Origin of the sequence: Collimonas sp. NPDC087041, from assembly GCF_044745265.1 — a bacterium.
GTDB lineage: Bacteria > Pseudomonadota > Gammaproteobacteria > Burkholderiales > Burkholderiaceae_D > Collimonas.
The window spans coordinates 160,994-218,664 of sequence record NZ_JBIUZX010000009.1 but is presented as its reverse complement, the minus strand read 5'-3'; the positions used below and the strand labels follow the sequence as shown (position 1 = coordinate 218,664).

Below are 57,671 nucleotides of genomic sequence, written 5' to 3'. Positions count from 1 at the left end.
ACCAGACCGACGGTGCCGCTGCCAATCTGACCTGCCAATGTATTGATATCGGTCGTATTTTGGACAACGCGATTATCGATGCTAGTGAATGCACCTGCAACGCCGCCAGCAACATCTACGCCATTTAACGTATAAGTTGGTGCTGTGATGGTGCCATCGGCGTTGACCGCAGAACCGCCGCCCAAGGCAGATGCGATGCTAGTGCTGGTGGCGGTCATTTGACCAAAGTTGGCAGCATCTGAGGCGGTAGTGCCATTGGCAACATTGCTCAACTTAACCGCCCTTGTCGCGCCAGTTCCACCCAATGTCACTTGATTTTTGGTCGTGACGTCGTCGTATTGCACACCTCCGGCGGACACGTCACCAATTTGCGTTTGCAATGTAGATATGCTGGTTTCAGCCGAACTTAAACGCGTATTGGTCGCAAACAATTGCGCACCATTGACCGCTTCCGTACTGCTTGCGCCTAAAGTACCAGCGGCCACACTCTTTAGCGTGCGCGTCGTAGCGCCCGTGCCTGCGAAATCAATAGCCGTGCCATTTGTGCCAGCAGCAACAGTAATATCGGCACCAGCAGCGGTTTGCTGCACCAGACCGACTTTGCCACTATTCAAATTGGTCGTCAGGTTAGTAATACCCGTTGTATTGTTAGTCACCGCGGTATCAAGCCCCGCCAAAGCAGCACCGACGGTAGTTGTTGTACCACCGTTATTGAGGGCATAAGTTGGCCCAGTCACTGCGCCAGTTGTCGGATTAATCGTTGCCCCCAATGCTGTCAAAGCCGGGGTAAGTTGGGCGATGTTAGCCACGTCTGTGCCATGAGTGCCAGCGGCGACATTAACGATCTTGCGTTCGGAAGCGGTCGCACCGACGGATATCGTGTTGGCGGTATTGGCCACTGAATTCGCACCTAGTGCAACCGAATTTGCAGCACTGGCATTGGCAGAATCACCGATGGCAACGCCATTAGTCGCACCAGTGACATGGGACTTATTTCCTAGGGCAATTCCACTGATCGAATTTGTCACTGTACTTGCACTTCCGATGGCAACACCGTCACTTGAGGTCGCGTCGACCTTGATGACTTGACCCGCTTCGCCACCGATGCCGATGGCGCCGCTAGCATTGACTGTGACCTGATTACCCAAGGCGGTAGAGTTGACACCGGCGGCAATGTTTTGAGCACCTATTGAGGTGGAGTCCACTCCGCTTGCTACGGAGCTTGGGCCAAGTGCAACAGACCCGTTTCCTGGCGCCGAACCACCATCACTGCCGCCCCTTAACAAGGGGTTTTCGAGCACGCATATACCTACTTCATTCACAATCCCGCTACTGCCATTGGTCAATACACAGCTTTCGCTGGCTAAGGCCGCAGAAGCACCCAAGGCCAACATGCCAGCCACTGCCGCACTAAGCAAAGTACGGCTAGATTTAGTCTTGCCATTAGATTTTGTTAATTCAGAAACCGCTGTGTATGTACCAGTTGCTGCTTGAAAAATGACACGAAAAGAATGATTCATATGGACTCCAAATGGGTTGAATTTCGACCAGAGGGAGTCTAGATAAAAGATAACTTAAGAAATATGAGAAAACTCTGAAAGAATTTTCTATGTTGTTAAAATTTGTGCATTCGTTAAAGTGACGGCGGGATTTTTATCTGACAACGCGGGGAAAAATCGCCGGTATCAACGTCGAATCGGCCCACCGGAATTTGTTTGCCTAGCAGGGAAATAATCAGGCACAGCGGCGCCAACTATTTCCGCCATTTCGTGACTGCAGCGGTGTGTGGCTATATGAATTTTCGGGTATAGCTACGAAGATGCTGCATACCGACGGGAAACACACAGAATGTTTTCCTGGCACTCTTCATGCTTATTCGATGGCATGACTGTTTGTCGCCGAACTCCGTGCAGCGGAGCTCGATAAGGCACGCCGCATGTCTTCAAGCTGGCAATGCCACTGTGAGAAAATTTCTAAGGCGTCATGCAATTCGCATTCCAATCTCTTTGCCAGGTTGGCAAACGCAATCGCGTCATTCATCAACGCAACGCCATGCAAGCGATGGGCGTAGTACGCGGCCTGGGCAATATCTTTTTTCTCTAATGCGATATTTAACGCAGACAAATCTTCAGCGCATGCGGTTTGAAATGTCTGCTGGCTCTCCAGCACAATTTTCTGCTGAGCCGAAGCAAGAAATTCCTCGGAATAATCGACAACCGTGCTGTTCTCGGATAGCGCTTGGGGCTGCTGAGGCGGCAGCCATAATCCCAGCAAATTCTTCAATGCGCGCAGGCTCAGCGGTTTTGATAAAGTACCGTCTATGCCGCAATCAACACACTTGATCATGTGCTCCTCGCCAGTGGCCGCAGAGATGGCAATTAAAGGTATGGCGCGTATATTACTTTCTTGTTCGTACGAGCGAATAGCGCGTGCCAGTTCATAGCCGTCCATGCCTGGCATATAACAATCGAGCAGCACAATACTGAACTGCTGGCCTCTTCGAAGGAGATCAAGCGCAGTCTGTCCGTCGCCGACGATGGTTGCGCGATAACCCAATTCTTGCAATTGGCGTTCAATGACGAATTGATTTGCCGGCTGGTCTTCCACTACAAGTATCGGCGACGTGGATGGCGAAGCAAATGCAGGGGTGCTCGTGGCTTCATGGCGCTCTTCCGGCAGCAGCGCTGGATCCAGGACAGCTACGGGCAAACTCACCGTAATGCGCGTGCCTACACCAAGCTTGCTATCAAGGGCGATTTCACCTCCCATCAATTCCACCAACTGCTTGGAAATCATGAGCCCCAAACCGCTTCCACCGTAATGGCGAGTGGTCGATTTATCGGCTTGCGCAAAAGGCTGGAACAAAAGCGCCTGCTGCTCAACCGAAATACCAATTCCGCTGTCTTGCACACTCAGCGTCAACACGTGGCCTTCATTTCCTGTCTGCACGGCACGTAGTTGTACCTCAAGCGTGATATCTCCTTGCTCGGTAAATTTGACGGCGTTCGAAAGCAAGTTGTAGAGTATTTGCCGCACGCGGACTGGATCAAGATTGAGCACCGCGCCGTCCAGATGTGACAAGGATAACTGCAGCCGCAATCCCTTGTTTTGCGCACGCAATCGATTGCTGTCCACGACGCCATTCACCAAACGCGTCAAATCGGTCGGGCGCAGTTCGAGCTCCAGCCGTTTGGCATCGAGTTTTGAGGTTTGCAATATATCGTCAAGCAACTCCACCAGGTTGGTTGCCGACGAATTAGCGAGGTCTGCTAATTCTTTTTGTTGAAAATTGAGATTGCTCCGGTTGAGCAATTCAATCGAAGCGAGTACGGCATTCATCGGCGTGCGGATTTCATGACTCATCACAGCAAGAAACATGGACTTTTCAGCTTCACTGCGTTGAGCCCTACGCTGCGCCAGGCGAGCGTAGCGCGCAAATAGTGCGAGTAAAGCAATAGCGATGATCAAGGTCGTCAATTCGGTCGCATAGTAACGAACGATCGAAATCACAGAAGGTGCGCCATAGTCGATTGTGGACATCCAGTGGCTATCCAGCTCGTCAGTATCTTCCGCAGTCAACACATTCAAGGCCTTGTTGACGATCGATAGCAAGAGCGGATCGTCATTGCTGACACCCATTGCCAAGACGATCGGCAAATCGATCATGCTGCCGGCAATATGCAAGGTATGCCTATACTTTCGCTGCAACAGCGATTTGATAGCGATATCACTGCCGAGCGCAGCATAGGCCTTACCGCTAGATACGGCATCTAAAGCTTGTTCTATTCCTTCGTTGTCGATAAACCGAATGTCTGGAAAAACGCGTTGTATGTTGACATAACTGCCGCCACCTTTGATAGCGACCGATTTTCCCTTTAATTTGGCTGGAGAGAATATGATCGGCGTGTCGGCTCGCGTAACAATGAGCGTAGTCCCGACATAATACGGCTGGCTGTACGATATAAATTCCTTGGTACTTTCCAGCTGCAGCCGTTCAATTGCAACCGGCACCAGCTGGATTTGACCGTCATGCATCAGATCTTTTACGGATTGTGCGCCAGTAATCGGTACCGGACATAGTCGAAACTTCAAACCGGTAATTCGTGCTATCGCATCAATATATTCCTTAGTCAATCCTTTATGCTGCCCCTCTTCCACGTACTGCACGGGGTAAAAGGTCGGATCAATACCGTAGTTCACCACGGGATGCGCCGCCATCCACTTCTTTTCTTCCGGAGTGAAGACGGGAACAGGTTCTGCCGCATGTACCGAACAGCTGAAGAAAATAGAGACAAAGAAAAGGATGACAGTGCAACGCATTATGGATTTTCTAATTGTTCGCGTATTTTGAATAACTCATGGTCGTTGCTGATGCCGAGTTTTTTATAGGCGCCCTGTTTTTGTGCGCTGATGGTTTTCACGCTGCGTGAGAATTTGGTGGCGATCTGCGTCACTGACAAGCCGTCTAGACAGCAACGCAGCACTTCCCGCTCGCGCTTGGAGAGCTCTGGGGACAGTACCAGCATGTTGGTACTGTCCAGCTCTTGCGAGGCGTCCGGGACCGGGGAATCGATGGATATCTGATCGAATCTCAGTTTATCAATCATATCTGGCCCCAGATAGGAGCGTCCGCCCATCACGGTACGGATTGCTGTGAATATCGCCTCTGGCGGCAGTTCCTTGCCTATGAAACCATCAGCGCCACAACGCATCGCTAGCGAAACAATAGCAGGCCTGTGATGCGCAGACATCACTATCAGGCGAACTTCGGGAAATTGCGCTTTCACTGACCGGATCAGGTTGAGGCCGTCAGCATCGTCCGGTCGCAAAGCATAATCCATAATGACCAAATCCGGCTCCGCACTACGTAATGCTGTGAGCAATTCGCCGCTGCTTGTAAAACTACCAACGATATCGATGTCATCCCTCGCCGAGAGCGTCTGATTGATTCCGCTCAAGATGAGCTGATGATCATCAAGAATCATCAATCGCGTCCGTTTCGCCGACGATGTAGGTAACGCCTTGGACGGAAATGTCATGGTAATGTTTCCAAATTCCTAGAGAACGACAGGATGAAACGATGTCATTAAATATAGCAGACATGTGATTTAGATGCCGAAAAAAGAATTCTTCCTGGCAATCTTTTAAATGTTTGCCGTTTCGGCAATCGGTTCTCGCAAAAATTGGGCCAAATAACTATGTCTATTTATAATGCACCCGACTTGTAGTGCAACCTGAGCAATTCGTGTTCGTTTTTTATGCCCAATTTTTTATAAGCCGAAGTCTTTTGCGAACTGATGGTTTTGATACTGCGGCCGAATCGCGCCGCGATTTCCGTCACCGACAAGCCATCTAGACAGCAACGCAGCACCTCTTGTTCGCGTCCGCTTAATTTTGAAAAACCGCTTTGCAGATCGACGCACTCATGGCGCCGAGAATAAAACGGCGAGATTTCACTCCCGCCGCCGAGCGTTACTTTAGCCTGCATACCCTCATCCAAGTAAACCTGTCCTTTCATGAGAGCGCGAATCGCCGACAAGACATCTTCAAACGGTTGTTCTTTCCCAACAAAGCCGTCTGCACCATAGCGCATTGCCGGCGCAACAATGTTCGGCCTATGAAAAGCGGAGATGATCAGCAAGCGTATTGCTGGGAATTGGGCTTTCAAAGCTCGGATGAGATTGAAACAATCTACGTCGTCGCGGCGCAGCTCATAATCAAGAAGGATGATGTCGACAGTGGTTACGTGCAATGCATCAACCAGCGCGCTGCTGGAAGTAAAACTACCGGCAATGATCATATTTTTCTGTTTCGCCAGCATTGCGCCGAGGCCCGTCAAGATGACAGGGTGATCGTCCAGCAACATCAAACGTATGGGACGAACGGAAGATGGCGTAGACATCATGTCTCCTTTGTTTTTTTGGACTAGTGAAGGTCCACATACCGGCGTATGTTCAGGTGGCAGGAACGCGGATCTGCGTCAGCTAAGGACACGTTCTAGATTGGTTTCGCGGCAACGCAGGAAAGATGAGAGCCATTTCCCCATCGCCCTTGCGCAGATAAGGACAATGATATGGGCGCAAGAATTAGATCGGAAAACTGACCCAATTTGATGGCGTCGCCGGCATTGACGCCGTTACCGAATCGCCCAATAAGCAACAAGAATAGCGTGCCCCTAAGAACACCAACCGGAATCGGGACCGATCGCGATGATGAAGATCACGCTACGGCTGTATGACAGCTGTATGCTCTTCAACGCTGCCATAATCATTCACGGTAGTGAAACGAATATTGGCCCCAGCCGCCAGTGTCTTCCGTAAACCTTTGAAGGCAATTTCCTGTACGCCGCCCGGACCGAGCATGGGCGTATCATCACTGTGGATTTCCTGCCCCTCCGCCGTCAGCGCGATGCTGCCGAACGAGACATGGTAAGCACTGGGGTTGCGGACTTCCAGCGTTGGCTTGGCAGCGTCGGCACGCCACCGCCACTGCAATGCAGACACCGCGTCTTCAGGTTTTCCCGCTAGGTTTTCAGGACGAAAGAACAGCTTGATGCGTGTGCGGAAAGCAAACTGCAAGGTGTTTTCAGTGCTGGTTACAGTAGGAGGCACCGCCAATACGTTAAGCCAAAACACCGATTCCTTATCATTGGCTAATGGCCTTCCTTTATAATTTTCTCTGGTATAGACGATGCGCAATGCTTGACTCTTCCCTGCTTCCATCCTAAATACTGGTGGCGTCACCGTAAACGGCACTTCGATTTTATCAGGTGTTCCTTGCCAGTCGTCATCGTCAACCCAAGCTTGTATCACGCGTGGCTGGCTTTGGTCATCATTGGTCAGCTTGACGGTAATTTCGCGCTCCTTTACCGGATAGATTGCACGTGTACTGCTAAGTACCACCGCCGCCTGAGTTGGCGCAGAAAACAAGCCCGCCAGACAAGCCGCTGCGACGAATAAGTAAGCGAATTTCATGAAGTTAATCCCCTAATTGTCATCAGTTATAAGTCAATATGATCGTTGCGGTGCTATTAGCCGGACCAACAGTGATCTTAGGCAAAGTTTGAATGTAACGGGCACGCATGGGATAGCTGCTGCCAATAGCCACCGGCGTCCAGCTTAACAATGCAGTACCTGTACCGTTAGGGGTAACAACACGACCATCTTGAGCTTGAAGTTCAACCCCAACGCCGCTAGCGCCACCAGGGGAAAGTGCAAACAACTTAGCATTGTTTGCATCCGCTGTGCCGTCAAATTCCATATGCAGGGTCACAACATCAAGATCACAACCTTCCGAATCGATATTGAAATTGACCCAGCTTAGTGGCCCGCCAACGCCGCTAAATTCGCTGGGCATATGCTTGCCCAAAGGAACTGGCTGCACAGATATCTTGCAGGCGCCGCCAACTATGGCACCGCCAAAGGTGAACGTCGCGTGATCAGGATTGGCAGCCGAAACTGTACCAGCACAGGCCATTGCGCCGACCAAGATTCCTGTAACAAGACAGGAGGGAAAATGAGTTCGGCATGACAGACGCGCAGTTTTATAAAATGCATTCAGTTTCTTCATTTGTAGTTCACCAATACAGTGGCAATAGCATTAGCAGGACCAGTTGTGACGGCAGCATCGGATTGCATATAACGAGCCTTGAAATCATAGCTGGCACCATTTCCGCGCGGGCCCCAAGTAATTGCCGTGGCACTATTGGGGATAGCCTGATAACCATCATAACTCTGCAGATCGACTCCAATACCAGTAGCACCACCGGTGACAGCAAACAGATTTTTATTGTTGACGTTGGCCGTACCTTGAAATGTCATGGATACCGTGGTGGCATTGCAGCCACCGGAAACCAGTTTTTCCGTTACCCATGGCGATACTGAACCAATTCCCGTGAATGTGGATTTGTTGATCGAGCCCAAAGGGAAGTTGAGATTGGGGGTCGTGATCGAACAGGTTGGAGCAGGAGGCGGCTTAATAGTAACGGTCGTTGCGCCTAACCCCCACCCAATAATTCCTCTAAATAGAGAAGACGAGGAGTTAATAAAACGCCATTCAATCGCAGAGTATGGTGGTGTATCTGCCTGTATAGTTCCAGCTTGAACAGGAAGAGAGGCTATATAGTATTGAACCGTTACAGCGGGTGCCGTATAGGTAGGTTTTGTTCCTGCCGTCGTATACGTTAATCCAGTGTTGTAATCGTTACCAGTGTAACCATTCACTACAATTCTACGGGCTAGACCAGTAGGCATGGCTCCGGTAACTATAATATGCAATGTTTCTGAACCAAATGAATTTGTAGAACAAGTAACTGGGACTGATTGTGATGGCACATTTATGCTGGCAACAACGTATCCAACAGGCCATGCGGGATCTATGGCAATAGTAGCCGGCGCTGATACAAGACCGTGAAACTCCCCAGGAGGGGTTATACAACTAAGTGCCTGAGCTGATTGTGAAAAAATGCCGAGACATGCCAATAGCATTAAAGATTTGATTTTAGACATCATTCATTCTCCGAATCATTAACTGATGTTACGCAGTCCACAGTACCTGACGTTCTATATAAACTTGCGACAAAAAATGCCGCGAAAATATGCGAGTGCATTTGATTCATTGCATATCTCCTTTTTTTGTGTCCTGATCGCTGGAAGCAGGTGCTGTACTGCTCTCAGTTTTGCTGTCTGAATTGATTTTCTCGTCTGGCTCGTTGTGCTCGGCTTGTTCACTATTCACGCAAGTTCCCGTGATCAATTCAGCGCTCCGCTGTCCTTTCGCTTTCACCGGTAGTTGATAACGGATACGGCACTGACTATCAGCCGTTTCGCCCCACTTCACGGTCAACACGCCACTATCGGCAATGCCGCGCACAAAGGCTTTGCTCGCTTGTCCGACTACACCAACAGCATTCTCTTTTTCATCAAATACCTGTGCCGCAAACGGCAATGGCGTTCCATCTTCACGGGCGGCTTTGATAACCACGGCGCGACCGTTGATGGAGGCGTACTTAAGCAGCACCACGGCTCCCAGTGTCGGCGCCACGGTCTGTGTGGTTTCTTTTAATTCCACGTCATCGGATGTTCCTTTGGGATCGATGCTGATGGTGTTGTTCTGGTAGGGCGTTAAATAAGGCGCGACCGCATATCCTCGACGGTCGATCCGCACACCGACGGCACTTTCGATAGCTGCGCCCTCTGCCTCAGGCACGTGGACCAGAGCGACAGCATCACCCAAGCTCTGCGCAAAAGAGACGCCGTCGGCATGGGCGATCACGCCGCCATCGGCACTAAATGAGAGCTGGCCGATGTTGCCGTACTGGCTATAACCAGCGCGCAGATTGGTGGCACTGGCCTGATAGCCAGCGTTAGCGTTGAAATAGTTAGTGTCACCGTTCTCGCTGCGGTGCAAACTACTGGAAATGCCGTAATTGATATTGCGCGCTTCTCCCATCGTACCGTTGACGCCGACCTGCAAATCGTTGCTCTTCTGGCTGCCGCTGTTGTGCGCCAACGAACTGGTCAGGGTCGGACTACGCGAACCGCTGCCCAAGGGGATCGACATGCTCAGCATAATGCGGTTTTCTACCCTGCCAGTATCGCGGCCAGAACCGAAGAAAATATTGTCATACTGCTGTTGCTGTTGTTCCTGTGGCGTCAATGGCGCAGCCTGCGTGCGGCTGCGTTGTGCCGACAGACTCCAGCTGATCTTGTTCCAGGTTGAGCTGTAACCGGCAGAAAACGAAGTTTGACGACCACTGCCTTGCCAGTAGTCGATCGAACTACCGGACAGGTACATCGAACCCGCGCCGATAGTCTGACTGAGATTCAGGTCAAGGCGGCTCTTCTGCCGGGCATATTGACTGGTATCCTGGCCGCGACGTGCCAGATCGCGCACGTTGACAGCATCGGCCAGCCCCAGATAACCGCTAGTGGAAAAGCGATATGCGCCCAGTGAAAAATTAGTGCCGGATTCCGGAATATTCTTGTTGTAAGCAATCCCGAAGCTTTGTCCTTGCGATGTCGGGTTACCTGATATGGCCGTCCGCGATGTCGTCGCATCTGCCGAAAAGGCACCAATCGGCGTGCTGATCGCACTACCCATCTTCACCTGAGTATAGCCGTCGGAAGCAATAAAGCCTGCATAGCCAGTGAAGGCGTTACTGAATCCATGTTGTGCGGAAGCTTGCATGACGAACGGCGTGCTGCCGTCGACGCCGTATTGCTTCAGTTGCCCGGCGATGACGCTATATTTGCTGCTGCCTTGGCGCAGCAACTGCGGCAAAGCAGAAAAAGGAACGACAAAGGTATTGCTGCGGCCGTCGGCTTCGGTCACGGTCACTTTCAGGTCACCGCCGTAGCCGGTAGCGTAAAGATCGTCAATGACAAATGGTCCGGGCGGGACCGTGGTCTCATAAATTTTATAGCCATTCTGACTGATCGAAACCTTGGCGTTGCCCTCAGCAATGCCGCGCACCACCGGCGCATATCCTTGCTGCGACTGTGGTGTCATGCGGTCGTCCGAAGCTAAGCTAACGCCGCGCACGCGTATGCTTTCCATGATTTGGCCGCTGCTAAAGCTGTCGCCAACGATCAATTGAGATTTCAATTCGGGGATGCCACGTTGCAAATACGTGGCTGTGTTCTGATATGGGTTTTCGCCGCTGGTGGAACTCCAGCCTAAGGCGCCCTGATGACGCAAGCGCCATCCACCCATATTGATACCGCCGTTCAGGCCGAGAAATGATTGCGTTCCACCGCCGCCGCTGGTAGCGGTGGAGGTACTGAAGTTGTAGCCTAGTAGTGCGGCATTGATGCCATTGTCCCACTGGGATGGATCCACATAACCGCGTGCCGACTGATTCATGTACAACTGCGGGACGGTAAGCGTCAATGACTGTTCGCCGGCGTCAAAGGACGCAGTGGCTCCAGGAACCCAGGAACCGAGGTCGCCGCATAATGGTCCATCGGGCAATTGATGGGCAGCTATTTCTTCTGGCGTACGTGTGCCGTCGCCGCGCGCCAGTTTTGCCGGATCGACGCCGAACTGAATCAGCATGGCGCGATCATAGCAAGGCATCGCACTTACCTGATTGGGCACGCTGCTGAAGCTAATGTCACGCCGTCCCAACCTGGCTTCGTTGATGATGACATCCACCCGGTAACTGCCAGGGAGCACCACGTTTTCTTTGTCAAAGCGCGACATGTCAACCTTCTGACCCGGGCCAGAAGAAAAGAAACTGGGGTCGAATTTCACTGTTGCGGGTGTGATAGCAGGCGTCTCACCGTCAACTGCGGCAATGGCTGCGCCGAACGGTGCCATGCCGGCGAAAATGCCGAAGATGGCGGCGCTGATTACGCGCCGCTGAAATATCCGCCGAGCCTGGTTCTGAGCATGGCTGTTGGCGGCCGCCATCGAAACGAGGCGCGCATGCTGGCAATTTATCAAACTGTTCGAATAATGCATGGCAATCACATGAAAAAACATCATTTGAGTTGCTTGCCTTATTTCTGTTTGCCTACAGGAGAAGTAGGCAAGTCAAATTCACGGCAATACAACCCCCTCCCGGCGAAAATGCAGGCAGAGCCAAGTGGAGAAAAGAGAGAGAGTGACTGGATTGTCACCCGGAAGATTAAGGTTTCAGCGGTGCGCTAATCAGCGGTGAAAAGCCGCCGTAATCGTTGACCACAGAAAAACGTACTTCGGCGCCGACCGGTAGCGCAGTAATTGTTTTCTTTAGTGCAAACTGCTGCGTGCCGCTAGGGGCGACCATATCGTAGTCGTCGCTCTTGTTCACTTCAGCATCGGGCTTGTTGCTCATCGCGACCGCCACGCTCTGAAAGGAAACGTAGTATGGCGATGGGTTATGCACTTCCAGAAAGCTTTGACCATTGTGCTTCACCAAGGACCAGGTCAATTTTTGGGGCGCTTCGAATGAGGTTAACGACAATCCTTCGGGCCGGAAAAAAACTTTTTGACGAATCCGAAAAGCAAAGCGTAATTTACTGTCACCGTCACCTGTGTCGATCATGGGAGGCACCTCCAGCACGTTCAACCAAAACACTGTTTCTTTGTCTGTAGGCAGCGGGTCGTTCGTGTAAACCATGCGCAATGCTTGACTTTTCCCGGGTTCCAAGCGAAACACAGGCGGCGTGATCAAGAATGGTGCGTCGCTTTTCTCGGCAGACAATTTTTCGTTGCCGCTATCCATCCACACTTGCACCAAGCGCGGCAATTTCTTATCTTCATTAGTCAGTTTGACGGTCTGTTCGCGGTTCTTTGCGCTGTAAATCTGCCGCGTATTCGTAATAACGATTCCCGCCTGAGCCGGCGCAATTGTTGCCAACCCCGCGAGGCATAGGGCCGCTAAGGTCAGATAGCGTGTTACATAGTTCATGTCATTTTCCCCGAGTTGCTGCATCCATAGGTAATAAGCGGCATACATGGCATGCGCGAATCCATCCAGGGGAATGGATTCGTCGCAATTTCATACACCTAGTAGTAGCAAAACTGCGTTTTCTTCCTCAGTAGAGCTCTATTTTTTTCCAGTTAGTTCAACACGACCGAGTACTGAACGGCGGTATCCACCGTGCCGACCTTGGCGGCGCCAGTCGAGATGTACTGAGCGGTGAATGGCAGCTCTGCAGTATTGCCACTGACAACAACCGGTGTCGAGTTCGTGTTGGTGAACAGATTGATCGGTGCAGTAGGAGTGGCGCTTGCATCAGAGATTTGCACTTGAACCAAGTCAGCACCACCAGTTGCAACAGGAGTGTTGTTTTTCAGATTGCCTGTCACCGAATCGATTGCTGGGCTGCTTGCTTCGTAGTGTACCGATGCGTGCGTGCCGTCGGCACAACCGGTTTCACCAGTCGCACCGACATAAATCTTGTAGCCTGTGCTGCCGGCGGTCTTGCCTGCGACGTCCAGCTTCGCAGCTGGGATAGGTGGCAGAGTAACGTCAACGTCGCCGGTGGTTGCACCTGGAGTGCCGCCGTGAACGCTACAGGTAACAGCTGTGAGTTCGCCGGTAATGTTGACAGTACCGTCTGCTGCAAATGCCGATGTGCCCATGAAACCTGCGGCTGCCAGAAGTGCGATGATGAGTGATTGCTTTTTCATGAAAAATTCCTAAAGAATGAATAACCCTGTATTGGGAATATCGTGCCGTCTTCAGCACTGAACGCATTCTATTGATTGCGGCGGCGCACAAATATGAGAAAACTCTCAAAAAAAATGTATTTTTGTTACGACTTGTTAAATCCATGAAAAAATCGGAGAGGGGAATTGATCGCGAAAAACGAGCAAGCCCTTGTGCTTTTGCTTGCGAAATTGACCCTATCCTGTTGATCCAGTCGCCACTGTCGAGCAAAGGCCGCGACCCGGTCGTACGACCCCTCAAAACCCAACGCGCATAGATCAGCATGAATCTGTTTGAGGCTACGGCGCTGCTTCCGCGATTTAGTGGTTTCGGTTTTAAGCCAGGATGAGAGCTTAAAGGCGTACTGATCAAGAGCACTCGGAGTGCGTCGATCTGGATACGCCGGCTCTATGGCATCAGAGCGTAGGTAACGTCTGACAGTGTTTCTGGAGATGCCCAAGCGTCTGGCGATCTCCCTCAATGAGACTTGGTCACGAAGGTGCCAGCGTCGAATAATGCCTAATAATGCCGCGTCGATCACTCCAATCCCCCACTCACTATATTGAGTAGGATTGTGTTCTATACGTGGGTCAATTTTCGATGCAAATTATCCAGCTAAGTGGGTCAGTTTTAAACGCAAATCAACATAGAAGCTAAAGGTCCTTCACTTCTGACTATTCGAGGGAAAAGCCTGGATTTCGTCGTCTGTAACAAAGCACTCGAAATCGTCGCTGCGATAGAAATCGATGACAAATCTCACTCAAGAGCCGATCGAAAAAAAGCGGATGCAACAAAAAATAATGCTATGCAAATGGCCGGCATAGATCTGATTCGTTGGTCAGCTAATGCGCTACCGTCAATTGAACAGATTCGAGAAATATTTCCCGCAGTTTCCCAAGCTGTTGCGGAAAAACCTGCGCTCGAAAGCACTCAGGACAAGAAAATAAAAATCCTTGAGCAGCAGCTTTTCAACATGGCAAGAAAATTGGAAAAAACGACTTAATGTCACCTGTCACATTTACTTCCAACCCGCAAAGGTCGATGACAACTCAGTGCCGTGATTACTCCGTACGCGGTAGCTTGCCGCTTTGCGTGATTGGCATTTCCACAGAATCCGTCTCCTTCATCCATTTCCAGTTACGTATCTCCGGCATATCCTCGCCATACTGCTCAATGTAATTTCTGTGCGCAAACAACCTGTCGCGCACGAACTGTTTGGCATAGGTGGCTTGGGCGGCTAATTGCGGCAGGCGGTCAACGACGTCGGCAAACAGGTGGAAGCGGTCCAGTTGATTGAGCACCACCATGTCGAACGGCGTGGTGGTGGTGCCCTCTTCCTTGTAACCATGTACGTGCAGGTTATTGTGGTTTGTACGCCGGTACGTAAGGCGGTGGATCAGGGCCGGATAGCCGTGGTAGGCAAAGATCACCGGCTTGTCGACAGTGAAAAGCTCATCAAAATCGTGGTCGCTCAAGCCGTGCGGATGCTCGCTTTCCGATTGCAACCGCATCAGGTCGACGACATTGATCAGGCGCACTTTGAGTTGCGGGAAATGCTTGCGCAGCAATGCGACCGCAGCCAGGGTTTCGAGTGTTGGTACGTCGCCGGCGCAAGCCATGACCACGTCCGGCTCGCCGCCTTTGTCGTTGCTGGCCCATTCCCAGATGCCGATGCCGGCGGCGCAATGCTGGAGTGCGGCCGTCATGTCCAGCCATTGCATTTCCGGCTGCTTGCCTGCAACGATGACGTTGATGTAGTTGCGGCTGCGCAGGCAATGATCGGTCACCGACAGCAGCGTGTTGGCGTCAGGTGGCAGGTAAACCCGGATGACTTCAGCTTTCTTGTTGATCACATGATCGATGAAACCAGGATCCTGATGGCTGGAGCCATTGTGATCCTGGCGCCAGACGTGCGACGACAGCAGGTAGTTCAACGATGCGACGGGACGCCGCCATGGAATATGGTTCGCAGACTTGAGCCATTTGGCATGCTGATTGAACATCGAATCGACGATATGGATGAACGCTTCGTAGCATGAAAAAAAGCCGTGGCGGCCAGTCAGCAGATAGCCTTCCAGCCAGCCTTCGCATTGATGCTCGCTCAACATCTCCATTACCCGGCCATCGGGCGCCACATGATCGTCAATCTCGATGATTTCCGCCGTTGAACAGCGATTGCTGACCTCAAATACATCGCCCCAACGGTTCGAGGCGGTTTCGTCGGGACTGAAGACGCGGAAAGTGTGTGGATTCAGTCTGACGATGTCGCGGATGAATTCGCCCTGCACCCTGGTCGCTTCCGCTATCCTTGCGCCGGGTTCGGGCACATCAACAGCATAGTCGCGGAAATCTGGCAGCCGCAAATCATGTAAAAGAGCGCCGCCATTGGCATGCGGATTTGCTCCCATGCGACGACTGCCCACGGGCGCCAGCTCGGCCAGTTCGGCGATCAAGCGGCCGTTCTGATCGAACAACTCTTCCGCGTGATAGCTCTTCATCCATTGTTCAAGCAAGGCGACGTGGCCGGGGCGTTGCATATCGGCGATTGGTACTTGATGCGCCCGGAACGTGCCTTCGACCGGCTTGCCGTCGACTATCTTGGGACCAGTCCAACCCTTGGGCGATCGCAGGATGATCATCGGCCAGCTAGGCCGCTGCTTGAAACCATTGGTGCGGGCATCGCGCTGGATATCGTGGATCCGAGTAATCACCTTATCCAGCGTCGCTGCCATCAGTTGATGCATCTCGGCCGGATCATCGCCCTCGACAAAATAAGGTGTATAGCCGTAGCCGCGAAACAGTGACTCAAGCTCGTCATGCGGGATGCGGGCAAGTACGGTCGGACCGGCGATCTTGTAGCCGTTCAAATGCAGGATCGGCAGCACCGCGCCGTCGCACGCTGGATTGAGAAATTTGTTCGAATGCCAGCTGGTTGCCAGCGGCCCGGTTTCCGCTTCGCCGTCGCCCACCACGCAGGCGACCAGCAAATCAGGATTATCAAACGCCGCGCCGAAGGCATGCGAAAGCGAATAACCCAGTTCGCCACCCTCATGGATTGAGCCCGGGGTTTCCGGCGCCACATGGCTGGGTATGCCACCAGGGAAGGAAAACTGTTTGAACAGTTTTTTCATGCCCTCCTCGTCTTGCGAAATATCGGGATAGACCTCGCTGTAGCAGCCTTCCAGATAGGTATTCGCGACCAGGCCGGGACCGCCGTGGCCCGGCCCGGCGATGTAGATGACGTTCAGGTCTTGCCGCTTGATGATGCGATTCAGGTGCACATAGACGAAATTCAAGCCCGGCGTGGTGCCCCAATGCCCCAACAGGCGCGGCTTGATGTGCGCGAGTTGCAACGGCTGTTTCAGCAGCGGATTGTCGTACAGGTAAATCTGCCCGACAGACAAGTAGTTGGCTGCATGCCAGTAAGCGTTCATCTTGCGCAGCAGATCCGGTGTCAACGGCTGATCCGTGGGTTGGGGTTGATCCATTATCACAGGAACATCCTTTCAGTTCTGCTGGTTTAAGTACGAATTACTGCGGTGCGCAACCACATCGGCCACATCAATTAAGATTCACGGCTGAATGGCGCCGGTTGCCGTGTGTATTGTGGATCCAAACCATCGCTCTGTTAGTTCGCTAGCGAACAGAGGGCGCACCTAGAGTGATCCTCCGCTCGTCTACGGCGTACTCCAGCCAGCGAACTGAATCAGCTTGTCTCAAGCAAGCGCTGCTTCAGCGCCAGCAATCCATCACGGTATATTCCGTGAAAAAGGCCGCTGATCTCTTCGTCGCTGACGCCGACCGGAATGAAACTGCCCGACCACACCACCAGCGAAGCCTGTCCGCCCGCCAATTCGCGTACCTGAAGTGTGGACAGGTATTGCGTGGCAGGAAAAGGCGCCTGGATAATTGAGTAACTATAAGAGCGATCGCGCTTGCTGAAACTTTCCAGCCGTTCGATGATGACCTCGCCATCGGGCGTTTTCAGGCTGCGTAGCCGCCCTCCTTCGCTCAATTCGCTGCCCGGAATATAAGGCAGCCAGTCCGGCAGCGAATTGAAGCCGCCGATCAATTGCCATACCCGTTCCGCCGTTGCGGCGATCTCTATACTTGCGCTGGTGCTCGCCATGGCTTACTCCTTGTCGCCGGTGATTGGCAATGGCGCATTGGCCGCTACCAATTGTTCATGACGAATCTCTTGCCAGAAAGCGGCCGGGATCACGGCGTTGAGCGCTTGCGCATCTTCGGCAATGCGTTCCGGGCGGCTGGCGCCGGGAATCACTGCGGCCACCGCCGGATTGGCCAGCGAGAACTGCAACGCTGCGGCCTTGATGCTGACTTGGTGACGATTGGCGATCGCCTTGAGACGCTCGACCCGGGCAATGATCTCGGCTGGCGCTTTCTGGTATTCAAAGTGGCTACCACCGGCCAGGATGCCGGAACTGTACGGACCGCCAACCACAATATCGACACCAGCTTTGGCCGCCGCCGGCATTAGCCGTTGCAGTGCCCGTTCATGGTCGAGCAGCGTGTAGCGGCCGGCCAGCAGGAAGGCGTCGGGCTGTGCTTCGCTCAGATCGAGCGTCAGTTCGCACGGCTCAACCCGGTTCACGCCCAGGCCCCAGGCCTTGATCACGCCTTCGTCGCGCAAGCGGCTCAGCACGCGGAAAGCGCCGGTGCGGGCGATCTCGAACTGTGCCAGCCATTCGTCGCCATAGAAGTCCTGGGCGATATCGTGTACCCAGACGATGTCCAGGCGGTCGGTGTTCAAGCGCTTCAAGCTGTCCTCGATCGAGCGCAAGGTAGCGTCGGCGCTGTAGTCGTTGATCATTTTATTGGGGCAGCCAAATTCGAACAGCCCGCCCTTTTCACCCAGATCGCGCGTCGCCGGATCTTCCAGCTCATCGAGGATGACGCGGCCGACCTTGGTGCTCAAGACATAGTCGTCACGACGGCGTTTGCCCAAGGCATTGCCCAGGCGTATTTCAGACATGCCGGCGCCATAGAACGGCGCGGTGTCGAAATAGCGTACGCCATGGTCCCAGGCGGCATCGACGGTGGCCAATGCTTCTTCCTCTGGAATGTTGCGGAACATATTGCCCAACGGAGCGGTGCCGAAACCAATTTTGCCGGGCAGTTTATCTTTGATACTCATCTTTTATCCTTGCTGGTGAACGTATGGAAAGGTGCTTTCTCAAGCATTGGAGACGAGTATAGGTTGCGTAGTTAATGCAGTCCAAGACATAATATGACTGTCTTGAGTCCCTAAAGGTCTAATATGTTGGATATCCGCCAATTACATTATTTCGTTGCTGTCGCCGAAGAAGAGAATGTCGGGCGTGCCGCCGAACGGCTGCATATCTCTCAATCGCCGCTGAGCCGGCAGATCGCCCAGTTGGAGGAGCGGCTCGGCCTGACCTTGTTCGAGCGCAGCCAGCAACGCATTCGTTTGACACGCGATGGCCGTACTTTCCTGGCTGAAGTCCGTGCTTTCCTGACCCATGGCAACCGCCTGGAATCGTTGGCAAAACGCCTTGGGCGCGGCGAGGAAGGTGGGCTTTGCCTGGGTTACATCGAGAACGCCATGCATTCCGGCGTGTTGCCGGACGCCCTGCGCAGGCTGCGCGACGGCCGTTCAGCAGTGCATATCGCGCTCTACAACATGCACTCGGCCGAACAATTGGAGGGATTGCGCCAGCGTAGCCTGGATGTCGCCCTGGTGTGCGAGCCGCCACTCAAGGACGATCCCGATCTCGATTGCGCGCAGGTGTTGAGTGATGCGATGCTGTTGGCGCTACCCAGCGAGCATCCGCTGGCTACATGCGCGGAACTGACGCCGGCCGACCTGGAAGGCCAGGAATGGATTGCGGTACTACACAAGGAAAGCCTGCTGAAGCACGATAATTTCGTCGCCGCCTGTGCCCGCGCCGGTTTTACGCCGGACATCAAGATGGAAGCGACCGAACCGTTGACCGCGCTTGGTCTGGTCGCCGCCGGCCTGGGCATGGCGATGATCCAGCACAGCCTGCGCCATCACGCCCCCACTGGCGTAGTGCTGCGCGAACTGCCGTGGTTCAGCTACCGCACGCCGTTATGGGCGGCCTGGCATCGCATCAACTTGCGGCCGCTGGTGGCGACTTTTCGGGAGACCTTGCTCGATGGCGTGACGGAATTGTGAAGTGACTTATCGAACAGTACCCCATCGCCTACTTGCCATACTCCCACTGCCAAGGAACGCCGGCATCGCCCAAAACGAATCCAACAAGTTTCGGGAATGCCTTTTCTGCGCGTACGTCGTTGGATAGCAATACGACACAGCGCTGTTGCCGTGTCACACAAACCCAGACGTTGCCAACTGTGTCCTCGTGGCCGCCTTTGTAGAAACCCGGACCTTGCGGTCCTTCAAAAACAACTACGCCAAGCCCGGCTGCCAGGTTGGCGATACGCTGCGGCGTCGGCAGTTCGGACTGCAGGGTTGGAAACTGCGTCTTGGTTGTGATGGGCCACTGTGGGCTAATCATTTCCTGATGGTTGGAGGGAGAAAGACCTTCGCCGCGAACAAAGCCGGCGGCAAAGCGGGCGTAGTCTTCAATCGTGGTATCCATCGAACTGGCTGCGGCAACGTGACTTCGACGGATATGCGGGCGGGCCCGCTTGCTGCCCCAGCTAGAATCGGCGTAACCATCGGCCTGATTGATTGCCCCGCTCTCTTGCCACATCATGCTGGTATGGGACATGCCAAATCGTTCAAACACGCGCTGCTGCAGCTCCGTGTTGGTGTTAAGCCCGAGGCCGCGTTCCAGTACAAACTGGAGCAAGTTGATACCGTCGCCAGAATAGGCAAAGCGAGAACCTGGATCGAAATGGATATGCAATCTGCCGTCCGCTTCCAGCGACTGAAAATTGGCCAATCCGGACCGATGGCTGAGCAGGATGCGTGGCGTGATTTGCCGCCAACGCTCGTCGCCATCGAGATCCTTCCAGGTCGCATAAGGCCGTTGGGTCGAGTAAGCTGGCAACGGCTTTTCCAGATAATCGGCGATCGATGCGTCAAGGCTGATTCGGCCTTCACCCACGAGTTGCATGACGGCGTATGCAAATACCGGCTTGGTCAGCGAGGCCGCAGACATCACCGTATCTTCTCGCAAGGCTTGACCTTCCTCGTTGCGGCGGCCAAAGGCACGCACATAGACAACCTTGCCGCCATCGATAACTGCAATTGCCAGGCCATTTGCACCGACGGCAGCCATCTCCTTCGGCACTTCGATGTCCAGTGCGCTTGATGCAGGAATCGATTGGCCCGCGCCCGGTTCGGCGCTAAACGCAACTGAAAGCAGCGCTGGTACGCCGATCATCATGACGCAGAGAACAAGACGAAGCGACATCGGATGTCTCAATGTTTGGATTATCTGCCCTATTTTTTAGCGGCAGCTATTGTCTATTTTGCGTTGAAGCTGAGGGCAGCATCAGCCAGTTTACGCACCAGACGGGTCAATTCGGCACGGTCTTTGGCATCCCAGTCCGCCAGCACTTCGTCGAACAGTCGGTTACGCGCGGCGCCGATCTGGTCCACCATGCGGCGGCCGGCTTCAGTCACAACCGCTTCCTTGACCCGTTGATCCAGCTCGCTGGGACTGCGGGTGACCAAACCCAGCTCTTCCAGTTTCGCGACCTGTCGGCTCACTGTGGAATGGTCGCGCCCCGCCAGGTCGGCCAATTCGACCACGCCGATTGGCCCACGCATGCCGATTCTGACCAGCAAAGGAAATAACGCCCGGTCAAGCGAGACGTTGGCGCGCTGCAACAGCATGTGATCGGGTTGCGGGCGGTTAAAGACGCCGACCAGGTCCAGCAGCGCATCATGTAGAGGATTTTTCATTCCGTGGATTATGCACTTTTTTGTGCGTACTTTTCTTTGCCATTTTGATTTTTATGTGTATTATGCACGCATATATATGTGTATTTTGCACATAATTAACCTGGAGAATACGATGAGCAATCATGAAAATCACGATACTGTCGATGTCTTGATCGCCGGCGCAGGCGCCGCTGGCCTTGTGCTGGCGCTCGATTTGGCGCGGCGCGGAGTGCGTTTCCGCTTGATAGACAAACTTGAAACGCCTTTCGCTGGTTCGCGCGGCAAAGGCATACAACCGCGCACAATGGAAATCTTCCAAGACCTCGGCGTCCTTGATGAGATGTTCGCCAAAGGCGGCGTTTATCCTCCGGTCCGGTCCTACGATGGCGACAGCGTCAAGGCCAGCGCGATCCATGAACAACGCCAGCCGACTCCAGCCGAACCCTACGTCACCGCCTTGATGCTGCCGCAATGGCGCACCGAAGAAATCCTGCGGGCCCATTTGCTGGCAGCCGGACACGCGCCGGAATTCGGTACTGAACTTGTCGGCTTCAAGCAAGACGCCGATGGCGTGACGGCGGAACTGAACACACCATCCGGCGCCCAGCAAGTGCGCGCCCGTTTCCTGATCGGTACCGACGGCGGCCGCAGCTTTGTAAGGCGTGCATTGGAGATCGATTTTGCGGGCATCAGTACGCCGCTACGCGCCATCGTCGCCGACCTGCGCATCGACAAGCTGAGCCGCGATGCCTGGCACCAATGGCCGAAAGCAGAAGGCGGCCATTTGGCGCTTTGCCCTCTCGCCGGCACCGATACCTTCCAGATGACGGCGCAATTGGCCGAGGGCGAAGAGCCGGACCTGTCTGACGACAATATCTTGCGGATCATCCGGCAACGCAGTGGCAATGCCGATATCGTCTTGCACAAGCCGATATGGCGTTCAGTCTTTGGCGTGAGCGCCAGGCTGGCTGAGCGCTATCGTGTCGGTCGCGTGTTTATTGCCGGCGACGCTGCACATATCCATCCGCCGACTGGCGGACAAGGCTTGAACACCAGTATTCAGGATGCCTACAACCTCGGCTGGAAGTTGGCTGCAGTCGTACACGGCGCGCCGGATGCCCTACTCGATACCTACGAGGAAGAGCGTCGCCCGATAGCCGCTGGCATGCTGGAAATGAGCATGGCGTACTTGAAAGCGATGCAGGAAAAGCAGGGCATGAAACGCGGGCGCGATACGCTGCAGTTGGATCTGACGTACCGCAACTCCAGCCTGACCGAAAAATCGCCTGGCGCGACAGATGTTCTGCAAGCAGGCGATCGAGCGCCGGACGCGGTATTGCATGATGCACAGGGCGGTACGGTGCGTTTGTTCGATGTATTGAAGGGGCCGCATTTCACCTTGCTGGCATACGAAACGGAAATGCCGGCGTTCCATGGCCTGTGCGAAGGCGCCAAGTTAACAAGCAAAACCGTCGCTGCAGCGGATACGGGTACAGGCGCCGATCTGGTCGACTCGGAAAATCACTTGCGCGATGCTTACGGACTCAGCGCCGGACAGTTGCTGCTAGTGCGTCCTGATGGTTATGTCGCCATGGTCGCCGACGCAAAAGAGAGCGAAGCAGTTTCTGCTTACCTGGCACGTTGGCTGGAAGGAATCAGTCGCGCCGACCACTCGCCGGCAGAGTGACCTGCGCGCCGGCAAGATGCTGCGCGGCGACCTGACTTGCCGCATCGATGCTGTAACGGAACCGTCCGGCATCGATGTATACGCGCAGGCCGCGATGGCGGACCAGGTAACGGATGCCGATCAGCGCGGCGACAATACCTGAAGCTGCGCCGATAGCCAGCGCCCAGCGCGGACCGAAGGTGTCGGCGACCCAGCCGACGACCGGCGCACCAAGTGGCGTTCCGCCCAACGCGACGGCCAGCAGGATCGCCATCACGCGCCCACGCATTTCAGGTTCGGTGGTGAGTTGAATCATGCTGTTTGAGGTGGTGTTGAACGTTTGTGCGGATACGCCGAGCAGAACCAGGGTGAGGCCAAACAGCCAGTAATTCGGCATGGCCGCGGCCAACAAAAACCCGAATCCGAAGATGGCCGCGCCGGCCAACAGCACGGAAATCTGCGGTTTCGCCCGTCTGGCGGACAGCAGCGCACCGGTCACCGACCCAACCGCCATGATCGACGACAGCATTCCGTACTGGTCGGCGCCGCCGTGAAAGATGCTGACTGACATGGTCGAAATGAAGATCGGGAAATTGAGTCCGAAGGTGCCGATCAGGAACACCATGAACAGGATCGCCTTCAGGTCCGGACGCCTCCATACATAGCGAAAACCTTCGGCCAGGCTGCCTTTGGCGTGGGCAGCACGTGTCCTCGGTCGCAGCTCTTCGACGCGCAACAGGCACAGCGAACCGATAACGGCGGCAAATGAGGCGGCGTTGATCAGGAATACCCCGCCCGAACCGATTGCGGCGATCAGGATGCCGGCAATCGCCGGGCCGATCATCCGCGCGGCGTTGAACGAGGTGGAATTCAGCGCCACGGCATTCGACATGTTGGCTTCAGCCACAAGCTCGGAGACAAATGTCTGGCGGGCCGGTGAATCGAACGCGCTGACGCAGCCGAGCAGGAATGCAAACACATATACATGCCACAGCTGCACCAGTCCCGTGACAGTCAGGATACCCATCCCCAACGCCAGCACTCCCATGGCGATCTGGGTAGCGAACAGCAGTTTGCGGCGGTCGAAATGGTCGGCTGCGAAACCAGTCAGCGGCAGCAATAGCAGTTGCGGTCCGAACTGCAGCGCCATCACGATGCCAACTGCTGTCGCGTTATGGTTGGTCAACTTGGTCAGCACCAGCCAGTCCTGCGCAGTACGCTGCATCCACGTGCCCACATTGGAGACGATCGCGCCGCCAGCCCAGACCCGATAGTTGTAGCTGATCAGTGACCGAAAAGTGCCGTTATTGTTCACAGTTATTCACTTCTGTTCAGTGCGCGCCCGGAGAATCGCCGCCGTGAAAGCGCCCGAACAAGCGCGCCGAGATCATGCCCATGAGCAGAATGCCCAAGCCCAGCGCAACGACATGCTCCGTCGAATGCAAATCAAAGTTTCCAACGCGGCAGACGAGTACATAGCCGACAACCAGGTTGAAAAATCCCCACAGTACATTGACGGATGAAGAGGAAAGTCCCTCACCGGGAGGATTGGCGAAAGGACTCTGGAAGGCACGCCCCATCACGCCGCTCACAAAATGCGGAATGGCGTTGACCAGAAAAGCGCCGCCGAACAGATAGGAAACGCAATGGGCCCATGCCATGGTCAGGCGCTCCGCTTATTAAGGAGGTCAATAATCTCCTGAGTGCTGCCGGTTTCGCCCAACCTCGGGAAGATTCGCGTGACGCTGTTGATATGCGCATCCGGATTCATGTCGGTCATGGCGTCGATCGCCAGCGTGACGTTGAATCCGCGTTCATGCGCCTGGCGCGCGGTCGACTCGACGCCGATGCTGGTGGCGATGCCGGCAATCACGATTTGCGTGACGCCAAGGTTCTTCAGATGCGCATCGAGATCGGTGTTGGTGAAAGCGCCCCAGGTCCGCTTCGTTACGGTATGGTCTTGCGGCTGCTGGTTCAGTTCTGGCACCAGGTCGGCCCAGTCGGCAGGCAGGCCGGCAAGACTGCGCGCCTGTTCTGCCCTGCCCGGCGCGCCGCCGGCAACGTTGACCAGCACCACCGGCAGTCCGTGGCTGCGGAACGCGGCAGCCAACGTGCTTGCGCGTTTCACGATTTCCGCGGCTGGATGTGCAGTGGGGTAAGCGACAATGCCGTTCTGCAAATCGATGACGATGAGAGCGGTCTTTGGGTCAAGTAAGGTTACGGCCATGGCGTGCTCCTGTGAGAAAGTGGAGGTTGCTGCGTGCCGGGAATCGACACGGCAACCGGACGGCAATGTTTATTCGGAATCGGCGAGGCGTTTGAGCAGTTCGATAGCGTGCGCGAGCTGTTCTTGCTCAGCCGGCGCAAACTCGGTTTGAATGGCGCGTGACAACCAATCTTCTTTGGCCGCCCTGCCGACCTTGAGCATTTCCTGGCAGGCGGCGGTAAGGGACCAGATGGTTTGGCGGCCATCGCCAGGATCCGGCGCGCCGCTCACCAACCCAACTGCTTCCAGGGTAGCAATCGTGGCGCCCATCGATTGCGGACGCACGCCCTCGGCGCGTGCCAATGCAGTTACGGTGGCGGCCCCTTCGCGCTCCAGGTGAAGCACTACGGATGTCTGGGACCAGGTGAAATCCCCTGGATTGGCCTGCTCACGCAGGCGCCGTCGCAACTTCCCGAACAGGACGCGAAGCTCTACTGCCATGGCTAAAGCGCGGGCAGCCTCAGGGGTACTCTGCTGTTTATTCATATCCATCTACTTACTTTAACAGATACGAAGGCAAACTACAAAGTTTGGCTTCTAAATTATTTTACCCTGATTTCGATGAGTATTTTGACAACAACCAATCAAGTGGGAGTGCTTCCGCCCTAATTAATTGGGCGAGTCACCCCGATAATCACACCAAGCGGAGGGGCGAACAGGGTATTGGCGGTTGGATAAAGGCGTGACACTTTGCTGTCGAGGTGCAAGGCATCGCTGCAGCCCAACTTGTCGCGCAGGAAATTGGAAAATTCGTAGAAGCTGACCGGTGTACTGCTCATGACCAGCATCACATCATGCGCAGAAGAGGTGCACACTGCATTGCGAATCAGCTGATTGTCGGACTGCGGGGGAAATTGCGGATTGATGCTGCCATGTTGCAACAGCATCGGCCCTGACTGGGTGGCAAAGCGGATGCTGGGCGACAGCATCGAGGCATCGTTTTCAAAAGTGTCGACGTCAACAATTCGTGCCTGCTGGCCTTGGATCAGGAAAATTCCTCTAGGCTCAACATAGAAATTGCCAAAGGCATTCTTGCGCTGATTCAGGCGGCGCAAAATACGGCCCTCTTCCACATATAAGCCGAGCGGCGTCAAATCTACCTGATAGATACCGCCGTTCGTGGCGCAGGCCAAAGTTTCCTTGCGCAAGCTCAGCCAGGCATTGAGTTGATAAAAATTACCGAATACCTTTCCCTGATCATCCTTCCAGAACATGCGTATGGAATCTTCCAGCAGATTGATGCGGCAGACGTGTATTACGCCGTCGCGGTACGGAAATTCTTGCAACTTGACCGCATGGCTCGTCGTGGAAAACGCCAGAAGAAGTAACGCAAGAATCGGGCGAAGACATTTGAACAGCGAAGAAAGGAAGGATATTTGCACGGCACTATTAACTTGAAGATTGATTCAATGAACGGTAACGATTTTGTCGCATGGCGACGCCCAACGCCAATGCCAATGCCGTATTTTGCGCATAGGCGACTGCTTCCCGGCTATACTCTGAGCCTCGCTCCGATCAGGAGTTCCGCCGATTTCCAGTGGCAGCGCCGAGCCTCATTTGCCAACAGCTCTGCCAACACCATGGAGTAGCACGATGCCGACACGCAAGAAAGAACGCCAAGTCGCCAGGCAACACATCGCGTCGGCCTTACAACATGGCTGATCGCTTGATGCAGCCGCAACGCGTAATTGCCTGCTTCGATTTCGACGGCACCATCACCACCGCGGACAGCTTGCGTGATTTCGTCATTTTCACAATCGGTCGCGGCCGCTTTGTGTCTAGCGTTGTACGGGCCTCGCCCTGGCTTATCGGTCTACTGCTCGGCGTCTGTGACCGCGGCACGACCAAAATGCGCTTCCTTAGGACGACCATTGCGGGAATGACGGCATCGGAACTCGAAGCAAAGGCCGTGCAATATGCGCTGCACAGACTGCCGGATCTGATTCGCCCCGAAATGCTGGTCAGAATCGAAGAACATCGCCGGCGTGGACATCGCCTGGTGCTGGTCAGCGCCTCGCCTTCCCTCTACCTGAAACACTGGGCCGCGAACAATGGCTTCGATAGGGTTCTGGCGACCGAGCTTGAGTTCCGCGATGGCCTCGTCACCGGATCCCTGGCTACGCCGAACTGCTGGGGGCCGCAGAAAGTGCTGCGGCTACAGCAATGGTTCGCTGGCAGCCAACCGCAAACCATGTATGCGTATGGAGACAGCCGTGGCGACCGCGAAATGCTCGCGCTTGCCAATTACGGATGGCTGCGCGGGGCCGGCTCGATGCCTTCGATCGATGACTGGCCGCGCAAAACGCCAGCGGCCTAGGGTTTGCTCACAATCTGCCCGCTCCAACCCGGCAAATGCGCCGCGGCCTGGCTGTGCGAAAGCTGCAGGGCTTCCGCCAAGGCTTGGCTTGGCTGATTCCTTATCATCTTGAGCGGAATCCGGCGCCGGAAAAAATCGGCCCAGATAAATTCGGAAAACGGTTGCTGATCTTTCGGAAAACCTCCAGCCTGGCGCACCTCGCCGGCGAGACTACGATACGGGTCGTCGACCAATTTAGTGATTTTTTTGGGAATCGCGTCGAAGTCGCAGCGCTGACCCTTGGCGTCGTACGGGTGCACCCATTGGTTGTGATCCATCACCAGCCAGAACTCATCGATATTCAGCGCGCTCAAATCCTTGAGCATGATCAGCTTTACGGTCTCTATCTGTTCTTCAATCAAAGACAGGCCCAAATGATGATGATCAACGATGTAATAGTGACCTTTCGGGCCAAGTACACCTGGAAAGCAATGATTTTCCAGGTAGCTCTGGCGATTGTCGGAACTCAGGTTTTGCCAGGATAATCTCTTTTGTTCTACTTCTGCCAAACCAACGGTGATCTGTGTCGGACGCAGCGATTTCAACGAGACTTCAAGTAAATGCGGGTGACTTGTATGCATGATTTTTCCCGTTCAAACATCTTCAAAATGACAGTGCAATATCAGATTGCAACCTGCCGCCCAATCAGAATCACACTATCCTTCGGCAAGCGGAAGAAATCGCTGACGTGCATGGAGTTCCGTTCCATCACGGCGAAAACGCTTTGCTGCCATTCTGCCAGTCCTTGACCGTCTTCGCGCGCGACAACTTCTATGTGGCCGACGTAATACACGGCATCATCAAAATCCAGGCTGTGATTCTGCAAACTGGCTGCTTTCAACACGGCCGGAATATCCGGCTTCTCCATAAAGCCAAACCGCGCTTTTGCACGCCAATAATTAGGTTGAACCTCGGTGATCGTCAAACGTTCCGATTCATCAATCCACGGTATCGATTCTGTGACGGCATTCACCACAAACAGGTTTTCGTGCAACGCGCGATTGTGTTTTACGTCCCAGATCATGACCGGCGGCGTGGCGCTATCGGTCCGCGACAGGAACACCGCGGTGCCCGGCACGCGAGGAATATTGCGCGACTTCAGCGATGCCATGAACTCATCCACCGGAATCGACAACTGATCGACATTTTGGGCGACGGCGGTAGAGCCGCGATGCCATATCAGCATCGTCCCGAACACCAGCGAGGCCAGCAACAGCGGTACATAACCGCCGTCGGCCACCTTGGTCAGGTTAGCCAGGAAAAAGGCGCTATCGATACAGATGAATACGCCAGCCACAGCGCCGCTCTTGAGCAAGCCCCAGCCCCAGACTTCGCGCATGGCGATGAACAGCAACCCCGAAGTGAGCAGCATGGTTGCTGCGACTGCAATGCCATATGCGGAAGCCAGATTGTCGGATTTGCGGAAAGCCAGGACCAGCCCGACCGTAACGATCATCAACAGCCAGTTAACCACACCTACATAAATCTGTCCGTAGCCTTCTTCCGAGGTTTGCCTGATACGTAGACGCGGCAGCCAGCCGAGCTGGATCGCTTGCCGGGTCATCGAAAACGCGCCGGTAATGATCGACTGGCTGGCGATGACGGTGGCCACCGTAGCCAGGACGACAAATGGAATCAGCAGGAAATCCGGGCAAAGCCGGAAGAAAATGTTGTCGCTTATCGGCGTGCCATCCAGCACCAGGGCGGTCTGACCGGCATAGTTCAGCAACAGGCTGGGAAGCACCACTACCGACCAGGCGAAGCGGATCGGACGCGAACCGAAATGCCCCATGTCGGCATAAAGCGCTTCGGCTCCGGTCACGCACAGGAAGACGCCACCCAGGATAAGGAAGCTTGTATAGCCGTTCGAGAACAGGTAATGCAAGCCATAGATTGGATTCAAAGCCGCCAGCACCGCCGGATGGCGAGCGATGCCGATAACGCCCAGCACTGCGATGGCGACGAACCATAGCAACATGATGGGGCCAAAAGTTTTGCCGATTCGCGCAGTGCCAAGTGGCTGAATCGCGAATAATGCGATCAATATCGTTACGGCTGCGGGCACGATGTAAGGTTCGACCGCCGGCGTGGCGATCTTTAGCCCTTCCAGCGCGGACAGCACCGAGATGGCCGGCGTAATCGCGCCGTCGCCATAGATTAACGCGGCGCCGAATAAACCAAGGGCCACGATAAGTGGCCGCTGGTGCTTCTTGATGCCAAGCAGCGACATCAACGCCAGGATACCGCCCTCGCCGTCATTATCGATACTCATCGCTAATATCACGTACTTGACCGTGGTGATCATGATCAACGTCCAGACGATCAGCGACAACACGCCAAGCACCACATCCGGGCTTGGAACGCCGCCCGTCATGCCCAGAACAGTCTTGAGTGTATATAAGGGGCTGGTGCCGATATCGCCAAAAACAATGCCCAATGCGGACAGCCCTAATGCGGATACGCCGGCGCGACCAATTCCTTTGCCGGGAGACGGTTCGGGTGGTTTATTCATAGAGTTGAATTTTCCTCAAAAATGAAAGCGGCAAACGCCCAACGGGATGACTTATCTACAACAACAGAAAACTCTACGCTAAGGCCACCAGGCTTGATCAGACGGCATTAGCGCTGCCCGGAAACACCATCCGCACCAGCAGTCCCGGCGCGGCGTCTTCCAGATGGAGCGTTCCGCCATGCAAGCTGACGATGGCGGCAACGGTCGACAGGCCGATGCCATTGCCTTGTTGCTCGTGATTGAGACGATAAAAGCGTTGCAGCACATTAGTGCGTTCCTGTACCGGAATGCCCAGGCCGTCGTCATGCACCAGCAAGATGACCTCGTCACCCCGTTGGGCTGCGTACACGCCAATCGCGGTCGGATGACCGGCATACTTCAATGCATTGTCGAGCAAATCGGTCAATACGCTTTCCAGCAACTGCCGATCACCGCGAATACTCGGATTTCCTTCGATCTCCATGACCAGCGCCACCGCCATCTCATGGGCAGCGGCCTGGTAACGTTCGACCACGTTCGCTACCATGTCGCGCATGGCAACCGGCTCAAAGCTCTGGCGGCGCGCTCCGGATTCCGTTTCGGCCATTTGCAACAGCTTATCCAGCAACGCAATCAACCCGTCGACCTCCTGGACGGCCAGATCTCCGGCGGCGGCCAGCGCTACGGCGTCGGATCTGGCGTGTAATGTTTCATCGAGATGGGTGCGAATCCGCCCCAGAGGAGTGCGCAAGCTGTGTGCGATGGTGTTGGAGACATGGCGAGCGCCATCCATCCTTTGCTCGACTTTATCCAGCATGCGGTTGAGGTCCTGATTCAATCGGGCGAACTGGCCACTACCGCCCGATACCGGCAACCGGCGCCCCAGATTGCCGCGCTCGATATCGCGTGCAGCATCGCGGATTGCCTCTATCCTGCGCGCAATCCATACGCGCAGGCAGAAGGCGCCGGCCGCCGAAAGCGTCAGGGCCAGCAATCCGCCGACGCCAATCATGCGCCAGATTAGTAAGCTATTCCCGTCCAGGCATCCTCCCTGCACATAGCCAAGCAAACTTCATTTCTGCACGCCATTGCTGGCCTGCGCCGGCTCGCCAGAATCATTGCGATTCCACCAACCGCCGCCGAGCGCCTGGAACAACGCCGCCGTATCGGCATAGCGCGCCGCCTGTGCCTGCGCCAGGCTGATTACCGCCTGCTGATAAGTCTGCTGCGCGGTCAACAAGGTCTGCGGCGTGCTGGCGCCGAGTTCCACCGATTTACGCACTATTTCCAGACTGCGCGCGGCGGCACGTTCGGCCAGCAACTGCGCTTTCAGGGTTTCAGCGTCATATTGCAACGCCCGCAAACTATCGGCCACGTTCTGGAATGCCACAATCACCGTACTGCGATACTGCGCCTGAGCCTGTTCAAAGAGCGCTTCGGCAGCACGCTTTTTGTGCAGCAAAGCGCCGCCAGCAAACAATGGCTGGGTCAGCCCACCAGCAAGCGCCCAAAATCCGGTCCCGGCTGTAAAGAGATTACCGATCTGCGTGGCTGAGCTGCCGATATTCGCGCTCAGGGTAATTTGCGGCAGCATATTGGCCGTGGCGACGCCGACTTCCGCCGACGCCGCATGCAGCTGCTCTTCTGCCGCACGCACGTCAGGCCGTTGCCGCACCAAATTTGACGGCAGGCTGACCGGCAGTTGCAGCGGCAGGCTGATCTGGGACAAGAGAAATTTCTGGTCCAGTTCTTCACTTGGGAAGCGGCCAGCCAACGCTGTCAGCTTATTGCGTTGTTGAGACAAGGAATTCTGCAGCGGCGGCAAGGTGGCCTGGGTCTGCGCCAACGCCGCCTCCTGTGCTGCAACATCGGCTTGCGCCACATCGCCCAATGCATACTGGCGCTTCAGCAGCTCCAGCAACTTCGTCTGCGTTTTGATGACTTCCTGAGTCGCGCTGATCTGCGCGCGCAGCGATGCTTCCTGCACTGCCGCAGCGACCACGTTCGAGGTCAGCGTCAGATAGGCAGCTTCAAGCAAAAAGCGCTGTTGCCCGGCCTGCGCCTGCAGATTCTCCACGGCACGCCGGTTTGCGCCAAATGCATCCAGCGTATATGACACGCTGACCTGGGCGGTATGCAGGTTATACAAGGCGCCGTCCTGGCCCGGCGTGGTCGCCACTTTCTGGCGAGTCGGCGTCAGGCTGGCATTGACTGTCGGGAAAAAAGCCCCCTGCTGCACCGAGACCTGTTCTTCTGCCGCCCGCAAGGCCGCTTGCGCCGATTGCAGATCCGGGTTGGCCTTCAGCGCTTGCTCGATCACGGCATTCAAAGGCGTTGATTGAAACAGCGTCCACCATTGCGCCGGGATATCCATGTTGCTGACGAACTGCTGCTCATCACCACCTTGCGTGTTGGCAGACGCCGTTTTCGACGGCATTGGCTGCTTGCTGTAACCCTGCACCGCCGGCGCCTCAGGCTGCTTGAAATCGGGGCCGACCGCACAACCCGCCAACACCAGCGAATAAGCCAGCATCGGCGCATATGCCAGAGATTGCAATTTTAATTTCATCATGTTCTACCTATTTAAACATCCACCGCAGCTTGCCAATCCTGCCGGGAGAGTGCCTGTGGCATCTCCCTGGCTACGAACCAACTAGCGCCCGTCGCTTGTCTCGACTTGCTTCTTGCGGCGCTCTATTCGGCGCTCCAGCGCGAAATAAAACGTCGGCAGAATGAACAAGGTCAGCAAGGTGGCGACCACCAGCCCACCCACCACGACGGTCGCCAAGCCACGCTGGACGTCGGTGCCAACACCGGTCGCCAGTGCCGCTGGCAACATGCCGATCGACGCCACGGTCGCCGTCATCAAGACTGGACGGAAACGTTCAAATGCTCCCGCCAGCACCGCTTCGGCCAGCGCCAGGCCTTGTTGCCTGACGCGATTGATGTTGGAGACCATGATGATGCCGTTCTGTACCGCGACGCCGAACAAGGCGATGAAGCCCACTCCGGTGGCGACGTTGATGGTGTTGCCGGTGAGATGCAACGCGATCAAGCCACCCAGCGCAGCCAGCGGCACCACGCCCAGTATCAACAGGGCCTGGCGTAATTTGCCGAAGCCGGCATATAGAATGATTGCCATCAAGCCGACTACCAGGCCGAACACCAGCATCATGCGCGCCTGCGCCCGCTCCTGGTTTTCAAACTGGCCGGCCCATTCGAGACGGTACTTGCTCTTGTCGAAATGGACTTTCTGTGCAACCTGCGCTTGCGCATCCTGGTAATACGACAACAGATCGCGGTCGGCATAATCGAGGCGCACGGTCAGTTGCCGATGCGTGCTTTCATGGGTAATCGTGCTTTCGCCGGTTGCCGTGCGAATATGCGCCACTTGCGACAATGGAATACGCGCACCACTGGATGACGTGATCAGCAAATTGCCCAGTGCCTCCGGCCCGTTTCGATTTCCTTTCGGGAAGCGCACCGTCACGTTGTAAATGCGATCTGCCACGTACAACTGGGTGACCGGCGCACCGCCAATGCCGGTTTGAATCAGATTGGAAATATCCCCGATGTTGATGCCGAGGCGCGCAATTTCGGCCCGATCGATATCGATCACCATTTGCGGAACCGGCGGCTCCTGGAAAATCGACACATCGGCGCTGCCCTGCACGCCATGCAACACATCGACAATTTCATTGCCGATACGACGCAGTTCCTTGAAGTCGTCGCCATACACGCGAATCACCAACGGGCTATGGGCGCCGCCAACGGCGTCGTTGACGCCGTCGCTGATCGGCTGGCTAATGCCAATCGAAAAGCCGGGCAATTGCGACAGGCGCGCATTCAGGCGTTTCACGAATTGCGCCTTGTTCTCTCCGCTGGGCCAGGTGTTGTAGGGCTTCAAGCCGACCGGCACCTCCATGTGGGACGGCGTCCATGGGTCAGTGCCGTCGTCGCTGCGTCCCAGCTGGGTCACAACGTAAGACACTTCGGGACACTCCAGGATGGTTCGACGCAACTCGGCCGCCATCTCCATGCCCTTTTCCAGCGACAGCCCGGACGGCATCTGCACTTGCAGCCAAAGCGTACCCTCATCCAGCTGCGGCATGAATTCGCGGCCAGTAGCAGCGCCCAGCACGATGACGCCGGCCAGCGCTACTGCACCGATGACATAGGCAATCGATGGTTTGTCGAGCAATGCGCCCAGTGTCTTTCGATAGCCGGCGGTCAGCCATTCCAGCGGCTTGTTATGAAAAATCCGGCGTGGCTTGCGCAGCGCCATGTATGCCAGTCCCGGCACCAGCACGATGCTGCACAACAAAGCACCCATCAGTGCATAGCTGACAGTCAGCGCCATCGGCGACAGCAACTTGCCTTCCGCCCGTTCAAAGGCGAACAAGGGCAAATAAGCGCTGATGATAATCAGGGTCGCGAAGAAAATCGGCTTGACCACTTCGGTCGTGGCGGCCCGCACCTCGCCCTCGGTCAATTCCTCGGTCGGTTTGGCTTCCCGTCGTCGCAAGATGGCTTCGGTCACCACGATGGCGCCATCGACAATGATGCCGAAGTCGATCGCTCCCAGCGAAAACAAATTGGCCGGCATCTTGGTCAGGTACATCATGATGAACACGGTAACCAGCGCCAGTGGAATGGTCACCGCTGCTACCAGGGCGCTGCGCGGGCTGCCGAGAAACAGGATCAGTACGATACACACTAGGCCGATGCCCTCGATCACCGTATGGCTCACTTTATGTACGGTCAGTTCAATCAGGTCGTCGCGGTCGATGTAAGGAACGATCCGCACACCTTGCGGCGCCAATTGCTTTTGCAATTGCTCGACCTTGGCATGCACGCTCTTGATCACTTCGGAGGCGTTCTGGTATTTCAATAGCAAAACGATGCCTTCAATCGTGTCAGGATTGTTGTCCTTGCCCAAGATGCCCTGGCGCTCCTGATGGCTGTACTGCATCTTGCCGAGATCCCGCACCAATATCGGCACGCCATTGACTTGCTTGACCACGACATTGCCGAGGTCGGTCAGATTGCGCATCAGGCCGATGCCGCGCACCACATAGCCTTGCTCGCCGCGAGAAATACGGCTGCCGCCGGCGTTCGCATTGTTGTTGTTGATCGCGGTCGTGATGTCCGACAGCGCGATGCCGTAACGCTGCAACTGGTTCTGGTCGACCTCAAGCTGATATTCCTTGGTCAGGCCGCCGAAGTTATTTACATCGGCAACGCCGGCCACCTGGCGCAATTCAGGCATGACGATCCAGCGCTGAATTTCAGACAATTCCATCAGGTTCTTGCTGTCGGATTCCAGCGTGTAGCGATAAATTTCACCGGATGGACCGCTCACCGGATCCAGGCTCGGTGTAATTCCGCTGGGCAGGGTCGCCTGCGCCATGCGTTCGGTTACACGTTGACGTTCCCAGTAATCTTCGGCGCCATCCTTGAAGGTCAGCGTAATCAGCGATAAGCCAAAGGTGCTGGAAGAACGCATATGGACCAGGCCTGGCGTACCGCTGAGCTGACGCTCCAGCGGAATCGTGATTTGCTGTTCGATCTCTTCTGCAGCAAGGCCCGGCGCCTGGGTTGTTACCTGCGCCTGGACATCGCTCAGTTCAGGATAGGCTTCCACGGCCATTTGGGTCCACGAGTAGTAGCCAAACAATGCCACCAGTATCGTCACCAGAATCACCGCATAGCGTTTGCGCAGGCAGTAGCGGACGACGTTGTTAATCATTTAGCAGCACTCCGCCCGAAATGACAACGCGATCGCCGGCGTTCAATCCGGATTGAATGCGGATACTGCCATTTTCTTCAAAGCCGGTGATCACTTTACGGCGTACGAAATTCCAGGGCGAAACCTCGACAAACACTGTGGTGTCGTCATTGTTCATGAGCAGCGCCGAGGTTGGCACAACCGGCGATGAGGTTTGTGCGACGGCGAACAGGGCGTTGGCAAACATGTTCGGCTTGAATTTTCCGTCCGCGTTCGGCATGCTGATGCGCACCAGTGCGCGTCGCGTGTCAGGCTGCAGGACATCGCTGACAAAGGCGACATTGCCATGGAATTTGCTGTCGGGATAAGCCGGCAGGCGAATCGATGCGGGCTGGCCTTTTTTTACCGACGACAGCATGTTCTCGGGTACGTTGGCCGTGATCCAGACCTTGTCCAGGTTCGCTATCGTCATCAACGTCGCAGTCAGATCGTTTGCATTCTGGCCAACTCCGATCGACAGCGCAGTGATGCTGCCGGAAGTCGGCGCGACAACGTTGAGGCGCCGGCCACTGCTATCTGCGTTGACGTTGCCCAGCGTCTTGAGGCGGGTATCGGCACGGGAAAACTCGGATTGCGCCTGCGCATACGTGCTTTCAGCCTGCTCCAGATCCTTGATCGCACCGGCGCCGGCATCCTGCACGCCGCGTTGGCGATCCAGGACTTTTTTCGCCAGTTGCAAGGCGTCGCTGGCTTTCTGCCGATCGGATGCCGCCTGTGCAAAATCGCCCGAGCTCATCACCAGCAGCAACTGACCTTTCTTGACCTGATCGCCAAGGCCGACTTTCAGTTCGATTACCTTGCCGGCGACTGGCGCCAGGACATTAATCGTCTGCGCCGGATCGGCCTCGACCTGCGCCGGCAGTTCCAGCGTATGCGGTGCATCCATGGTCGTCACTGGGGCGACGATCAAACGCTTGCGCAACGGTGAGCCCGAAGGAACCTGCAACTGCTCTCCCTTGCGTACAAAATTCGCCGTCGGCGCGGCATCGGCCGCATGAGCGGCGCCTTTACTGCCGTCTGATACGAACCAGGCGATACCGACAACGGCAAGAATGCCTATCGTCAGGACAAGTACACGTTTCTTTGCTTGCTGGGTGTTGTTTTGCATGATGGGGCTCATAGTGAAAATCGTTGTATCGCGCGACTCTTCATGATTTGCTACGTTATTTGGTATGTCATCTGGTGACATGTCGTTCTTGCCTTGCCGCCGCACACCGGCAGCCCGAATGATTTCTTCGGTACGTTCCTCAAAGTTTTTTGACTGGGATAGCGCTGCCTGATTGATCGACGATCTTGCATGCGATTTTTGCGAGTTTCATGAGATCGAAACGCAGCGCCAGTAACGGATATCGTGAGAATATCGAGCAATCCTGTCAGGAACCTGAAGGAATCCTGACAAAATGCTGACAAGCTCTCAAAACAACACTTTTCCCTCACCAAACATGAGCACATGCCCCCTCCTTGATAGGCATCGATAGCATCCGCACGTTGACGGTTACGCCGTGAGGTTACGCTTTGATTCTGGCAAAAAAATGTGGCAAGTTCATGACCTTGCTGGCAAGCCTGGGCCCGCAATTCCTCAAAGCGCCAACCGCCCGTCAACTATCCTGCCGTAGCGCCCGGCGTCCAAAATGGCAGCTGTTCAGCCGCCAACGCCTATAATTCGGGGATTGTGTTCGCGCCCCCTCCGCGATTAAAAGTAAAAAAACTCTTACAATCCATGTGTCAGGTAGCGCTATCTTTGAGTTTGGGAAAATAGTTTCCCAGAAGAATGATGACAAGCCTATAATAATGTCATCATTGACAATTGAGTGTTACATTTCTGGAATGTTATCGGTTGAAGCAGGACATATCGCCGATTTGTGAAGCACCATGTTGGGTCATGTTGTGTATCTCTCCCACAGTCAATAACTCGCATCAACACCACCACTTGATTGCTATTGCTAATGTACTCAATATTGCCCGCACTGGTGTCGTCCGTGTTCCTCGGTTATGGCTTGTACGTCCTTTGCGCGCAAGGCTTTACCCGCATTGGCATCAGCTTTTCCGTGTTGTGCGTCACTTCGGCATTTTGGCAAGGGACGTGGGCGGTGCTATTCCAGGTCCACAACCCGGTGGTGGCGATATTCCTGATCAAGTTCGGTTATCTGCTGATCCTGTTCCTGCCGACCAGCCTGTATCACTTCCTGACTGAAGTCTCGGATCGGCCGCAGGAGCGGCCACTGGTTTATCTGTCGTACGGGCTAGCCTCGATACTGGCCGTTTTCCTGATCGGCAGCGATCTCTTCGTATCCGGCTACTATCAGTATTTTTGGGGCTTCTATCCGAAGGCCGGGCTGCTGCATCCGATCCATGTGCTGCAAACGGTTGTTGTGGTCAACCGCGGCCTGTACATCACCTTCATGCAGCAGCGAAATGCGCCACCCAACAAGCGCATCAGGTTACGCCTCTGCATTGCCGGCATATTGACCTACTTCTTCGCCGCCATCGATTATCTGTGCAACTACGGCTACGAGTTCTATCCTCCGGGCGTGCTGTTCATCGCCGTCAGTCTCGGCATTATCACCATTGCGATCGTCAAATACGGGCTGTTCAACCCAATGGCGATTGCCGCCACTGTGGCCCACGAAATGCGCACGCCGCTGCTGTCGATCCGCAATCAGGCGCAGGGAATGAACAAATACATACCGACGCTGCTGAACAGTTACCAGCTGGCCGTCACGCATAAACTATGTGAACCCACCTTGCCGCCGTTCGCGATGAATTACCTCGCCACGATCGGGCAAACGCTCACCAGGGAGGTCGATCGCACCAATGCGGTGCTGGACATGATGCTGGCGTCGATCAAGATGGACCAGATCGATAAGTCCAATTTCACCCAGCACGAAATACAGGAATGCCTGGCCGAAGCCATCGACAGGTACACATTCGACCATGAGGACCGCGAACGCATCATTCTCAATATCTCGGAAGAATTCCGTTTTTACGGCTCCGATACACTCCTGATACTGGTGCTGTTCAATTTGTTGAAGAATGCGCTGTACGCGATCAAGGCGGCAAAAAAGGGCGAGATCATCATATCGACCGAGAGTGGCGCGACATTCAACCGCCTGCACTTTACCGATACCGGGACCGGGATTCCGCAAGAGGCGCTGCCGAACATTTTCGACGGCTTTTTCACGACCAAGAATAGCGGCGGAACCGGCGTCGGCCTCACCTTCTGCCATCGCGTGATGGCTGCTTTTGGAGGACGTATCCGATGCGACTCGGTGGCCGGCCAATACACGACTTTCACGCTGGAATTTCCGCGTGTGGATAACCCCGCGCAAGACCAGGCTCCTGCACCAGCATCTCGCCAAGCGGAGAAAAGTGCAGCAACCCCTCCTCCGCTTGGTTCCTAGCTCAAAGCATCATTCAGCAAACTACTATTCACCCTTTTCGACTTCATACTCGCGAATCTTTGCCAGGATGTGATCCGGCAAGCGCGCTATTTTCTTTTCCTTGTTGGCGAAAACGATTTGCTGATGCCCAGTGGCCACCAGCTCACCGCCGACAAAGAAACGGAACGATAGCGAGAACGAGCAATGCTTCACCGCGAAAGTATTAACCTCACAATCGATCTTTTGAAAAGCGAATGTCTCGCTGACATACTTCTGCTGCGCTTCCTTTGTGATGAAAACGCCAAGCGACTGCAGCATGTCGGCCGAAACACACTCAAAAAACCAGCGTTCGCGGCAGATCCCTTGCCACTCGAAATGCCGCGCAAAATAGATGTTGCCGGTGGCATTCGAATCCTTCAGATAGACATCAATCGAATGGTGAAACGTTTTCGGCTGGGATACGCGCAAAAAATCGGGCGACAACAGTGTCGCCTTTACATCGTTTTCTTTGATAACTGGACGTGGGGACAAGATAGCTGACATGATGGAAAACTCCATAAGCAAATGAAAAAATGGCTGCTTTGAACAGCCGCTATTGCCACCCCGTCTTTTTCAAGAACGAGGAAGCAGCTTATAGTGTTAATCATGTGGACAGACTTACAAGCGCTGATGCCGTAAACGGTAGCGGCGAATCGACGAATGCAGCTGCCGCCACCTATTTGATACGCTGTTTTTCCAACTTGCGCGCCAGCGTGCGCCGGTGCATGCCGAGACGGCGTGCGGTTTCAGAGATATTGAAGCCGGTTTCTACCAATACCTCGTGGATGCGCTCCCACTCCAGGGTCTTGATGGAGGTAGAGCGACTGGTCAATTCGACGTCGGCTGCCCCGGCAACATGGCCGAAGGCCGCTTCGATATCGTCCGTATTGGATGGCTTGGCCAGGTATTGGCAAGCGCCAAGCTTGATCGCTTCCACCGCGGTGGTAATACTGGCGAACCCGGTCAGCACCACGATCAGCATCTCCGGATCGTGCTTGTGCAGCATCTGCACACAAGCCAATCCAGACGTATTTCCATTCAGTTTGAGGTCGACCACCGCATAACCCGGCGAGTGCTGCTTCAGTAATTCTGCGGCCTGATCCAGGCTTTCCGCCAGCAGGACTGTGTAACCACGGCGCTCGAACGAGCGGCCAAGGGTACGCGCGAACGCCGCGTCGTCTTCGATAATAAGCAACAGTCGATCAACCGACATGAACAATTTCCTCTTCAAGGCTGATGGCTGCCAGCGGCAAGGTCAGCCGCACTTCGGCGCCGCCTTCAGCACGATTCCTGGCGTTCACGACACCGCCCAATTTACGCGCGACGTTGACGACGAAAAACAAGCCCAGCCCGCTACCGGGCCGTCCCTTGCTCGACTGGTATGGTTTGCCGATGTGGTTCAGCATGGCCGGTACGAAGCCCGGACCGGTATCGGTGACCTGCAGGATCAATGAATCGCCCTCGCGAGTCGCTTCCAGGCAGACCCATTGCGGCGATGCTTCCAGCGCATTGTCGAGTACGTTGCAGATCATCTGCTTGAGCGCCGAATCGAACACTACGGGCATGTCCTGCTCGATCCGGTTTTCATAGGCAAACGAAACGATAGGTCGGGTGGCGCACCACTCCTTGGCCAGGTCGTTCAGAAAAGTGCTGATGGTGGTTTTCACCGACGATTCGCCGCGCGCCTCACCGGCCGACAGCAGGATGCCGCTGACGATGCTTTTGCAGCGCTGCAATTGGGTCTGCATTTCGCTGATTTCTTCCAGCAGTTCGCTGTTCTTGCTGAATTCCGGCATACGCCGCCAGTCGCCCAAGATAACGGAAAGCGTGGCCAGCGGCGTACCGAGTTCGTGTGCTGCGCCCGAAGCCAGCAAGCCCATGCGCACGATATGATCTTCTTCTGCGGCGCGTTGGCGCAGGTCGGCGAGCTGGGCGTCGCCGGCGCGCAGGTTATGGTTGATGCGGGTGACAAAAAACACCAGCAGCGCGGCAATCATGGCAAAGCACAGCAGCATGCCATCGACGTATAAACTGGTCAGGCCATTGCCATGATCGGCCGGCAGATGCAAGGGCTCGGAAAACAGCGACAGCCCAGCCAGGCAGGCACTGGTGATCGCCACGATGGTCCAGGTTGACCAGGCTTCCAGCAACACTGCGCTCAGAATGACCTGCAGCAGAAACAGAAAGGCGAAGGGATTGGCGGTGCCGCCGCTGAGGTAAAGCTGTGCAGTCAAGCTGCCGACATCGACCAGCAGCGCCAGGAACAATTCATTGTTGCTGACCTCGGTGCGCTCGTGCCAGCGCAGGTGGCTGCCGATGTTGAAGGCAATCAGACAAGCCAGCACCATCAACATGTGCGGCAGCGGCAGGTGGATGCCGAAGCCGACCATCACTACCGCGATGGTCGTGATCTGGCCGATCACGGCGATCCAGCGTAACTGGATCAGGCGCAGCATGTTCTTGTGGCCGGTAGTGTCTTCAGGGCCAGCGGCGCCCGCTATTACTTCTTTCAAATCGTCTGTATCTGCAATGGTTTCAATTTTGCTTGCCATCTTCACTTTCCCGGTCGATACCGTCACCACTGGCGCTGGCGGCAACGCGCAGCATGCGGCGCTCTTCGCGCACCACCCAGAAGCAGGCGCCCGCCACCATCAGGGCGAGAGCATACCAAGTGAGAGCATAAACCAAATGGCTGTTGTGAAAGGAGATCACCGTCAGGCCGCCGATCGGTTGCCCGGCAGCCGCACCGCCGGAACCGCTCTGGCCGGCATCGGCATCAACGAAATAAGGCGCTACGCCAGACAGGCCGCGCGCTGCGGCAATCGCCTGCACGTCGCGTGAATACCAGTGGTTGGCGCTGGGATCGTTGTGACGCAAAAAGCCGCCGCCCGGCTCACTGATGCGCAGCAATCCGGTCACGCTGAGCGGTTCGGGGGCATTGGCGGCAGTGCTGGCTTGCGCGGCGGAATCCTGCGATTTCCAGTCGCCGACTTTGGCGGCAACGAAGCCGCGGTTAACCAGCACTACGCTGCCATCGGCGCTGCGCAACGGCGTCAGCAGCCAGAAGCCGTTGCCAAGCTCGGTGACGGCCTGGACCGGGGTGGTCAGTTCATACAGAAAATTGCCGGTAAGGCGGACATGACGGTACTCGTCATTTTCAGCGGTGATGCGCGGCCAGCTTTCCCGGTCGGGAGCTGCCATCGCAGGGGAATGGACGCGTTGCTCAACCCGTTCGATCAGGTCAAGTTTCCATTGCAGGCGTTTCAACTGCCAGCTGCCCAGTGCTACAAAGCCGAAGAATAACAGCCCTGCGCAAGCAGCCAGCACCAGCCGCGTGGCGCGAGAGCGCTGCCGCGGCTTTACATCTTGTGCCGCAACAGCAGTGTTATCCGGCAATCCGTCGCCGGCCACCTTGCTGTGCGGCGCCTGGGTCATTGCATTTTCATGTTGTGCATGTCATGCGAAGCCGGCATGTTTTGCAACGATTCAGGTACGGTTTCCTGCATCGACGCTGGCGTCATGCCCGGCATCATATTGTGGTTGAGGTGATACATCACCCACAGCGAACCGCTCAGCATGATCCCTACCACCATGACCGTGAAGAGCATTGCCAGCATGGTCCAGCCACCTTCGGACTTGGTGTTCATGTGCAGGAAGTAGATCATGTGAACCACGATCTGCACGGCACCGAAAGCCAGCAGCACGATACCGGTAGTGCTGGATTTATCGATGACCTTGCCCATCACCAGCCAGAATGGAATGGCGGTCAGGATGACGGCCAGCACGAAGCCGGTGACATAGCTTTTTACAGTGCCGTGATCGACATGCGTGTCGTGATCATGGCTGTGTGGGACGACTAGCGCCGGATGTTGTTGATGCCCGCTCATGGCAAGACTCCCATCAGGTAGACAAAGGTGAAGACGCCGATCCAGACAACGTCAAGAAAGTGCCAGAACATCGACAGGCACATCAGGCGCCGGCCGTTTTCCGGTGTCAGGCCGTGACGACGGACCTGGAATATCAGCGTGATCAGCCAGATGATGCCGAAGCTTACGTGCAAGCCGTGGGTAGCCACCAGTGCAAAGAACGAAGTCAGGAAGCCGCTGCGTTGCGGGCCAGCGCCTTCGTGGATCAGGTGCGCGAACTCATACAGCTCGAAAGCGATAAAGCAGGCGCCAAGCACGCCGGTGATGACCAGCCAGGCGATGGTTGCACCTTGTTTCTTGCGCTGCATTTCCAGCATGGCGAAACCGTAGGTGATCGACGACAGCAGCAGCAACGCTGTGTTGAGGGCCACCAGTGGCAAGTCGAACAATTCAGCGCCGGTCGGGCCGCCTGCATAGTTGCGACCGAGGACAGCGTAGGTCGCGAACAGGCAGGCAAACACCAGGCAGTCGCTCATCAGGTACAGCCAGAAACCGAGCAAAGTGCCGTTTTCTGGATGGTGCTCGCGCACAAAGTAGCGCGAGCTCGGATCGGCGCTCAGCGCGCCAGCGGAGGAAGTTGAGATATCAGACATGGCTAGCCAGCAAACGTGTGCGTTCACCCTCTGTGCGGATAACTTCATCCGCCGGGATGTGGTAATCGCGGTTGTAATTGAAAGTATGGATGATGACAGCGGCAACCATCGCTACGAAACCGAGGCCGGCCAACAGCCACATCTGCCAGATCAGCGCGAAACCAACTGCTGCACTCAGCCCGGCAATGATGAATCCGGCAGCCGTATTCTTCGGCATGTGGATATCGGTAAAGCCTTGCTGCGGACGAACATAGTTGTTGTTCTTCATGTCGGTCCATGCATCGTTGTCGTGCACCACTGGTGTGAACGCGAAGTTATAGTCTGGCGGCGGCGACGAAGTCGACCATTCCAGAGTACGGCCACCCCAAGGATCGCCAGTCGTGTCACGCAGTTCGTGACGGCGACGGAAGCTGACCACCAGTTGGACCAGGAACGAAGCGATACCGAGTGCGATCAGGACAGCACCGAATGCAGCGATGATGAACCAGATCTGCAGCGACGGATCTTCGAAGTGGCTCATGCGGCGAGTCACACCCATCAGGCCCAGTACGTACAGCGGCATGAAGGCGAAGTAGAAGCCGATGGTCCAGAACCAGAAGCAGCAACGGCCCCAGAAATCGTCGAGCTTGTAACCAAATGCCTTCGGGAACCAGTAGTTGATACCGGCAAACATACCGAACAGGACGCCACCGATGATCACGTTGTGGAAGTGAGCGATCAGGAACAGGCTGTTATGCAGCACGAAGTCGGCTGGCGGTACTGCCAGCAGCACGCCGGTCATGCCACCGATGACGAAGGTGATCATGAAGCCCATGGTCCACAGCATTGGCACTTCAAAGCGGATACGGCCGCGGTACATGGTGAACAACCAGTTGAATATCTTGGCCCCGGTCGGGATCGAGATGATCATCGTGGTGATGCCGAAGAACGAATTGACGCTTGCCCCCGACCCCATGGTGAAGAAGTGATGCAGCCATACCAGGTAGGACAGGATGGTGATAACCACAGTCGCATAGACCATCGAGGTATAACCGAACAGACGCTTGCTGCTGAAGGTCGATACCACTTCCGAGAAAATACCGAAGGCTGGCAGGATCAGGATGTATACCTCTGGGTGACCCCAGATCCAGATCAGGTTGACATACATCATGGCGTTGCCGCCCATGTCATTGGTGAAGAAATTGGTGCCGACCACGCGGTCCAGCGCCAGCATGCCCAATACGGCGGTCAGCACAGGGAATGCAGCGACGATCAGGACGTTGGTGCACAGCGCGGTCCAGGTGAACACCGGCATCTTCATCATGTTCATGCCAGGCGCACGCATCTTGACGATGGTCACGATCAGGTTGACCCCGGACAGCAAGGTCCCTACCCCGGCAATCTGCAATGCCCAAATGTAGTAGTCGACCCCCACATCCGGACTACCCAGGATGCCGGACAGCGGCGGATACGCGAGCCAGCCGGTACGAGCGAATTCACCGACGAACAGCGAAGCCATGACCAGGCCACCACCGAATGTGGTCATCCAGAAGCTGAAGTTATTGAGGAACGGGAAAGCCACGTCGCGGGCGCCGATTTGCAGCGGTACGACATAGTTCATCAGGCCGGTAACCAGCGGCATGGCGACGAAGAAAATCATGATCACGCCGTGCGCGGTGAAGATCTGGTCGTAATGGTGCGGTGGCAGGAAGCCGGCGGAATCGCCGAACGCGAAGGCTTGCTGGGCGCGCATCATCAGCGCATCGGCGAAGCCGCGCAGCAGCATTACCAGGCCCAGCACCATGTACATGATGCCGATCCGTTTGTGGTCGATGCTGGTGAACCAGTCGCGCCACAGGGTGCCCCATACGCGGTAATAAGTCAGCGCGGCAAGCAACGCCACGCCGCCGATTGCGACCATGGCGAAGGTCACCAGCAGGATCGGTTCGTGAAAGGGAATCGCGTCCCAGGTGAGACGGCCGAAGATCAGCTTGGTCAGATCAATATGGTCTAGCATTGTTACTTTCCGAGGAAAAAGGAGGACGCGGCGCCTGCCACGGCGCCAGTACCGGCAAAGCGGCACACTGGCTGAAAGGCTGCCAGGGCGGCTTGCTGGTGGTTATTCATGATGCATACCTGCCTTGACGTTGGTATCGGTGGCCATCATCTTGTCCATGCATACCTGGCCGGGCTCGACGCAACGGTTGACGATCGCGTGGTACAGATCGCTATCGACAGCCGCAAAACGGCGTACCGGATCGCGTTCGCTAGGCTTTTCCAGTTCCAGGTACTCAGCGCGCTTCAGCGCTCCGCCACCGGCCTTGGCATCTTTCACCCATTGATCGAAATTTTCTGCTGTCATGCCGTGGAACTTGAAGCGCATGCCGGAGAAGCCGGCGCCGCTATAGTTCGCCGAGAAACCTTCAAACTCACCCGGCTTGTTGATGACGGCGTTGAGCGAGGTTTCCATGCCTGGCATCGCGTAGATCTGACCGGCCAGCGCAGGAATGAAGAACGAATTCATCACTGTCGAAGCGGTAATCTTGAAGCGGATAGGCATGTCGACCGGCGCAGCCAGCTCATTGACCGTGGCGATACCCTGCTCCGGATAGATGAACAGCCATTTCCAATCCAGCGCGACGACTTCGACGGTAAGCGTCTTGGTGTCGGCCGAAATCGGACGGTCTGCATCCAGGCGCGACAGCGGCCGGTACGGATCGAGGGTATGGGTGCTGATCCAGGTCAGCAGGCCGAGGGCGATGATGATGAGCAGCGGTGCGCCCCAGATTACCAGTTCGAGCTGGGTCGAGTGATCCCAGTCTGGTTCATAGCGCGCCGCGGTATTGTTTTTCCGGTAGCGCCAGGCAAACCATATAGTCAATGCGATCACCGGAATGATGATGAGCAGCATCAATAATGTGGAGACGATGATGAGGTGGCTCTGCTGTTTGGCAATGTCACCTGACGGATTCATTACCACCGTATTGCACCCGGCCAATAAAATGACGGGGAGAAGGAGCAGTCCGCGACGAACTATTAGAGAAAACATGCAGTAAAGTTCCAGTCGAAGCAAGAAAATCATGATAATGTACAACTACTGGTGTGCGTTGGCGATTGGACGTTTTGTCCTACCCTTGCAAGCGACATTTGGAAGGGGTTGGCGCACTCTCAGGCCGCAACTTACTTTGTGAGAAATGACGATCATGACCAGTATCCATATAAATAGCGAACATTCCGCCAATTTTTCGTCTCAGTCAACCGTCAAAGACGGCCAAACTACAAGGTCTGACCACCCGGAAATTGCTCCGGGCGAAATTGCGATTGGCGTGGTTATCGGCCGCGCCTCCGAGTATTTCGACTTCTTCGTCTACGCTATAGCCTCAGTGCTGGTGTTCCCGGCGGTCTTTTTCCCGTCTGAACCGCAGTTGGAAGGCACATTGTATGCGTTCGTCATCTTTTCGTTTGCTTTTTTAGCGCGACCGTTTGGCACTGTTGCGTTCATGGCAATCCAGCGCTACTTCGGGCGCGAAGTAAAGCTTACCGCCGCATTGTTTATCCTCGGCTTGTCCACCGCAGGCATTGCCTTCCTGCCAACTTATGAGCATCTGGGCTTCGCCTCGATCGTCCTGTTGTCGCTGTTGCGTATCGGCCAGGGCATTGCCCTCGGCGGCTCCTGGGACGGCCTGCCTTCCCTGCTCGCCCTCAACGCCCCGGCCAACAAGCGCGGCTGGTACGCCATGATGGGCCAGCTCGGCGCGCCGATCGGCTTCATCGTTGCCGGCAGCCTGTTCGCCTACATGCTCGCCAACCTGACGACCGACGATTTCCTCGACTGGGGCTGGCGCTATCCTTTCTATGTCGCTTTTGCAATTAACGTAGTGGCCTTGTTTGCCCGCCTGCGCCTGGTTTCGACCCCGGAATACGCACGCCTGCTCGACGAACGCGAACTGGAACCGACCAACGCCATCGAAATGACCCGGTCGCAAGGCCGCAACCTGATCATCGGCGCCCTGGCGGCACTGGCGAGCTATGCGTTGTTCCATCTGGTCACCGTGTTCCCGTTGTCATGGATCACCTTGTATTCGTTGCGCGCACCGAGCGACTTCCTGCACATCGAGATCATCGGCGCGGTCCTCATGGCCGTCGGCGTGGTCGCCTCGGGCTTGATTGCCGATCGCATTGGACGACGCACCACGCTTGGCGCCTGCGCACTGTTGATTGCCATCCTCAGCGCGTTCGTACCGACCTTGATGAACGGCGGCGAATTTGGCCAGAACGCATTTATTTTGCTAGGTTTCAGCCTGCTTGGTCTGTCCTACGGCCAGGCGGCCGGCGCAGTAACGGCAAATTTCCCTGCCAAGTATCGCTATACCGGCGCCGCATTGACTTCCGATCTGGCATGGCTGGTTGGCGCAGGTTTCGCACCACTGGTTGCACTCGGGCTGTCAGCGCACTTCGGCCTGGCCTACGTCAGCTTCTACCTGCTGTCGGGCGCCGCTTGCTCAATGGCAGCCTTGAGCCTGAATCGCGCCCTGGAAATCCGCGACTGACCTAAACTGCACTCCTACGGGGAAGCGAGTTCGACCAATGGATCGACTCCTTCCCCGGCCTAAACAAGCCTACAATCCCAGGTAAGCCTGCTGCACCGCCGGATCGTCGATCAAGGTCTTGGCAGCGCCACTGTGCACAATCCGTCCGTTTTCCATGACATAGCCGCGACTTGCGCCCGATAGGGCAAGTTGCACGTCCTGCTCCACCAGCAACACCGTCACGCCATCCTGTTGAATCGCCGCCAGCACATCCATTAGCTGCTGCGCCACCACTGGCGCCAGGCCGAGACTCATTTCATCGATCATCATCAGCACCGGCGCCGCCATCAGTGCACGTGCGATAGCGCACATCTGCTGTTCACCGCCCGACATGCTGCCGGCCAGTTGGCGCCGCCGCTCCTTCAGTCGCGGGAAAATGTCGTACATCTTGTCCAGGTCACGCGCGACGGCGGCCTTGTCCTGGCGCCGATAGCTGCCCATCAACAAGTTGTCCTGCACCGTCATCCGATCAAACAGCTGCCGACCTTCCGGCACCTGCACCAGGCCCATGCCGAAAATCTGATCAGGCATCGCGCCAACCAGTTCGCGCCCGTTCATGACAATGCTGCCGCTGCATGGCAGCATGCCCGACAGCGCGCGTAGCAAAGTCGTCTTGCCGGCGCCGTTGCTGCCGACCAGCGCCACCATTTCAGCCGGATAAATTTCCAGGCTCACGCCATGCAGCACCAGCATTTCGCCGTAGCCGGCACTCAGGTTATCGACTTTAAGCAAAGGAATGACGTTCGCCTGGGCACTCATGAACGCTTCTTTCCCAGGTAGGCCTGCACCACGACGGGATCCGACAGCACCTCATCCGGCGTGCCATCGGCGATCTTTTCTCCGTGATGCAGCACCAGCAAACGATCCGACAGGCTTTTGATGGCTTTGATAACGTGCTCGATCACCAAGATGCTGATGCCGCTGTCGCGTACTTTGCGCAGCAGATCGATGACTTCATCGATCTCGACGTGATTCAGGCCGGCCATGATCTCGTCGCACAGCAGCAGCTTGGGCTGCATCGCCAATGCTTTTGCCAGCTCCAGCCGTTTGCGCCCGGGTCCGCCCAATTCATCGGCGCGCTGATCTGAATACTTGTTCAAGCCGACGAATTCAAGGCAAGCGCGCGCCTGCTCACGCGCCTGCGCCAGCTTGGCATGGCCGCCCTCGCGCCCGAACAATGCGCCAACTGCAACGTTGTCCAGCACCGACAACCCCGGAAACGGCCGCATGATCTGGAACGTGCGGCCAATGCCGAGCCGCGCCCGGCGGAATGCCGGCACGCCGTTGATGGCAGCGCCCTGAAACAGCAACTCGCCCGAACTCGGCGCCAGCGTTCCGCTGATCAGGCTGATCAAGGTGGTCTTGCCGGCGCCGTTGGGACCGATCAGACCGAGGATTTCGCCCTGCTCCAGCGTCAAACTGACGTCATTGACGGCGATCAAGCCAGCAAAACGCCGGCTCGCATGGCGCACTTCCAGCAGCGCGCTCATAACCGATGCGCCCTGATGTTTTCGATGAAATAGCGCCAACCGCTTCGACGGAAGCGACGCAGCACATCGGCAAGGCCAAGCGGCATCAGCACCACCGCAGCCACGATCACGACGCCGAAGAACAAACCGGCAATCGCAGTCACTTCGCTCGACAGGAACTCCGAAATGGCGGACAGCGACAGTGCGCCGACGATTGGCCCCAACACGGTGCCGGGGCCGCCAAACACCGCCATGATGATCATCTTGACGTTGAGGCTGATGTCGAAGGCGCTTTCCGGATCGAGGAAGGTGATCCAGTAGGCGTGAATACCGCCGGCCAAAGCACTGAAAACGCCCGACAGCGCGAATGCCAGGACCTTGTACAAGGTCGTGTTGACGCCCATGACGGCTGCCGCCTCTTCATTTTCGCGGATGGCGATGAGCCCGAAGCCGAAGCGGCTGCGTGTCAGCCAGAAGACAGTCAACGTTGCAAGCGTCAGCAACCCCAGCGACAATTCATAGAACAATCGGTCGTTGTTCAGCGGCGGCAGGACCAGGCCGATGTTCTGACCGGCCAACCCGATATTCGAGACGATCGCCGTCATGATCTGCGACAGCGCCAGCGTAGCAATCGCGAAGTAGTGTCCCCTGAGACGCAATACCGGCAGTCCCAGCAGGACGGCGAAGACAACCGCCAGCAGTACACCGAACAGCATGCCCACGCCGAACGGCAGGTGCCATTGCACCATGGCGATGGCGACCCCATAACCGCCCAATCCGTAAAAGACCGAATTGCCGAACGAGGCGTAGCCTGCATAGCCGCCAATGATATTCCAGCCCTGCGCCAGCACCGCCAGCAGCAAGGCGTTGATGCCGAACTGGACCAGGACATCCGAGCCATACCAGGGCACGCCGGCAAACAGCAGCAGCGCGGCCAGCAGCAGGCAAATTCGCCATGTCTTCATGAAGTTTTCCCCAGCAAGCCACTCGGACGCACAACCAGCACCAGGATCAGGATGCCGAAGCTGGCGACATCGGCAAAGGTCTGGCCGATGTACAAGGCCGTTAACGATTCGACGATGCCCAGGAACAGCCCGCCGACAATCACGCCCAACGGATTATCGAGGCCGCCGATGATCGCAATGGCAAAGGATTTGGCGGTGAGCGCCGCGCCGACATAGGGATTGATCTGCGACACGGTGCCGTATAGCGTACCGGCAGCGCCGGCAAGCGCAATACCCAAGCCGAATGTCATCGCATACAGGTGACGCGGTTCGACGCCATACAGCCGTGCCGCCACCAGATTCTGGGCAGTGGCGCGAATCGCCCGTCCAAGGCGCGTATGCAACAGGAACAACCACATGCCGACTGTCAGCACGATCGCCACGCCAAACGCACCCAGGCGCGCCAGCGGCAGCACCACCGGGCCAAAAGTCAGGCTATTGCCGGCGTAGGGCGGATTGATAGTCCGAAAATCTGCGGAAAATACCAGCTGCGCCAGGTAGGTCAACACCACTTCCAGCCCGAAGGTAATCAGCAGCGTATTGAACATCGGCGCCCGGATCACCAGGTTCAGCAAGCCGCGTTGCAAAGCGTAGCCGACGCCAAACATGATGACCGCAGTGATCGGCAAGCCCAAAAACGGGTCAATGTGCGCGTAAGTGTAGAGATACCAGGAAGCGTAGGCGCCCAGCATGATGAAAGCGCCATGCGCCAGGTTGACGATATTCAGCACGCCCCAAACCAGGGCCAAGCCGAGCGCCATGACAGCGTACAGGCCGCCCAGAAGCGTGCCGTTGATCAGGACTTGTGCGAGCAGATCCACCTGGCGCCTCGATCAGCCGGCGATTTAGCGTGCGTTCCAGGCCGGCATCGGATACTTCGGTTGTTTCACAAAGCCCTTCGCACCGTAGATTTCCGCCAGGTTTTCGCCCTGCACTTGAATCACCACTTGCGGCAAATCGATCTGGCCCTGCGCGTTGAACGCGATCGGGCCGTACAGGCTGTCGAACTTGATCTTTGCCAGGGCGTCACGCACCTTCTGCGGATCGATACTACCGGCATCCTCCATGGCCTGCACCAGCGCCTCTACATCGGCAGCGCCTGAGGCGGCGTGGTAATCCGGGTCATAGCCGAACCGGGCCTTGTACTCCTTGGCGAACTGCAGCGCATCGCCAAACCAGCGATCCTTCAAGGTGGTGGATGGCAGCCAGGGTGTCATGCCGAAGGCGTAATCGGCATCCTTGCCCAAAGCCTTGCGAAAATCTTCGCTCGGCACGCCCACCGTAAACGAATACAGTTTTGGCGCCACCGCCAGGCTCTTGGCTTGCCGCACGAAATTCAGGATTTCCGTCTCATGGCCGGCGACCAGCACCACGTCGACATTCTTGCTCTTGATCTGGGATAGCAGGGAATTGAAATCCGTCGCATTGGTGCTGTAGCGCTCGTCCATCACGACGTTCAATCCGGCCTGTTTCAGCTTGGGACGGGTGCCTTCCGCCACCGACACGTCAAAAGCGTCGTCCGCATACAGCAAGGCGACTGAGCTCGGTGCCGGCTTGAGCAATTTGAGCATGTCGACGGTGCTGCCAAAGTAATTGCTGGCCGGCGCCAGGGTGCCGAATATGTAGTTGAATTTACGTGAAAAAATCTGATCCGAAGCGCCTCCGCCCTGCACCATCGGAATTTTGTACTTTTCCGACACTGCCGAATCGGCCAACGCAAAATTGCTGGCGAATGGCCCCAGCAGCAAATTGGCCTTGTCTTCGGTCACCAGCCGTGTGTATTGACGTACGCTCAGGTTGACGTCGGATTGGTTGTCGTAAAGTCTCAGCACCAGCTTGTGCGACTGGCCGCCGACCTTGGCCCCTCCCGCCGCGTTAATTTTATCGATCGCGAGTTGGTAGGCGTCGCGGTAATAGCGCCCGGTATTGGCAACCGGGCCGGTCAGTTGGACCGAGGCGCCGAGGACCACATCCTGGGCCAGGGCAGCGCCGGCGGCAAAGCAAGTGATGAGGAGGACAAACAGGCGAGATAGCAGATGTGAAGATAGCAGACGTGAACGTTGAATTAACATGATGTGCGCTTTCTTATAGGAATTGCGACTCGTGATATTCATTCAGGCTGCATGAAGCTTACTCCCGCGATCAAGCGAAAGCAAATTAATCGCCCTTGCGCGGCAGCCATTAGCCGGCAATGACGCCTTCGCCGACATGCTTGATGCGATCTGAAATTACTGCAAAATCAGCTAGAATTGGCGAGCCGAACGAGACCGGCGGTGTCCGAATATCCAATTGCGCCGGTTCGCAAGATCGCGCTGTAGATGCCGGACACACTAAACATGACTGCCGAAAGCCAGAAATTGCAAAAAATTCCAGAATGGCATGACGTTGACGATGCGGTTTTCAAGAACGAAATCATTGCGCAGTACCGGCCAGCAGTCCTAAGGGGATTTGTCAGGAAGTGGCCGGTGGTCCGGCATGGATTAAATTCGCCGGAAGCCGTTTGCCGCTATCTGCATGGATTCGACAATGGCAACCATGTCGACGCCATCATGACGCCGCCTGAGGTAAAAGGCAGAATTTTCTATCAGGGCGACATGAATGGTTTCAATTTCATGCGCAACCGGCTGCCGGTGTCGGCAGTGCTCGATCAATTGCTGCGCTACGCTCAATTCCCGGAGCCGCCGTCGGTCGCCGTACAGAGCGCCAGGATTGCGGATTGCATGCCCGGCTTTTTAGATGAAAACAAGCTGACCGCGCTTGATCCATCGATCTTGCCGCGGATATGGATAGGCAACAAGGTGACGGTCCCGGCGCATATCGACGAGGCGCACAATATCGCCTGCTCGGTCAGCGGCCGCCGCCGCTTCACGCTGTTTCCACCGGAGCAGGTAGCCAATCTGTATATCGGCCCGCTCGATTACGCCCCAACCGGCGCCCCAATCAGCATGGTGTCGCTGAACCAGCCGGATTTTCAACGCTATCCGAAATTCAAGGAAGCGCTGGCCGCCGCGCAAGTGGCGGAACTGGAGCCAGGCGACGCGATTTATATTCCGACCTTATGGTGGCATCACGTCGAATCGCTTGGGAAGATCAATATATTGATTAACTACTGGTGGGGTGGTTCGATCGGCAGCGCCGACCAACCGCATTCACCGTTCGACGCCCTCTTCCACGCCTTGCTGAATATGAGGGGCTTGCCACCGGAAATCAGGTCGGCCTGGGGCGCGATGTTTAATCATTTCGCGTTCGACGCAGACGCCGATCCGACCGCACACATACCAGCGCATCGCCATGGGGTTCTTGGAGATCTGCCGCCGGAATCGGCGGCGCAGCTGAGGAAATGGCTGGCAAGTAAGCTCCAGCCATAGTTGCGACAAGCGCCCGGACCGCTAATGCAGTGCCGGGCTTACGGGCGTTGCTGTGAATTATTGCGTATTTTATTGCGTATTTTATTGTTTATTGCGCGGGACATACCCGGTCACACGCCAGACACCGTTCGGATCGAGTTGGAAGCTGATCAATTCGAAAACCGTCGTGCCGTCCCGAAGATCGGTAGCGTAATCAATATTGGCATACAATCCTGGCGGCGTATCGCCGGCCTGCGTGTTGTAGCGAATCCGCACGACCGACGCCCATCGCCGTTGTGCTACTGTGCCAATCGTCGCTCTGGCCTGGCGGATATTCTTTACGAAGGTGTCCTTTGGAAGTTTTGCCTTGACGAAGCTGGCCGCACCTTCCCAGACATCTCCGGAACCGTCACGATCGATTTGTTGTAAGATCGTGATGCCATTCTGAATCAGCGCATCGGCTGAGCTGCCCTCCTGCGCCATGGCAGTCGTTGAAAATCCTGTAAGCAGGCAAATAAACGAGAGCAAAACAAAAATACGCTTCATCATGACATTCCTTTCGGCAGGACCGTTATTTTAATGTCGCTATTATTAACCAATCTTGGCCTGTGCACGTTGGAATTGTTTGTTATTGACTATGAATTGTGTTCAGTGCGGCAAACTATAGACAGTCTTGGGGGCGAATGCCCGGGCCGACAACAGCTGAGCCTGACTCGCCTCCAAGACACGTCAGATGGATGCGCCGGCTATCCGTGCGTACGGATAGCCGACACAACATCTTGCCTTACCAGGAATACCCAACACCGGCATTAATCAACGTACGGCTGCCGGAGGTGGTGCTGACACCGAACTTGACGATGGTGTCGCGGCGTACATACGCACTGGCGCCAATTGCCAGCGCGGTATAGCCGGCGTAGCTGCCGATACCGGCTCCCAGCGAGAATGTCTTGCCCGCTTCGACTTGCGGCAAACCTGCAAGTGCCCCTGCCATCGCAACCCCACTATAGGCCAGACGCTGCACATCACCGATTTGCGACGACACCTGGTTCAACTGCGAGACGTTGACGGCATCTGTGGCGTTGATGCCGGCGGCAACATTGGTGATCCGGCGTTCGCTGCCAGGAGCGCCAACCGAAACCGTGTTGTCCTGGCTCGCCACCGAACCGGCTCCCAATGCGACCGAATTGTTTCCGATGGCCTGGGAATTCTGTCCGATAGCGGTAGAAGAAGTCCCGCTGGCTTGCGCGTTATTGCCCAGGCTTGCAGCTCCGCTTCCCGAAGCCAATGCACGGAAGCCGATCGCCGTCGAATTAACACCCGTTGCACGCGCATTCGAGCCGTAAGCGGTAGCACCGTCCTGGGTCGCTTGCGCACACAGCCCGGAACCTGTGGCATCAATGCCGTTGACGCTGGTGCAACCGGCCACGTTTACCGTGTTGACCGCTGTCCCGCTGATGCCCCGGGTCTGTGCGGTGCCGTCCCCGTTGGAGGCGCCAATAGTAGTTCCGCCCAATGTCGCGCCGGTTTGGTTGGCGTGGTTGGATGCATTCACCAATGAAGACAATGACGTCGACAGTGAATTTGCACCGTTAGTAAGTGTAGTCAGCCCTGACGAAAGCGACGTGACCTGGCTCAAACCTGTGGACAGCGATGACAACCCGGTAGACAACGATGAAATACCTGTCGATGTCGACGTTGACAAGGAATTCACATTGCTGATCGTGCTGGACAAGCCGGTCGACAAGGAACTCACATTCGATGTGGTGCTGGAAAGTCCGGTTGACAGCGAATTGATGCTGCTGGTGTTGGTCGACAGCCCGGTCGAAGTCGAAGTCGACAACGAATTCAAGTTGCTGTTGGTCGTGCTCAACCCGGTCGACAAGGAACTGATGCCTGCCCCCGTTGCCGTCGACAGCGAGCTCAACTGTCCGTAGTTGACGGCATCGGTGGTGTTGGTCCCGGCTGCGACGTTGATGATCTTGCGTTCGCTGCCCACCGAACCTACCGACACCACGTTGCTCATTCCGCCGTCGGTCGAACCCGCGCCGAGCGCCACGGAATTCATGCCGGTCGCATTCGCGTTGGCGCCGATCGCCACCGATCCGGTTCCGGCTTTTACCGAAGCATCGTCTGACCCATTTTGCAAGCCATCCGCTTTGAAGTAATTATAGACGCCATCTTTCTGCAGATTGGATGACACCGTCGACAACGATGCGACATTGCCATTGATTGTGCTCAACCCGGTCGACAGCGAGGTTACATTGCTGTTGGTTGAGCTCAAGCCAGTCGACAGCGAAGTGATGCCGCTCGTTGCCGTGCTCAAGCCAGTCGAGGTTGATGTCGACAGCGACGTCATGTTGCTGTTAGTTGAACTCAAGCCGGTCGACAACGAAGTGATGCCGCTGGTGGCTGTGCTCAAACCAGTCGAGGTCGAGGTTGAGAGCGACGTCACGTTGCTGTTTGTTGTGCTCAGGCCGGTTGACAACGAAGTGATGCCGCTCGTTGCAGTGCTCAAACCGGTGGACGTCGATGTCGATAACGACGCCACATTACTATCGGTAGTGCTCAAGCCGGTCGACAACGAGTTGATACCGCTTGTTGCCGTACTCAGGCCAGTCGACGTCGAGGTCGACAACGACGTTACGCTGCTGTTCGTTGTGCTCAAACCGGTCGACAACGAAGTGATACCGCTGGTTGCTGTACTCAAGCCAGTCGATGTTGATGTTGACAGCGACGCGACGTTGCTATCGGTCGTGCTCAATCCGGTCGACAGCGAATTGATGCCGCTGGTCGCTGTGCTTAAACCCGTCGAAGTCGATGTCGACAGTGAGGCAACATTGCTGTCGGTCGTGCTTAGGCCGGTCGACAAGGAATTGATACCGCTGGTTGCCGTGCTCAAGCCGGTCGATGTAGAAGTCGACAACGAGGCCACATTGCTGTTTGTCGTGCTCAAGCCGGTTGAAGTCGATGTCGACAGTGAGGCGACATTACTGTCGGTTGTGCTCAGGCCAGTCGACAAGGAATTGATGCCGCTTGTTGCGGTACTCAAGCCAGTCGATGTCGAAGTTGACAGCGATGCTACGTTGCTGTTCGTCGTGCTCAGGCCAGTTGAGGTCGAGGTCGACAGCGAAGCAAGGTTGCTATCGGTCGTGCTCAGGCCAGTCGACAACGAATTGATGCCGCTGGTTGCCGTGCTCAAACCGGTCGATGTCGAGGTCGACAACGATGCGACATTGCTGTTCGTTGTGCTCAGACCAGTTGAGGTCGAAGTCGACAGCGAAGCAAGGTTGCTATCGGTTGTGCTCAGGCCAGTCGACAACGAATTGATGCCGCTGGTTGCCGTTCTCAAACCGGTCGATGTCGAGGTCGACAACGATGCGACATTGCTGTTCGTTGTGCTCAGACCAGTTGAGGTCGAAGTCGACAGCGATGCAAGGTTGCTATCGGTTGTGCTCAGGCCCGTCGACAACGAATTGATACCGCTGGTTGCTGTGCTCAAGCCAGTTGAGGTCGAAGTCGATAACGAAGCGACATTGCTGTTTGTCGTGCTCAGACCGGTTGAGGTCGAAGTCGACAGTGAGGCAAGGTTGCTATCGGTTGTGCTCAGGCCAGTCGACAAGGAATTGATGCCGCTGGTTGCTGTACTCAAGCCGGTCGATGTCGAAGTCGACAGCGAAGCAAGGTTGCTGTTTGTCGTACTCAGACCGGTTGAAGTCGAGGTTGACAGCGAAGCAAGGTTGCTATCGGTTGTGCTCAGGCCAGTCGACAAGGAATTGATGCCA

Annotated in this window: 48 protein-coding genes and 1 pseudogene (1 of these 49 cut by a window edge); 7 read left to right on the top strand and 42 right to left on the bottom strand. The window is 55.9% G+C overall.

The window, feature by feature from the left end; translation table 11 throughout:
• The 11 genes and pseudogenes from ACIPF8_RS17415 to ACIPF8_RS17365 form a co-directional block, all read right to left on the bottom strand.
• On the bottom strand, nt 1-1,520 hold the 5' portion of the coding sequence (locus tag ACIPF8_RS17415) for an ESPR-type extended signal peptide-containing protein (RefSeq protein ID WP_400423397.1). The gene continues 1,201 nt to the left of window position 1, outside the view; only the first 1,520 of its 2,721 coding nucleotides appear in the window; its start codon is at nt 1,518-1,520; its stop codon lies beyond the left edge, outside the window.
• Nucleotides 1,521-1,872: 352 nt separating this feature from the next.
• Nucleotides 1,873-4,320, bottom strand: coding sequence for an ATP-binding protein (locus tag ACIPF8_RS17410; protein WP_400423395.1), 2,448 nt, complete (start codon nt 4,318-4,320; stop codon nt 1,873-1,875).
• Nucleotides 4,320-5,039 (bottom strand): response regulator, encoded by a 720-nt coding sequence (locus tag ACIPF8_RS17405; protein ID WP_400423393.1) that lies wholly within the window; start codon nt 5,037-5,039, stop codon nt 4,320-4,322. Before ACIPF8_RS17405 ends, ACIPF8_RS17410 begins: the two co-directional genes overlap by 1 nt.
• Before the next feature lie 167 nt (nt 5,040-5,206).
• The gene (locus ACIPF8_RS17400; protein WP_400423391.1) at nt 5,207-5,902 is read right to left on the bottom strand and encodes a response regulator; all 696 of its coding nucleotides are present in this window, start codon (nt 5,900-5,902) and stop codon (nt 5,207-5,209) included.
• Nucleotides 5,903-6,224: 322 nt separating this feature from the next.
• Entirely contained in the window at nt 6,225-6,974 is a 750-nt protein-coding gene (locus tag ACIPF8_RS17395; protein WP_400423389.1) for a molecular chaperone, read from the bottom strand.
• A gap of 22 nt (nt 6,975-6,996) precedes the next feature.
• Nucleotides 6,997-7,569: a fimbrial protein gene (locus ACIPF8_RS17390; RefSeq protein ID WP_400423388.1), complete on the bottom strand. Its 573-nt coding sequence runs from the start codon at nt 7,567-7,569 to the stop codon at nt 6,997-6,999.
• Entirely contained in the window at nt 7,566-8,510 is a 945-nt protein-coding gene (locus ACIPF8_RS17385; RefSeq protein ID WP_400423386.1) for a fimbrial protein, read from the bottom strand. The genes ACIPF8_RS17390 and ACIPF8_RS17385 overlap by 4 nt, the downstream gene beginning before the upstream one ends.
• Nucleotides 8,511-8,613: 103 nt before the next feature.
• Nucleotides 8,614-11,487, bottom strand: a complete 2,874-nt coding sequence (locus ACIPF8_RS17380; RefSeq protein ID WP_400423384.1) for a fimbria/pilus outer membrane usher protein — start codon at nt 11,485-11,487, stop codon at nt 8,614-8,616.
• Nucleotides 11,488-11,629: 142 nt separating this feature from the next.
• Nucleotides 11,630-12,394 carry a molecular chaperone gene (locus tag ACIPF8_RS17375; protein ID WP_400423382.1) on the bottom strand — a complete coding sequence of 255 codons (765 nt, stop codon included), beginning with the start codon at nt 12,392-12,394 and terminating at the stop codon, nt 11,630-11,632.
• A 152-nt stretch (nt 12,395-12,546) separates the two neighbouring features.
• Nucleotides 12,547-13,119, bottom strand: coding sequence for a fimbrial protein (locus ACIPF8_RS17370; protein ID WP_400423381.1), 573 nt, complete (start codon nt 13,117-13,119; stop codon nt 12,547-12,549).
• A 218-nt stretch (nt 13,120-13,337) separates the two neighbouring features.
• Nucleotides 13,338-13,679, bottom strand: a pseudogene (locus ACIPF8_RS17365) (helix-turn-helix domain-containing protein); the annotation flags it as partial.
• Nucleotides 13,680-13,778: 99 nt separating this feature from the next.
• On the opposite strand from ACIPF8_RS17365, the gene ACIPF8_RS17360 reads away from it, so the two are divergent.
• The gene (locus tag ACIPF8_RS17360) at nt 13,779-14,141 is read left to right on the top strand and encodes a DUF2726 domain-containing protein (RefSeq protein ID WP_400423454.1); all 363 of its coding nucleotides are present in this window, start codon (nt 13,779-13,781) and stop codon (nt 14,139-14,141) included.
• A 58-nt stretch (nt 14,142-14,199) separates the two neighbouring features.
• On the opposite strand, the gene ACIPF8_RS17355 is transcribed toward ACIPF8_RS17360, so the two are convergent.
• The 3 genes from ACIPF8_RS17355 to ACIPF8_RS17345 all read right to left on the bottom strand — a co-directional run bounded on the left by ACIPF8_RS17355 (nt 14,200) and on the right by ACIPF8_RS17345 (nt 18,293).
• Complete coding sequence (locus tag ACIPF8_RS17355) at nt 14,200-16,626, bottom strand: phosphoketolase (RefSeq protein WP_400423379.1); 2,427 nt, start codon at nt 16,624-16,626, stop codon at nt 14,200-14,202.
• Between the two features lie 218 nt (nt 16,627-16,844).
• Entirely contained in the window at nt 16,845-17,267 is a 423-nt protein-coding gene (locus ACIPF8_RS17350; RefSeq protein WP_400423378.1) for an SRPBCC family protein, read from the bottom strand.
• A 3-nt stretch (nt 17,268-17,270) separates the two neighbouring features.
• The gene (locus ACIPF8_RS17345) at nt 17,271-18,293 is read right to left on the bottom strand and encodes an aldo/keto reductase (protein WP_400423377.1); all 1,023 of its coding nucleotides are present in this window, start codon (nt 18,291-18,293) and stop codon (nt 17,271-17,273) included.
• Between the two features lie 123 nt (nt 18,294-18,416).
• Between ACIPF8_RS17345 and ACIPF8_RS17340 the strand changes: the two genes are divergently transcribed.
• Nucleotides 18,417-19,316, top strand: coding sequence for a LysR substrate-binding domain-containing protein (locus ACIPF8_RS17340; protein WP_400423375.1), 900 nt, complete (start codon nt 18,417-18,419; stop codon nt 19,314-19,316).
• Nucleotides 19,317-19,344: 28 nt separating this feature from the next.
• On the opposite strand, the gene ACIPF8_RS17335 is transcribed toward ACIPF8_RS17340, so the two are convergent.
• Together ACIPF8_RS17335 and ACIPF8_RS17330 are read right to left on the bottom strand one after the other, a co-directional pair.
• Complete coding sequence (locus ACIPF8_RS17335) at nt 19,345-20,523, bottom strand: serine hydrolase domain-containing protein (RefSeq protein ID WP_400423374.1); 1,179 nt, start codon at nt 20,521-20,523, stop codon at nt 19,345-19,347.
• Nucleotides 20,524-20,576: 53 nt separating this feature from the next.
• Entirely contained in the window at nt 20,577-21,017 is a 441-nt protein-coding gene (locus ACIPF8_RS17330) for a MarR family winged helix-turn-helix transcriptional regulator (protein WP_400423373.1), read from the bottom strand.
• Nucleotides 21,018-21,129: 112 nt separating this feature from the next.
• Between ACIPF8_RS17330 and ACIPF8_RS17325 the strand changes: the two genes are divergently transcribed.
• Nucleotides 21,130-22,683 carry an FAD-dependent oxidoreductase gene (locus ACIPF8_RS17325; RefSeq protein WP_400423372.1) on the top strand — a complete coding sequence of 518 codons (1,554 nt, stop codon included), beginning with the start codon at nt 21,130-21,132 and terminating at the stop codon, nt 22,681-22,683.
• Here the strand turns inward: ACIPF8_RS17325 and ACIPF8_RS17320 are convergent.
• The 5 genes from ACIPF8_RS17320 to ACIPF8_RS17300 form a co-directional block, all read right to left on the bottom strand.
• The gene (locus ACIPF8_RS17320; RefSeq protein ID WP_400423371.1) at nt 22,652-23,977 is read right to left on the bottom strand and encodes an MFS transporter; all 1,326 of its coding nucleotides are present in this window, start codon (nt 23,975-23,977) and stop codon (nt 22,652-22,654) included. The genes ACIPF8_RS17325 and ACIPF8_RS17320 overlap by 32 nt on opposite strands.
• Nucleotides 23,978-23,993: 16 nt before the next feature.
• Nucleotides 23,994-24,323 carry a hypothetical protein gene (locus ACIPF8_RS17315; RefSeq protein WP_400423370.1) on the bottom strand — a complete coding sequence of 110 codons (330 nt, stop codon included), beginning with the start codon at nt 24,321-24,323 and terminating at the stop codon, nt 23,994-23,996.
• Nucleotides 24,324-24,325: 2 nt separating this feature from the next.
• Entirely contained in the window at nt 24,326-24,889 is a 564-nt protein-coding gene (locus ACIPF8_RS17310; RefSeq protein WP_400423369.1) for an isochorismatase family protein, read from the bottom strand.
• A gap of 69 nt (nt 24,890-24,958) precedes the next feature.
• Nucleotides 24,959-25,369, bottom strand: coding sequence for a MarR family winged helix-turn-helix transcriptional regulator (locus ACIPF8_RS17305; protein ID WP_400423367.1), 411 nt, complete (start codon nt 25,367-25,369; stop codon nt 24,959-24,961).
• Between the two features lie 164 nt (nt 25,370-25,533).
• A complete protein-coding gene (locus tag ACIPF8_RS17300; protein WP_400423365.1) occupies nt 25,534-26,214 on the bottom strand; it encodes a phosphodiester glycosidase family protein in 681 nt (226 codons plus the stop codon).
• Nucleotides 26,215-26,582: 368 nt separating this feature from the next.
• On the opposite strand from ACIPF8_RS17300, the gene ACIPF8_RS17295 reads away from it, so the two are divergent.
• Nucleotides 26,583-27,245 (top strand): HAD family hydrolase, encoded by a 663-nt coding sequence (locus tag ACIPF8_RS17295; RefSeq protein ID WP_400423363.1) that lies wholly within the window; start codon nt 26,583-26,585, stop codon nt 27,243-27,245.
• Here ACIPF8_RS17295 and ACIPF8_RS17290 read toward each other — a convergent pair.
• From ACIPF8_RS17290 to ACIPF8_RS17265, 6 genes are all read right to left on the bottom strand, one after another.
• Nucleotides 27,242-27,865, bottom strand: coding sequence for a ParB-like protein (locus ACIPF8_RS17290; protein ID WP_400423361.1), 624 nt, complete (start codon nt 27,863-27,865; stop codon nt 27,242-27,244). The two genes, ACIPF8_RS17295 and ACIPF8_RS17290, sit on opposite strands and share 4 nt — an antisense overlap.
• Before the next feature lie 41 nt (nt 27,866-27,906).
• On the bottom strand, nt 27,907-29,796 hold the full coding sequence (locus ACIPF8_RS17285; protein WP_400423359.1) for a potassium transporter Kup: 1,890 nt from the start codon (nt 29,794-29,796) through the stop codon (nt 27,907-27,909).
• Between the two features lie 97 nt (nt 29,797-29,893).
• Complete coding sequence (locus ACIPF8_RS17280; protein ID WP_400423358.1) at nt 29,894-30,787, bottom strand: ATP-binding protein; 894 nt, start codon at nt 30,785-30,787, stop codon at nt 29,894-29,896.
• A 60-nt stretch (nt 30,788-30,847) separates the two neighbouring features.
• Nucleotides 30,848-32,347 (bottom strand): efflux transporter outer membrane subunit, encoded by a 1,500-nt coding sequence (locus ACIPF8_RS17275; protein WP_400423356.1) that lies wholly within the window; start codon nt 32,345-32,347, stop codon nt 30,848-30,850.
• 81 nt (nt 32,348-32,428) lie between these two features.
• A complete protein-coding gene (locus ACIPF8_RS17270) occupies nt 32,429-35,524 on the bottom strand; it encodes an efflux RND transporter permease subunit (protein ID WP_400423355.1) in 3,096 nt (1,031 codons plus the stop codon).
• Nucleotides 35,517-36,671 carry an efflux RND transporter periplasmic adaptor subunit gene (locus tag ACIPF8_RS17265; RefSeq protein ID WP_400423354.1) on the bottom strand — a complete coding sequence of 385 codons (1,155 nt, stop codon included), beginning with the start codon at nt 36,669-36,671 and terminating at the stop codon, nt 35,517-35,519. Before ACIPF8_RS17265 ends, ACIPF8_RS17270 begins: the two co-directional genes overlap by 8 nt.
• Before the next feature lie 838 nt (nt 36,672-37,509).
• On the opposite strand from ACIPF8_RS17265, the gene ACIPF8_RS17260 reads away from it, so the two are divergent.
• Nucleotides 37,510-38,964 carry an ATP-binding protein gene (locus tag ACIPF8_RS17260; RefSeq protein WP_400423353.1) on the top strand — a complete coding sequence of 485 codons (1,455 nt, stop codon included), beginning with the start codon at nt 37,510-37,512 and terminating at the stop codon, nt 38,962-38,964.
• 24 nt (nt 38,965-38,988) lie between these two features.
• Here ACIPF8_RS17260 and ACIPF8_RS17255 read toward each other — a convergent pair whose 3' ends face one another.
• From ACIPF8_RS17255 to cyoA, 8 genes are all read right to left on the bottom strand, one after another.
• The gene (locus ACIPF8_RS17255; RefSeq protein ID WP_400423351.1) at nt 38,989-39,486 is read right to left on the bottom strand and encodes an acyl-CoA thioesterase; all 498 of its coding nucleotides are present in this window, start codon (nt 39,484-39,486) and stop codon (nt 38,989-38,991) included.
• Between the two features lie 172 nt (nt 39,487-39,658).
• Nucleotides 39,659-40,195 (bottom strand): response regulator transcription factor, encoded by a 537-nt coding sequence (locus ACIPF8_RS17250; RefSeq protein ID WP_400423349.1) that lies wholly within the window; start codon nt 40,193-40,195, stop codon nt 39,659-39,661.
• A complete protein-coding gene (locus ACIPF8_RS17245) occupies nt 40,185-41,534 on the bottom strand; it encodes an ATP-binding protein (protein ID WP_400423347.1) in 1,350 nt (449 codons plus the stop codon). Before ACIPF8_RS17245 ends, ACIPF8_RS17250 begins: the two co-directional genes overlap by 11 nt.
• Nucleotides 41,518-42,417 carry an SURF1 family protein gene (locus ACIPF8_RS17240; protein ID WP_400423345.1) on the bottom strand — a complete coding sequence of 300 codons (900 nt, stop codon included), beginning with the start codon at nt 42,415-42,417 and terminating at the stop codon, nt 41,518-41,520. Before ACIPF8_RS17240 ends, ACIPF8_RS17245 begins: the two co-directional genes overlap by 17 nt.
• A complete protein-coding gene (gene cyoD, locus ACIPF8_RS17235; RefSeq protein ID WP_400423343.1) occupies nt 42,414-42,869 on the bottom strand; it encodes a cytochrome o ubiquinol oxidase subunit IV in 456 nt (151 codons plus the stop codon). Before cyoD ends, ACIPF8_RS17240 begins: the two co-directional genes overlap by 4 nt.
• Complete coding sequence (gene cyoC / locus ACIPF8_RS17230; RefSeq protein WP_400423341.1) at nt 42,866-43,501, bottom strand: cytochrome o ubiquinol oxidase subunit III; 636 nt, start codon at nt 43,499-43,501, stop codon at nt 42,866-42,868. Before cyoC ends, cyoD begins: the two co-directional genes overlap by 4 nt.
• Nucleotides 43,494-45,497, bottom strand: coding sequence for a cytochrome o ubiquinol oxidase subunit I (cyoB, locus tag ACIPF8_RS17225; RefSeq protein ID WP_400423339.1), 2,004 nt, complete (start codon nt 45,495-45,497; stop codon nt 43,494-43,496). The genes cyoC and cyoB overlap by 8 nt, the downstream gene beginning before the upstream one ends.
• Before the next feature lie 102 nt (nt 45,498-45,599).
• Nucleotides 45,600-46,529: a ubiquinol oxidase subunit II gene (gene cyoA, locus ACIPF8_RS17220; protein ID WP_400423337.1), complete on the bottom strand. Its 930-nt coding sequence runs from the start codon at nt 46,527-46,529 to the stop codon at nt 45,600-45,602.
• Between the two features lie 154 nt (nt 46,530-46,683).
• Here cyoA and ACIPF8_RS17215 point away from each other — a divergent pair, with 154 nt between their 5' ends.
• The gene (locus ACIPF8_RS17215; RefSeq protein WP_400423335.1) at nt 46,684-48,030 is read left to right on the top strand and encodes an MFS transporter; all 1,347 of its coding nucleotides are present in this window, start codon (nt 46,684-46,686) and stop codon (nt 48,028-48,030) included.
• 69 nt (nt 48,031-48,099) lie between these two features.
• On the opposite strand, the gene ACIPF8_RS17210 is transcribed toward ACIPF8_RS17215, so the two are convergent.
• The 5 genes from ACIPF8_RS17210 to ACIPF8_RS17190 are packed head-to-tail and all read right to left on the bottom strand — an operon-like array spanning nt 48,100 to nt 52,614.
• Complete coding sequence (locus tag ACIPF8_RS17210) at nt 48,100-48,828, bottom strand: ABC transporter ATP-binding protein (protein ID WP_400423333.1); 729 nt, start codon at nt 48,826-48,828, stop codon at nt 48,100-48,102.
• Nucleotides 48,825-49,559: an ABC transporter ATP-binding protein gene (locus tag ACIPF8_RS17205; protein ID WP_400423332.1), complete on the bottom strand. Its 735-nt coding sequence runs from the start codon at nt 49,557-49,559 to the stop codon at nt 48,825-48,827. Before ACIPF8_RS17205 ends, ACIPF8_RS17210 begins: the two co-directional genes overlap by 4 nt.
• Entirely contained in the window at nt 49,556-50,503 is a 948-nt protein-coding gene (locus ACIPF8_RS17200) for a branched-chain amino acid ABC transporter permease (protein ID WP_400423330.1), read from the bottom strand. Before ACIPF8_RS17200 ends, ACIPF8_RS17205 begins: the two co-directional genes overlap by 4 nt.
• On the bottom strand, nt 50,500-51,363 hold the full coding sequence (locus ACIPF8_RS17195; protein WP_400423328.1) for a branched-chain amino acid ABC transporter permease: 864 nt from the start codon (nt 51,361-51,363) through the stop codon (nt 50,500-50,502). The genes ACIPF8_RS17200 and ACIPF8_RS17195 overlap by 4 nt, the downstream gene beginning before the upstream one ends.
• 24 nt (nt 51,364-51,387) lie before the next feature.
• The gene (locus tag ACIPF8_RS17190) at nt 51,388-52,614 is read right to left on the bottom strand and encodes an amino acid ABC transporter substrate-binding protein (protein WP_400423326.1); all 1,227 of its coding nucleotides are present in this window, start codon (nt 52,612-52,614) and stop codon (nt 51,388-51,390) included.
• Between the two features lie 264 nt (nt 52,615-52,878).
• Between ACIPF8_RS17190 and ACIPF8_RS17185 the strand changes: the two genes are divergently transcribed.
• On the top strand, nt 52,879-53,910 hold the full coding sequence (locus tag ACIPF8_RS17185; protein WP_400423324.1) for a cupin-like domain-containing protein: 1,032 nt from the start codon (nt 52,879-52,881) through the stop codon (nt 53,908-53,910).
• An 81-nt stretch (nt 53,911-53,991) separates the two neighbouring features.
• On the opposite strand, the gene ACIPF8_RS17180 is transcribed toward ACIPF8_RS17185, so the two are convergent.
• Together ACIPF8_RS17180 and ACIPF8_RS17175 are read right to left on the bottom strand one after the other, a co-directional pair.
• Entirely contained in the window at nt 53,992-54,438 is a 447-nt protein-coding gene (locus ACIPF8_RS17180; protein ID WP_400423323.1) for a DUF4019 domain-containing protein, read from the bottom strand.
• Nucleotides 54,439-54,673: 235 nt separating this feature from the next.
• On the bottom strand, nt 54,674-57,671 hold a 2,998-nt coding region (locus tag ACIPF8_RS17175), incomplete at its 5' end, for a YadA family autotransporter adhesin (RefSeq protein WP_400423321.1).

Excerpts from the sequence above, each read along its gene's own strand:
- ACIPF8_RS17410 (WP_400423395.1), bottom strand. The coding sequence starts at position 4,320 with ATGCGTTGCACTGTCATCCTTTTCTTTGTCTCTATTTTCTTCAGCTGT.
- ACIPF8_RS17405 (WP_400423393.1), bottom strand. The coding sequence starts at position 5,039 with ATGACATTTCCGTCCAAGGCGTTACCTACATCGTCGGCGAAACGGACG.
- ACIPF8_RS17400 (WP_400423391.1), bottom strand. The coding sequence starts at position 5,902 with ATGTCTACGCCATCTTCCGTTCGTCCCATACGTTTGATGTTGCTGGAC.
- ACIPF8_RS17395 (WP_400423389.1), bottom strand. The coding sequence starts at position 6,974 with ATGAAATTCGCTTACTTATTCGTCGCAGCGGCTTGTCTGGCGGGCTTG.
- ACIPF8_RS17390 (WP_400423388.1), bottom strand. The coding sequence starts at position 7,569 with ATGAAGAAACTGAATGCATTTTATAAAACTGCGCGTCTGTCATGCCGA.
- ACIPF8_RS17385 (WP_400423386.1), bottom strand. The coding sequence starts at position 8,510 with ATGATGTCTAAAATCAAATCTTTAATGCTATTGGCATGTCTCGGCATT.
- ACIPF8_RS17380 (WP_400423384.1), bottom strand. The coding sequence starts at position 11,487 with ATGATGTTTTTTCATGTGATTGCCATGCATTATTCGAACAGTTTGATA.
- ACIPF8_RS17375 (WP_400423382.1), bottom strand. The coding sequence starts at position 12,394 with ATGAACTATGTAACACGCTATCTGACCTTAGCGGCCCTATGCCTCGCG.
- ACIPF8_RS17370 (WP_400423381.1), bottom strand. The coding sequence starts at position 13,119 with ATGAAAAAGCAATCACTCATCATCGCACTTCTGGCAGCCGCAGGTTTC.
- ACIPF8_RS17355 (WP_400423379.1), bottom strand. The coding sequence starts at position 16,626 with ATGGATCAACCCCAACCCACGGATCAGCCGTTGACACCGGATCTGCTG.
- ACIPF8_RS17350 (WP_400423378.1), bottom strand. The coding sequence starts at position 17,267 with ATGGCGAGCACCAGCGCAAGTATAGAGATCGCCGCAACGGCGGAACGG.
- ACIPF8_RS17345 (WP_400423377.1), bottom strand. The coding sequence starts at position 18,293 with ATGAGTATCAAAGATAAACTGCCCGGCAAAATTGGTTTCGGCACCGCT.
- ACIPF8_RS17340 (WP_400423375.1), top strand. The coding sequence starts at position 18,417 with ATGTTGGATATCCGCCAATTACATTATTTCGTTGCTGTCGCCGAAGAA.
- ACIPF8_RS17335 (WP_400423374.1), bottom strand. The coding sequence starts at position 20,523 with ATGTCGCTTCGTCTTGTTCTCTGCGTCATGATGATCGGCGTACCAGCG.
- ACIPF8_RS17330 (WP_400423373.1), bottom strand. The coding sequence starts at position 21,017 with ATGAAAAATCCTCTACATGATGCGCTGCTGGACCTGGTCGGCGTCTTT.
- ACIPF8_RS17325 (WP_400423372.1), top strand. The coding sequence starts at position 21,130 with ATGAGCAATCATGAAAATCACGATACTGTCGATGTCTTGATCGCCGGC.
- ACIPF8_RS17315 (WP_400423370.1), bottom strand. The coding sequence starts at position 24,323 with ATGGCATGGGCCCATTGCGTTTCCTATCTGTTCGGCGGCGCTTTTCTG.
- ACIPF8_RS17310 (WP_400423369.1), bottom strand. The coding sequence starts at position 24,889 with ATGGCCGTAACCTTACTTGACCCAAAGACCGCTCTCATCGTCATCGAT.
- ACIPF8_RS17305 (WP_400423367.1), bottom strand. The coding sequence starts at position 25,369 with ATGGCAGTAGAGCTTCGCGTCCTGTTCGGGAAGTTGCGACGGCGCCTG.
- ACIPF8_RS17295 (WP_400423363.1), top strand. The coding sequence starts at position 26,583 with ATGGCTGATCGCTTGATGCAGCCGCAACGCGTAATTGCCTGCTTCGAT.
- ACIPF8_RS17290 (WP_400423361.1), bottom strand. The coding sequence starts at position 27,865 with ATGCATACAAGTCACCCGCATTTACTTGAAGTCTCGTTGAAATCGCTG.
- ACIPF8_RS17285 (WP_400423359.1), bottom strand. The coding sequence starts at position 29,796 with ATGAATAAACCACCCGAACCGTCTCCCGGCAAAGGAATTGGTCGCGCC.
- ACIPF8_RS17280 (WP_400423358.1), bottom strand. The coding sequence starts at position 30,787 with ATGATTGGCGTCGGCGGATTGCTGGCCCTGACGCTTTCGGCGGCCGGC.
- ACIPF8_RS17275 (WP_400423356.1), bottom strand. The coding sequence starts at position 32,347 with ATGATGAAATTAAAATTGCAATCTCTGGCATATGCGCCGATGCTGGCT.
- ACIPF8_RS17270 (WP_400423355.1), bottom strand. The coding sequence starts at position 35,524 with ATGATTAACAACGTCGTCCGCTACTGCCTGCGCAAACGCTATGCGGTG.
- ACIPF8_RS17265 (WP_400423354.1), bottom strand. The coding sequence starts at position 36,671 with ATGCAAAACAACACCCAGCAAGCAAAGAAACGTGTACTTGTCCTGACG.
- ACIPF8_RS17260 (WP_400423353.1), top strand. The coding sequence starts at position 37,510 with ATGTACTCAATATTGCCCGCACTGGTGTCGTCCGTGTTCCTCGGTTAT.
- ACIPF8_RS17255 (WP_400423351.1), bottom strand. The coding sequence starts at position 39,486 with ATGTCAGCTATCTTGTCCCCACGTCCAGTTATCAAAGAAAACGATGTA.
- ACIPF8_RS17250 (WP_400423349.1), bottom strand. The coding sequence starts at position 40,195 with ATGTCGGTTGATCGACTGTTGCTTATTATCGAAGACGACGCGGCGTTC.
- ACIPF8_RS17245 (WP_400423347.1), bottom strand. The coding sequence starts at position 41,534 with ATGGCAAGCAAAATTGAAACCATTGCAGATACAGACGATTTGAAAGAA.
- ACIPF8_RS17240 (WP_400423345.1), bottom strand. The coding sequence starts at position 42,417 with ATGACCCAGGCGCCGCACAGCAAGGTGGCCGGCGACGGATTGCCGGAT.
- cyoD (WP_400423343.1), bottom strand. The coding sequence starts at position 42,869 with ATGAGCGGGCATCAACAACATCCGGCGCTAGTCGTCCCACACAGCCAT.
- cyoC (WP_400423341.1), bottom strand. The coding sequence starts at position 43,501 with ATGTCTGATATCTCAACTTCCTCCGCTGGCGCGCTGAGCGCCGATCCG.
- cyoB (WP_400423339.1), bottom strand. The coding sequence starts at position 45,497 with ATGCTAGACCATATTGATCTGACCAAGCTGATCTTCGGCCGTCTCACC.
- cyoA (WP_400423337.1), bottom strand. The coding sequence starts at position 46,529 with ATGTTTTCTCTAATAGTTCGTCGCGGACTGCTCCTTCTCCCCGTCATT.
- ACIPF8_RS17215 (WP_400423335.1), top strand. The coding sequence starts at position 46,684 with ATGACCAGTATCCATATAAATAGCGAACATTCCGCCAATTTTTCGTCT.
- ACIPF8_RS17210 (WP_400423333.1), bottom strand. The coding sequence starts at position 48,828 with ATGAGTGCCCAGGCGAACGTCATTCCTTTGCTTAAAGTCGATAACCTG.
- ACIPF8_RS17205 (WP_400423332.1), bottom strand. The coding sequence starts at position 49,559 with ATGAGCGCGCTGCTGGAAGTGCGCCATGCGAGCCGGCGTTTTGCTGGC.
- ACIPF8_RS17200 (WP_400423330.1), bottom strand. The coding sequence starts at position 50,503 with ATGAAGACATGGCGAATTTGCCTGCTGCTGGCCGCGCTGCTGCTGTTT.
- ACIPF8_RS17190 (WP_400423326.1), bottom strand. The coding sequence starts at position 52,614 with ATGTTAATTCAACGTTCACGTCTGCTATCTTCACATCTGCTATCTCGC.
- ACIPF8_RS17185 (WP_400423324.1), top strand. The coding sequence starts at position 52,879 with ATGACTGCCGAAAGCCAGAAATTGCAAAAAATTCCAGAATGGCATGAC.
- ACIPF8_RS17180 (WP_400423323.1), bottom strand. The coding sequence starts at position 54,438 with ATGATGAAGCGTATTTTTGTTTTGCTCTCGTTTATTTGCCTGCTTACA.